General features: G+C 43.2%; 51 protein-coding genes, 1 pseudogene and 2 other annotated features (2 of these 54 cut by a window edge). Of the genes and pseudogenes, 41 read left to right on the top strand and 11 right to left on the bottom strand.

The features are described 5' to 3' along the window. Positions 1 to 246 carry the 3' portion of a VOC family protein gene (locus BLW54_RS15180; RefSeq protein ID WP_074735590.1) on the top strand. The gene continues 138 nt to the left of window position 1, outside the view, so the window shows 246 of its 384 coding nt (coding positions 139–384); its start codon lies off the left edge, out of view; its stop codon occupies positions 244 to 246. Between the two features lie 151 nt (positions 247 to 397). After that, complete coding sequence (locus tag BLW54_RS15175; RefSeq protein ID WP_074735588.1) at positions 398 to 964, top strand: DUF4256 domain-containing protein; 567 nt, start codon at positions 398 to 400, stop codon at positions 962 to 964. Positions 965 to 1,631: 667 nt separating this feature from the next. Here the strand turns inward: BLW54_RS15175 and BLW54_RS15170 are convergent. Then, a pseudogene (locus tag BLW54_RS15170) lies at positions 1,632 to 2,635 on the bottom strand (DUF3231 family protein). Positions 2,636 to 2,850: 215 nt separating this feature from the next. Between BLW54_RS15170 and BLW54_RS15165 the strand changes: the two are divergent. Continuing rightward, entirely contained in the window at positions 2,851 to 3,201 is a 351-nt protein-coding gene (locus BLW54_RS15165) for a VOC family protein (RefSeq protein WP_035518917.1), read from the top strand. Between the two features lie 245 nt (positions 3,202 to 3,446). Then, entirely contained in the window at positions 3,447 to 5,801 is a 2,355-nt protein-coding gene (gene helD, locus BLW54_RS15160; protein WP_074735694.1) for an RNA polymerase recycling motor HelD, read from the top strand. Positions 5,802 to 6,014: 213 nt separating this feature from the next. On the opposite strand, the gene BLW54_RS15155 is transcribed toward helD, so the two are convergent. Further along, the gene (locus BLW54_RS15155; RefSeq protein ID WP_035510458.1) at positions 6,015 to 6,452 is read right to left on the bottom strand and encodes a MarR family winged helix-turn-helix transcriptional regulator; all 438 of its coding nucleotides are present in this window, start codon (positions 6,450 to 6,452) and stop codon (positions 6,015 to 6,017) included. A 204-nt stretch (positions 6,453 to 6,656) separates the two neighbouring features. Here BLW54_RS15155 and BLW54_RS15150 point away from each other — a divergent pair, with 204 nt between their 5' ends. From BLW54_RS15150 to BLW54_RS15090, 13 genes are all read left to right on the top strand, one after another. Continuing rightward, on the top strand, positions 6,657 to 7,880 hold the full coding sequence (locus BLW54_RS15150; protein WP_074735586.1) for an MFS transporter: 1,224 nt from the start codon (positions 6,657 to 6,659) through the stop codon (positions 7,878 to 7,880). A 72-nt stretch (positions 7,881 to 7,952) separates the two neighbouring features. Beyond that, complete coding sequence (gene asnB, locus BLW54_RS15145) at positions 7,953 to 9,779, top strand: asparagine synthase (glutamine-hydrolyzing) (RefSeq protein ID WP_074735584.1); 1,827 nt, start codon at positions 7,953 to 7,955, stop codon at positions 9,777 to 9,779. Between the two features lie 227 nt (positions 9,780 to 10,006). Then, complete coding sequence (dcuS, locus tag BLW54_RS15140; RefSeq protein WP_035510462.1) at positions 10,007 to 11,611, top strand: DcuS/MalK family sensor histidine kinase; 1,605 nt, start codon at positions 10,007 to 10,009, stop codon at positions 11,609 to 11,611. Further along, entirely contained in the window at positions 11,608 to 12,318 is a 711-nt protein-coding gene (locus BLW54_RS15135; protein ID WP_035510463.1) for a response regulator, read from the top strand. The genes dcuS and BLW54_RS15135 overlap by 4 nt, the downstream gene beginning before the upstream one ends. A gap of 134 nt (positions 12,319 to 12,452) precedes the next feature. Continuing rightward, complete coding sequence (locus tag BLW54_RS15130; protein WP_035510465.1) at positions 12,453 to 13,634, top strand: NAD(P)-dependent malic enzyme; 1,182 nt, start codon at positions 12,453 to 12,455, stop codon at positions 13,632 to 13,634. Positions 13,635 to 13,673: 39 nt separating this feature from the next. Continuing rightward, positions 13,674 to 15,002, top strand: a complete 1,329-nt coding sequence (locus BLW54_RS15125; RefSeq protein WP_035510468.1) for a 2-hydroxycarboxylate transporter family protein — start codon at positions 13,674 to 13,676, stop codon at positions 15,000 to 15,002. A gap of 349 nt (positions 15,003 to 15,351) precedes the next feature. Then, positions 15,352 to 16,728, top strand: a complete 1,377-nt coding sequence (locus BLW54_RS15120; RefSeq protein WP_279626561.1) for an aspartate aminotransferase family protein — start codon at positions 15,352 to 15,354, stop codon at positions 16,726 to 16,728. A gap of 4 nt (positions 16,729 to 16,732) precedes the next feature. Then, on the top strand, positions 16,733 to 18,247 hold the full coding sequence (locus BLW54_RS15115) for a pyridoxal phosphate-dependent decarboxylase family protein (protein ID WP_074735580.1): 1,515 nt from the start codon (positions 16,733 to 16,735) through the stop codon (positions 18,245 to 18,247). Beyond that, complete coding sequence (locus BLW54_RS15110; protein WP_074735578.1) at positions 18,244 to 20,013, top strand: IucA/IucC family protein; 1,770 nt, start codon at positions 18,244 to 18,246, stop codon at positions 20,011 to 20,013. The genes BLW54_RS15115 and BLW54_RS15110 overlap by 4 nt, the downstream gene beginning before the upstream one ends. 22 nt (positions 20,014 to 20,035) lie before the next feature. Beyond that, complete coding sequence (locus tag BLW54_RS15105) at positions 20,036 to 20,578, top strand: GNAT family N-acetyltransferase (RefSeq protein WP_035510857.1); 543 nt, start codon at positions 20,036 to 20,038, stop codon at positions 20,576 to 20,578. Further along, the gene (locus BLW54_RS15100) at positions 20,559 to 21,884 is read left to right on the top strand and encodes a lysine N(6)-hydroxylase/L-ornithine N(5)-oxygenase family protein (RefSeq protein WP_074735573.1); all 1,326 of its coding nucleotides are present in this window, start codon (positions 20,559 to 20,561) and stop codon (positions 21,882 to 21,884) included. The genes BLW54_RS15105 and BLW54_RS15100 overlap by 20 nt, the downstream gene beginning before the upstream one ends. Positions 21,885 to 21,907: 23 nt before the next feature. Next, positions 21,908 to 23,719, top strand: a complete 1,812-nt coding sequence (locus BLW54_RS15095; RefSeq protein ID WP_035510477.1) for an IucA/IucC family protein — start codon at positions 21,908 to 21,910, stop codon at positions 23,717 to 23,719. 23 nt (positions 23,720 to 23,742) lie between these two features. After that, positions 23,743 to 24,963 carry an aspartate kinase gene (locus BLW54_RS15090; protein WP_074735571.1) on the top strand — a complete coding sequence of 407 codons (1,221 nt, stop codon included), beginning with the start codon at positions 23,743 to 23,745 and terminating at the stop codon, positions 24,961 to 24,963. Between the two features lie 430 nt (positions 24,964 to 25,393). Here BLW54_RS15090 and BLW54_RS21005 read toward each other — a convergent pair whose 3' ends face one another. Then, a complete protein-coding gene (locus BLW54_RS21005; protein WP_074735569.1) occupies positions 25,394 to 25,609 on the bottom strand; it encodes a YjcZ family sporulation protein in 216 nt (71 codons plus the stop codon). A 116-nt stretch (positions 25,610 to 25,725) separates the two neighbouring features. Further along, a complete protein-coding gene (tgl, locus tag BLW54_RS15075; RefSeq protein WP_035510482.1) occupies positions 25,726 to 26,571 on the bottom strand; it encodes a spore coat transglutaminase TGL in 846 nt (281 codons plus the stop codon). A gap of 175 nt (positions 26,572 to 26,746) precedes the next feature. Between tgl and BLW54_RS15070 the strand changes: the two genes are divergently transcribed. Together BLW54_RS15070 and BLW54_RS15065 are read left to right on the top strand one after the other, a co-directional pair. Continuing rightward, positions 26,747 to 27,370: a YgaN family protein gene (locus tag BLW54_RS15070; RefSeq protein WP_074735567.1), complete on the top strand. Its 624-nt coding sequence runs from the start codon at positions 26,747 to 26,749 to the stop codon at positions 27,368 to 27,370. A 137-nt stretch (positions 27,371 to 27,507) separates the two neighbouring features. Next, positions 27,508 to 28,116: a YdeI/OmpD-associated family protein gene (locus tag BLW54_RS15065; RefSeq protein WP_392387191.1), complete on the top strand. Its 609-nt coding sequence runs from the start codon at positions 27,508 to 27,510 to the stop codon at positions 28,114 to 28,116. 94 nt (positions 28,117 to 28,210) lie between these two features. Here BLW54_RS15065 and BLW54_RS15060 read toward each other — a convergent pair whose 3' ends face one another. Beyond that, entirely contained in the window at positions 28,211 to 29,113 is a 903-nt protein-coding gene (locus tag BLW54_RS15060) for an NAD(P)-dependent oxidoreductase (protein WP_262365319.1), read from the bottom strand. A 127-nt stretch (positions 29,114 to 29,240) separates the two neighbouring features. Further along, positions 29,241 to 29,466 (top strand) — a binding site (T-box leader). Between the two features lie 89 nt (positions 29,467 to 29,555). On the opposite strand from BLW54_RS15060, the gene tyrS reads away from it, so the two are divergent. Both tyrS and BLW54_RS15050 read left to right on the top strand, forming a co-directional pair. Further along, positions 29,556 to 30,797 carry a tyrosine--tRNA ligase gene (gene tyrS / locus BLW54_RS15055; protein WP_074735565.1) on the top strand — a complete coding sequence of 414 codons (1,242 nt, stop codon included), beginning with the start codon at positions 29,556 to 29,558 and terminating at the stop codon, positions 30,795 to 30,797. Beyond that, entirely contained in the window at positions 30,797 to 31,459 is a 663-nt protein-coding gene (locus tag BLW54_RS15050; RefSeq protein ID WP_083391549.1) for a nucleotidyltransferase domain-containing protein, read from the top strand. Before tyrS ends, BLW54_RS15050 begins: the two co-directional genes overlap by 1 nt. A gap of 121 nt (positions 31,460 to 31,580) precedes the next feature. Here the strand turns inward: BLW54_RS15050 and BLW54_RS15045 are convergent, their stop codons facing one another. The 3 genes from BLW54_RS15045 to BLW54_RS15035 form a co-directional block, all read right to left on the bottom strand. Then, positions 31,581 to 32,375 (bottom strand): cytochrome c oxidase assembly protein, encoded by a 795-nt coding sequence (locus tag BLW54_RS15045; protein WP_439330201.1) that lies wholly within the window; start codon positions 32,373 to 32,375, stop codon positions 31,581 to 31,583. Next, positions 32,368 to 32,880, bottom strand: coding sequence for a DUF2243 domain-containing protein (locus BLW54_RS15040; RefSeq protein ID WP_051744200.1), 513 nt, complete (start codon positions 32,878 to 32,880; stop codon positions 32,368 to 32,370). Before BLW54_RS15040 ends, BLW54_RS15045 begins: the two co-directional genes overlap by 8 nt. Before the next feature lie 300 nt (positions 32,881 to 33,180). Continuing rightward, positions 33,181 to 33,801 carry a phosphatase PAP2 family protein gene (locus tag BLW54_RS15035; RefSeq protein ID WP_074735560.1) on the bottom strand — a complete coding sequence of 207 codons (621 nt, stop codon included), beginning with the start codon at positions 33,799 to 33,801 and terminating at the stop codon, positions 33,181 to 33,183. Positions 33,802 to 33,880: 79 nt separating this feature from the next. Between BLW54_RS15035 and BLW54_RS15030 the strand changes: the two genes are divergently transcribed. Continuing rightward, complete coding sequence (locus BLW54_RS15030; protein ID WP_074735557.1) at positions 33,881 to 34,756, top strand: aminoglycoside 6-adenylyltransferase; 876 nt, start codon at positions 33,881 to 33,883, stop codon at positions 34,754 to 34,756. A 251-nt stretch (positions 34,757 to 35,007) separates the two neighbouring features. Here the strand turns inward: BLW54_RS15030 and BLW54_RS15025 are convergent, their stop codons facing one another. Beyond that, positions 35,008 to 35,694 (bottom strand): HAD family hydrolase, encoded by a 687-nt coding sequence (locus BLW54_RS15025; protein WP_035510493.1) that lies wholly within the window; start codon positions 35,692 to 35,694, stop codon positions 35,008 to 35,010. Between the two features lie 201 nt (positions 35,695 to 35,895). On the opposite strand from BLW54_RS15025, the gene BLW54_RS15020 reads away from it, so the two are divergent. The 10 genes from BLW54_RS15020 to BLW54_RS14970 all read left to right on the top strand — a co-directional run bounded on the left by BLW54_RS15020 (position 35,896) and on the right by BLW54_RS14970 (position 44,396). Then, on the top strand, positions 35,896 to 36,873 hold the full coding sequence (locus BLW54_RS15020) for a LacI family DNA-binding transcriptional regulator (RefSeq protein ID WP_074735555.1): 978 nt from the start codon (positions 35,896 to 35,898) through the stop codon (positions 36,871 to 36,873). Further along, positions 36,870 to 37,769, top strand: coding sequence for a ribokinase (rbsK, locus tag BLW54_RS15015; RefSeq protein ID WP_074735553.1), 900 nt, complete (start codon positions 36,870 to 36,872; stop codon positions 37,767 to 37,769). The genes BLW54_RS15020 and rbsK overlap by 4 nt, the downstream gene beginning before the upstream one ends. Next, on the top strand, positions 37,766 to 38,152 hold the full coding sequence (gene rbsD, locus BLW54_RS15010) for a D-ribose pyranase (protein ID WP_035510498.1): 387 nt from the start codon (positions 37,766 to 37,768) through the stop codon (positions 38,150 to 38,152). Before rbsK ends, rbsD begins: the two co-directional genes overlap by 4 nt. Positions 38,153 to 38,168: 16 nt before the next feature. Beyond that, entirely contained in the window at positions 38,169 to 39,659 is a 1,491-nt protein-coding gene (locus BLW54_RS15005; protein WP_074735551.1) for a sugar ABC transporter ATP-binding protein, read from the top strand. Then, positions 39,652 to 40,608: a ribose ABC transporter permease RbsC gene (gene rbsC / locus BLW54_RS15000; RefSeq protein ID WP_051744199.1), complete on the top strand. Its 957-nt coding sequence runs from the start codon at positions 39,652 to 39,654 to the stop codon at positions 40,606 to 40,608. The genes BLW54_RS15005 and rbsC overlap by 8 nt, the downstream gene beginning before the upstream one ends. A gap of 10 nt (positions 40,609 to 40,618) precedes the next feature. Continuing rightward, entirely contained in the window at positions 40,619 to 41,545 is a 927-nt protein-coding gene (gene rbsB / locus BLW54_RS14995; protein ID WP_074735543.1) for a ribose ABC transporter substrate-binding protein RbsB, read from the top strand. 297 nt (positions 41,546 to 41,842) lie between these two features. Then, complete coding sequence (locus BLW54_RS14985) at positions 41,843 to 42,226, top strand: VOC family protein (RefSeq protein ID WP_074735540.1); 384 nt, start codon at positions 41,843 to 41,845, stop codon at positions 42,224 to 42,226. A gap of 24 nt (positions 42,227 to 42,250) precedes the next feature. Further along, complete coding sequence (locus BLW54_RS14980; protein WP_035510506.1) at positions 42,251 to 42,754, top strand: GNAT family N-acetyltransferase; 504 nt, start codon at positions 42,251 to 42,253, stop codon at positions 42,752 to 42,754. A gap of 25 nt (positions 42,755 to 42,779) precedes the next feature. Then, positions 42,780 to 43,202 carry a metallothiol transferase FosB gene (gene fosB / locus BLW54_RS14975; protein ID WP_035510507.1) on the top strand — a complete coding sequence of 141 codons (423 nt, stop codon included), beginning with the start codon at positions 42,780 to 42,782 and terminating at the stop codon, positions 43,200 to 43,202. A gap of 267 nt (positions 43,203 to 43,469) precedes the next feature. Beyond that, positions 43,470 to 44,396, top strand: a complete 927-nt coding sequence (locus BLW54_RS14970; RefSeq protein ID WP_074735538.1) for a nucleoside hydrolase — start codon at positions 43,470 to 43,472, stop codon at positions 44,394 to 44,396. Between the two features lie 73 nt (positions 44,397 to 44,469). Here the strand turns inward: BLW54_RS14970 and BLW54_RS14965 are convergent, their stop codons facing one another. Further along, a complete protein-coding gene (locus BLW54_RS14965; protein WP_074735535.1) occupies positions 44,470 to 45,087 on the bottom strand; it encodes a hypothetical protein in 618 nt (205 codons plus the stop codon). 444 nt (positions 45,088 to 45,531) lie between these two features. On the opposite strand from BLW54_RS14965, the gene BLW54_RS14960 reads away from it, so the two are divergent. The 8 genes from BLW54_RS14960 (at position 45,532) to chrA (ending at position 56,211) form a co-directional block, all read left to right on the top strand. After that, positions 45,532 to 47,157, top strand: coding sequence for an FAD-dependent monooxygenase (locus tag BLW54_RS14960; RefSeq protein WP_074735532.1), 1,626 nt, complete (start codon positions 45,532 to 45,534; stop codon positions 47,155 to 47,157). Between the two features lie 151 nt (positions 47,158 to 47,308). After that, positions 47,309 to 48,145 (top strand): STAS domain-containing protein, encoded by an 837-nt coding sequence (locus BLW54_RS14955; protein WP_074735529.1) that lies wholly within the window; start codon positions 47,309 to 47,311, stop codon positions 48,143 to 48,145. Between the two features lie 346 nt (positions 48,146 to 48,491). Continuing rightward, positions 48,492 to 50,423, top strand: a complete 1,932-nt coding sequence (locus tag BLW54_RS14950) for a fructose-1,6-bisphosphatase (RefSeq protein WP_074735526.1) — start codon at positions 48,492 to 48,494, stop codon at positions 50,421 to 50,423. A gap of 201 nt (positions 50,424 to 50,624) precedes the next feature. Next, positions 50,625 to 50,880, top strand: a binding site (T-box leader). 146 nt (positions 50,881 to 51,026) lie between these two features. Next, positions 51,027 to 52,262: an MFS transporter gene (locus BLW54_RS14945; RefSeq protein ID WP_074735523.1), complete on the top strand. Its 1,236-nt coding sequence runs from the start codon at positions 51,027 to 51,029 to the stop codon at positions 52,260 to 52,262. A 578-nt stretch (positions 52,263 to 52,840) separates the two neighbouring features. Beyond that, the gene (locus BLW54_RS14940; RefSeq protein ID WP_035510516.1) at positions 52,841 to 53,029 is read left to right on the top strand and encodes a hypothetical protein; all 189 of its coding nucleotides are present in this window, start codon (positions 52,841 to 52,843) and stop codon (positions 53,027 to 53,029) included. Positions 53,030 to 53,424: 395 nt separating this feature from the next. Beyond that, positions 53,425 to 54,429: a DUF3231 family protein gene (locus tag BLW54_RS14935; protein ID WP_035510517.1), complete on the top strand. Its 1,005-nt coding sequence runs from the start codon at positions 53,425 to 53,427 to the stop codon at positions 54,427 to 54,429. A gap of 261 nt (positions 54,430 to 54,690) precedes the next feature. Further along, on the top strand, positions 54,691 to 54,996 hold the full coding sequence (locus tag BLW54_RS14930; protein WP_035510519.1) for a PadR family transcriptional regulator: 306 nt from the start codon (positions 54,691 to 54,693) through the stop codon (positions 54,994 to 54,996). A gap of 15 nt (positions 54,997 to 55,011) precedes the next feature. Then, on the top strand, positions 55,012 to 56,211 hold the full coding sequence (gene chrA / locus BLW54_RS14925; protein WP_035510521.1) for a chromate efflux transporter: 1,200 nt from the start codon (positions 55,012 to 55,014) through the stop codon (positions 56,209 to 56,211). Positions 56,212 to 56,407: 196 nt separating this feature from the next. Here chrA and BLW54_RS14920 read toward each other — a convergent pair whose 3' ends face one another. Beyond that, a complete protein-coding gene (locus tag BLW54_RS14920) occupies positions 56,408 to 57,349 on the bottom strand; it encodes a nucleoside hydrolase (RefSeq protein ID WP_035510522.1) in 942 nt (313 codons plus the stop codon). A gap of 201 nt (positions 57,350 to 57,550) precedes the next feature. Here BLW54_RS14920 and BLW54_RS14915 point away from each other — a divergent pair, with 201 nt between their 5' ends. Beyond that, a protein-coding gene (locus BLW54_RS14915; protein WP_035510525.1) for a DinB family protein crosses the window boundary here: on the top strand, positions 57,551 to 57,671 show its 5' end (the start). It continues 338 nt past the right edge of the window; the window shows 121 of its 459 coding nt (coding positions 1–121); the start codon lies at positions 57,551 to 57,553; its stop codon lies beyond the right edge, outside the window.

Below are 57,671 nucleotides of genomic sequence, written 5' to 3'. Positions count from 1 at the left end.
CAACAAGAGGGGACCGAGCTTTTACTAGAACCGAATGCCCACCCTGCCGCTAAAGAGTATCAACAGAAATTATTTGCCGATGGCATACCTGTCACAATGTTTGGCGTTTCAGATATTCGTAAAGAGTACAACCGATTAGTGGAAAAGGGTGTTCACTTTACGATGGAGCCGACAGAAATGGGCGGAGTCACAATAGCTGTCTTCGATGATACATGCGGCAACCTTATTCAGATCATCCAGCAGTAACCTAGTATTCATGACTTTTTGTTAGTTTTCAGGTGAATGGAAGGTTGGTTTGCTAAGAATTCATCAACGTTTTTTCTCTTTCCTACACTTGGGCAAGGGTGAAGCATATAGTCCGACTATCACATGGCTGAAAATAAGGAGGAAATGAAAGATGACCAAAACAGATAAGAAGTTGTCGTTAGAACAGCATGAAGAACTGCTTCGTACTTTAAAGAACCGTTTTGATAAAAATATCAATCGTCATCCCGGGCTTAAATGGGATGAAATAGAAGCGAAGCTCCAAGATCACCCTGAAAAAATGAAGTCACTCCATGAAATGGAAGAAACGGGCGGAGAGCCGGATGTTGTTGGTTATGATAAAAAGACAGGGGAATACATTTTTTATGATTGTTCAGCGGAAAGTCCTAAAGGCCGTAGAAAGGTTTGTTACGACCGTGAAGCACAGGAGGCAAGAAAGAAACACAAACCAGAAAACAATGCTTGTGATATGGCAGTTTCCATGGGCATCGAGCTTTTAACGGAGGAACAATATCGGGAGCTCCAGAAACTTGGGGAGTTTGATAGGAAGACATCGAGCTGGGTACAAACCCCTGAAGACATCAGACATCTTGGTGGTGCTCTCTTTTGTGATCGGCGCTATAACACTGTCTTTGTGTACCACAATGGAGCAGAATCCTATTATAGTGCAAGAGGATTTCGGGGAGCGTTAAGGATTTAAATGGTACGAACTTATGGATGGCTTACTTAGGGTATGTCATCCTTTTTTTAGAATGATGCTCCCTATAAATGAAACGTAAGACCACATTCATTTATGGAGGAGGGGCTGTGATATTCCTTGAATGTATTAGCCGCTCTTCTTTCAGCATTCTTATCAACGTGTAGATGGATGGATCTAGCCTCGTATTTATTTATGCTTTATCCGTATTCTTGATTTCCGGGGTTCTGACATCCGTGTTTATGAAATGGCTGATAAAGAATCCATATTCTTAAAGGATCGTGGATGGCGGGCTAACTTTTGAAATGAGCAAATTTTTAATGGGTCATAAGAAACCCAATAAGGAGAAACTACTGAGTGAGAAAAGAAATGAAAAGCAATGAAACAAAATGATTTTAAACACGTAACTATACTATGAAAATTAAAAAAAGGAGATGTAGGGTATGGGGATAGGTTCTTGGATTGGAATAGGCATTGCAGTCGCTATTGCAATGGGGTTATTTGGGAAATCTGATAAGAAAAATAATTAACTTCTTTGATTTCATATAAGAAGAGTGGGGCGTGGGGATATATCTAAAACAGCCATAAAAGGGACCTGAACGGGATCTGAAAAAAGGACACTTAGAAAAGTGCCCTTTTTCGTGGAAGTCTGACGAATGTCCTGTAGATATTATTTATCCTTCGCAATTTCTTTTCTGTTTGGAGCAAGAGGGGGTTGTTCTAGCCATTTATTTTTAGTCATCAAGTTAAACCATTCTTTTGTAACCGTTAGATTTTTTAATATAATTTGCTCAAAAGTGGCGACGAGATCTACACGCATGGCAGAGGCAAGGCCTGTACCATGATAAGCTTGTGAGGATTGCAATAAGAAACCTATGTAATATAACATTAATTTATCTGAAAAGGGGGAGTCCTGGGAATTTGTAACTTCTGATTCCCAAGACATTGGAACAGGTAAATGATCTCCTCTTAGGATTTTACTCAATGATTGAATTTGCTTGTCTGATGTCTTTTGTGTGTTTTTTAAAAATTTTTAACTTCCGTAGATGTAGTAACTTGGCTAAATCCGATAGAAAGGCATTTCTCCATAATTTTCTTTTTTAAATTAAGCGAAAGAGCTATAATTTCCGTTGAGGCTAAAGGGCGTTTGTCTCCAAAGAAACCATCGATAAATCCTTGTCCTGAAACAAACTCTGGTTTTTCTTCAGGGTAAAAATAAGGGTCCCTTTGAAAATGTCCCTTTTCCAATAGTAATTCAGTTGTTTGATTATACATACTCATGCCATCTTGACTACAGGATTCGTAGAAGTGTCTTAAATCACTCCTCACAGAAGAACTTAGAGCTGTAGGATGCCCTAATAAACCATGAAGGCTCATAGTATGTAAATAATGCAAGCAGAGGATATCAGAAAATAGCTTTCCGGCATCCTTATTAAGGTCTGTTTCATTAAAGCCAATCGGGACTGGGAACCCTTCGTTTTTAATGAATTGACTTATTTTGTTTTTCTGGTCGCCAAAAATCCTTATCGCTTCTTCGAAAAGGTTTTTTATTTTCTCGTCTTCTATTGTAGACCACATATGTTTATTGATTATATCAACGGCTGTCCCATTTACATATTCTCCCCAGAGAGTTCCTATTTCAGCAGACGTAAGTTTTAGTTCTTCTTTATTCATCAAATCACCTCAACCTAATATTTCCCTAAAGTAAACCATCTTATTAAATATTTTAATGGATTTTTAGACGAAACAATCCGTTGGAGGTATTCCAGTTTTCAGTTTAATCAGGGCTATTACAACAGTGCTAGAGTCGGATGGCCCATCGATCATTATCGCGTATCCTAAAGTAAAAGCTGACTTTTATAAAATAAGGGAGAGGGGATTGTCAGACCATGAAAAATCAAATCAATAGTTGTTTTATTCACCTGGTGGACTTTGAAAGGACGAAAGACTGGTACAAGGAGGTTTTAGGCTTTGAGGTAGAAGCGGAAGGTGAGGGGTTTCTACAATTTAAACTAGAGGGTCCACCTTTAATCCTTTTGCAGGCTAAAGGGAAAGAAATCACTCCATTGCCTTATTCTCCTTTCTTCTTTGAAACGGATGATGTGAAGGAGACACAAAAAGAGTTGAGAGAAAAGAATGTGAACGTTGGAGAGATTGAGCATTTTGGGAGTAAGATGTATGGCTGTCACTTTTTTGATCCAGAAGGGAATTTGTTGCTAGCTTGTACAAGAGGGGAATGAAAATTATATATTTTAAAAAATAAAAACCCGTTGGGCAAACGGACAACTGGTTTTACTTACGTGTTTTTCTTATTCTTTCACAATATCAAAGATCCCCATATTGCTATATGTAAGAAATTGTGTTAAATTTAATTATTGACTTCCATTCTCGTGAATAAGAATATACTATATCCTATTTTAAATTATAGTGCAAAACACCGGTGAAGTCAACCCCCTAATCTGCGTTTTCGTGAGGAGTGGTTTATCTGAAGAAAGAAATTCGGAAAGAACAAGAATATTTGGATAAAGTGATGGGGATCATTGCGAAGCAAATAAACGAGGTTGAACCAGATGCAGCTAAGCGTAAAGAAGAGGTCATCCATATCCGTAAGCACTTTTGGGATGATCTTAAAGTAAATATGGATACGTTTGACGATTATCTTGAAACGATAATCGGGATGAGGCAACAGGCACAAGATTTGTCAGTAAGTCAAAGTACCCACCGCCATTCTTATGAACGGTTATCGAGGCTTAAACGAATACAGAACATGCCTTATTTCGGTCGGATTGATTTTACGGAAGAGGGAACAAACCAAACGGAGCACATTCATATCGGCGTATCGACGATTTTTGATGAAACGAACGAAAACATCCTCATTTACGATTGGAGGGCCCCGATTTCGAGTATTTATTACGACTATCCTCCTGGGCCGGCCGAATACTCTACACCTGAAGGAAGGATACGTGGAGAACTTGAAGGGAAGTGGCAGTATAACATCAGGAATGGTGTGATCGAATCCATGTTCGACACTAGCCTTACGATCGGGGATGAGATTCTGCAGGAAGTACTTGGTCAAGGGTCCAATAAACATATGCATAGTATTGTTGCAACGATTCAAAAGGAGCAGAATAAAATCATTCGGAACGTTCGTGGGAGACTTTTAATTGTACAAGGGGCTGCGGGGAGTGGGAAGACATCAGCTGCTCTTCAGCGCATTGCTTATTTTCTCTATAAGTATCGAGGAACCCTGAAAGCGGATCAAATTCTGTTGTTTTCTCCTAATTCTATGTTTAGCAACTATGTTTCCCATGTTTTACCCGAACTTGGGGAAGAGAATATGCAGCAGGAAACCTTTCAAGATTACCTTGAACACCGGTTGGGGCGATCATTTACCATTGAAGATCCTTATGAACAATTGGAATATCTGCTGGAAGCGACAGATGACCCTGCCTATAGAACTAGAAAAGCCAGCATTCCATTTAAGGCATCGTTGAACTTTTTTGAAGCGGTCAAAAGATATCGGGAAACCTTAGAGTTCACAAGGATGATATTTAAAGGGTTAAAGTTTCGCGGTCAAACGATTGTTTCATCTAAACAAGTCACAGACTTTTTTTATAATGAACATTCCGCCCTTCACTTTCATAATAGAATAGATAAGTTGAAAGAGTGGCTTATAAAAGAAATTGACAAAACGGAAACAAGAGAGATGACGAAGTCTTGGGTACAAGATGAAATCGAACTCCTTAGCAAAGATGACCTTCAGAAGGTATACACTCAATTAGAGGAAACAGAGGAATACCACGGAGGTTCTTTTGAATTTTACGAGAAAGAGAACAATGTGCTTACCCGTATGATTGTACGCAGGAAGTTGAAACCATTACGCAGAAAGGTAGAAGACCTTCAGTTTATAAATATGAAAGGTTTATATAAGCAGCTTTTTGACGATTCTATGAGGCACAAGTTATGGAAGGAACAAGAGCTTCCTGCAGAGTGGGAAGACATTTGTTCCTCGACTAAAAAAATGCTGGAAGAAGGCAAACTTTATCAAGAGGATGCGACTCCTTATTTGCTGTTAAAGGAACTTATTCAAGGTTTCCACTCCAATACTTCTATTAAACATGTGCTTGTAGATGAAGCCCAGGATTATTCTGTATTTCAATTCGAGTTTTTAAAAAGGTTATTTCCTAGAGCGAAGATGACGGTACTGGGGGATTTTAACCAGGCCATCTTTGCACACGCCGATCATTATGTGGATTTCCAATCATTAACCGGCCTATACGGGGAAAGTAAAACAGAATATATTACCTTAAGCCGTAGTTATCGATCGACCAAGCAAATTATTGAGTTTACAAGACAACTTGTTCCGGAGGGGGAGCTAATCGAAGCGTTTGAGCGAGAGGGGGAGAAACCAACTCTCACGAGAGTATCCGATCATACTAAATTACACGAAGAAATTGGGGCGAACGTCAAATCTTTACAAAACCGCGGGTATCATACGATTGCAATCATTTGTAAGTCAGCGGCAGAAAGTTCGGTTGCTTATGATACGCTTCGTATTCTCCTGCCAAATCTTAAATTGGTGAAGAAGAATACTGATGAGTATGTACAGGGTGTGATCGTCATTCCTGCTTACCTTGCAAAAGGGATTGAATTTGATGCAGTGATTATTTATGATGCCTCCTTAAAAATATACGGAGAGGAGAGTCTTCGCCGCTTGTTTTACACGGCTTGTACGAGAGCGATGCATCACTTGCAAATCTATAGCGTCGGGGAACCAAGCCGATTTTTAAGTAACATTTCATCTGGGGAGTGGGTCACATCCAAGAGGAGTGTGAAATAAAAGGAATAGTTTGGAAAATGCGTCTATCGTTAAGTGGACGAGGTTTTAGGTGACTGGTTCGCCTAGACCTCGTCTTTTTTATGTTTCTCTTATACAAGCGTAAACGATTCAATATGTACGCGGGAGGTCTTACATCAGACCGTTCCCTTAGGCAAAACGCGCAGATCGGCATATGAATGGTGTCATTAATTCAAACCAGCCGGATATAGGGAGTTATTCCTTCCTATTCATTTTTTGATTTACGGTTTGATTGTACTTTTGGAGCAGATGACCAAACTTTTCTTTCTCATCCTCCGTCCATTCCTCAAGAATGCCGGCCAAACGGTGATACCTACGTCGTTTGTTTTCCTCCAATTCGTTTAACCCTAGTTCTGTAATTTGATAAAAGTAAGCTCTTCTGTCTATAGGGTTTGCTACTTTCTCTACATATTTTTTTTCAACTAGCGCTGCTGCCTGGCGGCTGACTGTCGATATATCTAAGTGCAGGTCTGCGGCCAACGACTTGACCCCGGCAGGACCATAGCTTGATAACTGGCGTAATAAAATGTAGGCGGAACGATCAAGGTTATCATGGCGCTTTTCTGTAAGGATGATCCTGCGAATGAAATCGGTCACCTGTTGTTCAATTAATTCCAGAGATTCATTACTCATACTTTTCACCTCAGATGTACAGCTTCTTCTTTGATGATACCATCAAATCTCCCCGTTGACACATATCCGAATTTAGTTGTATCATACAATAATGAGGTTGTATGGTACAACTATATATTCTGTCTGGATGCAAAGGGACCCAAACAGAATAATCAGGTGGAATAAGGTTTACCTGGAGAATTTTAAATAAGGAGGCTTAGTTTCATGGCCACAAACCCTGCCAAGGTCCCGGACATCTCGATTGCAGAAGAGCCGGGGATTCTAAAGCAGCCAAAAGCGGTCTGGGCTGTATTTTTTGCTTGTATCATTGCTTTTATGGGACTTGGGCTGGTTGATCCGATTTTACCGGCTATTGCCGAGCAGCTGGATGCCAATCCAAGTGAGGTCACCTTACTGTTCACAAGTTACAATGCCGTTATGGCTGTAGCTATGCTCATAACTGGTGTCATCACATCCAGAATTGGCATGAAACGTACGCTGCTTTCAGGAATTGTGATTATTGCATTGTTTTCTGGTTTAGGCGGATTATCGAATGGCATTTGGGAGCTCGTCTTCCTCCGTGGAGGATGGGGGTTAGGGAACGCCCTTTTTGTAGCGACTGCTTTAACAGCCATTGTGACGCTATCCACGAGTGGAAATGCGAAGGCAATCATTTTATATGAAGCGGCGATTGGGCTAGGAATATCCGTTGGACCATTGATTGGCGGATCGTTAGGCGCCATTATATGGCGAGGGCCATTTTTCGGGGTCGCCGTGCTCATGGTCATCGCCTTTTTAGGGCTCATCATTTTAATGCCGAAAACGAACGCTGGTCAGGTTACGAAAAAGAAAACTTCACTGTCCGATCCTTTCCGAGCTTTAAAACACCGTTCCTTGCTTGTGTTAGGCATAGCGGCGGCGCTTTATAATTTTGGTTTTTTTACTTTGCTTGCATACTCCCCGTTTGTTCTAGGGCTCGGTGAACATGGATTAGGGTTTGTCTTTCTTGGATGGGGCATTTTACTTGCCTTGACATCCGTATTTATGGCCCCCAAATTACAACAGTGGTTTGGGACGGTGATGTCTATGTGTACGATGCTTTTTGTTTTCTCACTCGTTCTATTAGCTATGGGAATATGGACATCGACTCAGTGGGTCGTCATTGCAACCGTCATCTTTGCCGGTGCTCTTCTCGGAAATATTAATACCTTAATTACAACGGCGGTCATGAATGCGAGCCCTGTAGAACGCTCGACAGCATCAGCCGCTTATAGTTTCCTGCGCTTCCTAGGAGGGGCCATTGCTCCGTTCTTGGCAGGGAAGCTTTCGGAGATATACAACCCGAGCATCCCGTTCCTTGTCGGAGCCGGCATAGTGTTTTTGTCTGTAGTCTTTATCCTTTTGAACCATGGCCATATTCGACATGTGGACAAAGCAGAAGGCCACTAAAGAACGGGAAGAGGTTAATGAGGCAGTCGGGTTTATCTAATATTATGACATCAGAAAGAAGGTTTTTACATCATGTGTGGAATAACAGGATGGGTATCGTGGACACAAAATCTAAGTGAACAATCGTCCGTTTTGGAAAATATGACAAAAGCGATCACGCATCGCGGTCCGGATCGTATGGGAACATGGTTATCTGAGCATGCGGCTTTAGGACATCGCCGGTTGATCGTAATCGATCCAGAGGGTGGAAAACAGCCGATGGTCTATGATGATGGTTCGTATACTGTTACGTTGAGCTACAATGGAGAGATTTATAATTTTATAGAATTAAAGGAAGAGTTAATTCAAAGAGGTCATCTTTTTAAGAGTTCCTCAGATACCGAAGTCCTTCTCCATGCCTATTTGGAATGGGGAGAAGCGTGTGTCGAACGGTTGAACGGTATTTTTGCCTTTGCTATTTGGGACGAACGTAAAGAACAACTGATGCTTGGAAGAGATCATCTTGGCGTGAAGCCTCTTTACTTTGCTAACCGGGGAAACGACATTATTTTTGGTTCTGAATTGAAAGCCATGTTTGCTCACCCAGAGGTAGATCCGGTCATTGATAAAGATGGACTTTCCGAAATTTTTGGTCTTGGTCCGATTCGGACACCTGGACAAGGTGTTTTCAAGGATGTGGAAGAAGTGCGGGCGGGGCATTATGTAACCATTAGTAAAGATGAACGAACGGTGAAACGCTACTGGACATTGAAGAGTCACCCCCATCCGGATGACCTTGATACGACCGTTTCGACCATCCGTTCTTATTTGGAAGATACCGTGAAGAAACAGCTTGTGGCCGATCGCCCTGTGGTCTCTATGCTTTCAGGGGGATTGGATTCCAGTGGCTTAACGGCCATTGCAGGAAATGAATTTTCTAAAGAAGGGAAAACACTACACACGTATTCCATTGATTTTAAAAACAATGAACAGGATTTTGAGAAAGACTTTTTACGTGTGGATTTGGATGAGCCCTGGGTGGAAAAAGTTTCAGATCATGTAGGGACGGACCATAAGTCCCTGGTATTGGATGCTGATGAACTTGTAGAAAATTTGCTGGTGCCAATGAGGGCCCGGGACCTTCCAGGAGTAGGAGAGATTGAAACTTCTCTGTATCTCCTTTTTAAAGAAATGGAGAAAGAAGCAACGGTCGCCCTATCCGGGGAATCGGCTGATGAAGTATTCTCTGGGTATCCGTGGTTCCATCAGGAAGAGTTTTTAGATGCGGAGGTCTTTCCGTGGCTCCTGAATATGAGAGGCATGAGTGCGATTTTATCTGATTCATTGAAAGAGAAACTGGATCTGTCCTCCTATCAAAAAGAACGCTATCAAGAGGCTTTAAACGAGGTCCCCGTTTTAACAGGAGAATCGGACCTTCAAGCGAAACAACGCCGAATGTCTTATATGTTCATCTCCCGTTTTCTGCCCTTTATGTTGGATCGTAAGGATCGTGCCAGTATGATGACAGGATTCGAAGTTCGTGTTCCTTTCTGTGACTATCGACTTGTTGAGTACTTATGGAATGTTCCAATTGAAATGAAAAATGTGGACGGAATAGAAAAAGGGGTATTGCGACGGGCGTTTGAAGGCTATCTGCCGGAGGACGTTCGCTATCGCAAGAAGAGTGCTTACCCAAGTACAAAGGATGAAAAATATTTAGAAGGGGTTCAGAAATGGATGCTTGAGATCTTAGATGATCCAACTTCTCCCATTCTCCCTTATATCGATACCAAAAAAATTCGGAGCATCGCTGAAGGAAAGAGTGAAGCAATCCATGGGTCCAGTGCGAAAGGGCTGCTGGACTACCTTATTCAAGTAAATGCCTGGCTTAAGGAATATAACATTCGCGTTATTTTATAATGTAGATCTGATGTGGCAAAGGTCTTAGTTTTGAAACACAGGATACAGAGATGCGTTCTTTAACTAAACTGGAGTCGCTTGTAGCTTGTAGAGAAGTGATTTCTCTGCAAGCTTTTTTATGGTCAAGAGGTTTCATGAGCCCTCACCCAGCTTAAGCCATAGAATGATCTGGGGTGTTGCGCTTGTATGATAAACTGAAAAAAACAATTTTAATGAGGAGAAAGAGCATGAACAAAATGCGTTTTAAACTGAGCACGATGATCATTTTCTATGTTCTTTTGGTGGTCCTTTTTTCATTATTAATTACAGATCTTCTAATCACGGAAAATACAAGCGATAATATACGCGAACAGCTTGAAGAGAAGGCCTTGATCGTTTCGAGAACCGTAGCGGAATCGCAGGTCGTTCAGGAAAAATTACAAAACTCTTCAGAGGATCCAGCCATTCAGGATTATGCGATGAGTATTCAAGAAGCCTCTGATGTTCTTTTTGTCGTTATTATGAATATGGAAGGGATCCGTCAGTCTCACCCGAATCCAGATTTAATTGGGAAACCATTCATGGGAGGGGATGAAACGAGGGTGTTAAACGGAGAGGAGTACATATCGATCTCTGAAGGAACGTTGGGGCATTCCGTTCGTGCCTTTACGCCTATTATGGCTGATAATGGGGAACAGGTAGGTGCTGTTTCCATTGGAATTTCACTGGATGCGTTAGAAGCATCGCTGCAAAGCAGCCACCGAAATATATTGATTGGCTCTTTCATTGGTGCACTTGTTGGTGTTATTGGAGCCTATCTTTTGGCGCGGTACATTAAGAAAAGCCTGTTTGGCCTTGAACCTGTAGCCATTGCTCGAATCCATGAGGAACGAAACCGCATGCTTCATTCTGTCCGTGAGGGGATTATAGCTGTAGATGCGGAAGCTAAAATTACACTGGTCAATAAGTCAGCGCGAAACATTTTTAAAAAAGCCGGGCTTCAGGATGAGGATCCGGTCGGCCTTTCGATTTCTGAGTATCTTCCTCATTCCATGTTAGAGAGAGTGCTCAAGACAGGGGAGGCAGAGACTGATGAAGAACAGGTCATTAACGGCTCCTCCATCATTGTGAACCGGGTTCCGCTGGTCGTCCATGATGAGGTGGTCGGCGCGATTTCAACATTTCGCGATAAAACCGAGGTTAATCAGCTTGCTGAGCAGCTGACAGGTGTACGGTTATATGCCGAGTCGCTCCGTGCTCAGTCCCATGAATTTAAAAATAAGCTCCACGTCCTGCTGGGGCTTGCGGAGATGGATTCGTTTGAAGAGGTGAAGGCATATATCAAGCGGCTGGTGGACCATCAGATTCATGAGGCAGATATCCTCACAAATAAAATCAAAGATCCTGTTCTCGCTGGATTTATGCTAGGCAAGCTTAGTTATGCTCGCGAACAGAACATCCGTTTATCCGTGAAATGTGAAACCGTCATTCCAGCATCCAGTGATGAATCTGTGACACATGAACTCGTTACGATTATTGGCAATCTAATCGATAATGCGATAGAGAGTCTGGAGGGAAGGGGAGAAAAGCATATTTCTCTTAGGCTTTCTTATGTCGATGAACTGCTGGAAATTGAAGTAAGTGACACCGGAATCGGAATTAAAGAAGAGAAGCAGCAGGAAATCTTTCGAAAAGGGATATCAACGAAAGGAACGGACAGGGGTTATGGCCTGTACCTTGTCCATACGAGTATAGAATCCCTTGGGGGCTCGCTGGAAATCGAGTCGACCGTAAATAAAGGAACAACCTGCAGTCTCATCATTCCTTATGAAGCGGAGGTGGAAGAAGCATGATTCACGTGCTGATTGTAGAAGATGATCCGATGGTCGCCAATTTAAATAAAAAATATGTGGAGCAGGTGGATGGATTTTACATCACAGCGATGGCTGCCAATGAAGAGGAAGCGATCCATTGTTTAGAGGAGTGCCGAGTAGATTTAATCCTTCTGGACGTGTATATGCCAGGAAGGAATGGATTGCAATTGCTTAAAGAATTACGAAGAAAAGAGGAACAGGTCGATGTGATCTTGATTACGGCTGCTTCAGAAAAAGAGCAAATTCAGAAGGCGTTGCGACTTGGCGCGATTGATTACTTAATCAAACCCTTTGAATTCGACCGCCTTCAAGGCGCATTGGGTAAATATAAAGAGAAGTATGCGGTTTTTGAGGATAAACAGAATGTAAGCCAGGATGAGATTGATCGGATTTTTATCCCCCAGGAGAATCGGCAAGAAAATAAACGCATTCAAGTGCCGAAAGGTCTGACACAAAATACACTCGAGCTCATTATACGTAGGATCCGTACGAAAGAGAATGAGGCATTTTCAACAGATGAAATCGCACAGGATACAGAAGTGTCCAGGGTATCTGTACGGAAATATTTAAAGTTTTTAAAGGAAATAGATTTTCTGGAGGAAACGCTCGTCTATGGAGTGGGACGCCCCGTTTACCAATATCAAATTAAAAATACAGGAGATTTGGACCTCGAGTTCTATCATTAGGAAAGCAGCTATTTGGGCTGCTTTTTTTAATTACAATAAAATTTTTACTTTCATATGATGGGCAAGTAAAGCGTTTTCATTTAAGGTAAAACTCATATCCGAGATCGAATTCAGTTAAGTTGGAGGTTCAGAAAATGAGTAAAGAATGCCTTAGTGAAGAAACCATTAATTTACATCGTGCATTTAGAGGAAAGATTGAGGTATCCAGTAAAGTGCCTATCAATACAGGAACAGACTTGAGTTTAGTCTATACACCAGGGGTGGCTGATATTTGTAAGGCCATTGCGGACAACCCGGACGAAGCAGATGAGCTGACGTCCAAAGGAAATATGGTCGCCATCGTAACCGATGGTACAGCCGTACTGGGATTAGGGGATATCGGACCGAAAGCGGCCTTGCCAGTTATGGAAGGAAAGAGCCTTCTGTTTAAAAAATTCGCCGGCATTGACGCATTTCCCTTATGTTTGGATACACAGAACACGGAAGAGATTATTTCTACTATAAAAGCTTTGGCGCCGACATTTTCAGGTGTCAATCTTGAAGATATCTCTGCCCCGAGGTGTTTTGAAATTGAAGAGAGATTAAAGGAGGAGCTTGATATTCCTGTCTTTCACGATGATCAACATGGAACAGCTATTGTTGTCCTTGCTGCTTTAATAAACGCGCTGCAAATCGTGAACAAAACAAAACAACAGACAAAGGTTGTGATTAACGGGGCAGGGGCTGCTGGAATCGCGATTGCTGACTTGCTTTTATATGCCGGATTTACGAATGTGACGCTTGTAAGTTTAGAAGGCATTGTTAGAAAAGGAGCCCCGTGGATGAACGCTAGACAAGCTTCCATGGCGGAAAAAACAAATTTAAATGGTGTACATGGCGGTTTAAATGAAGTCATCGAAGGAGCGGATATTTTTATTGGTGTGTCCGCACCAGGTGTGCTAAGTAAAGAGCAGGTAAAGATGATGAAGAGTGACGCCATTATTTTCGCTTTAGCGAACCCAATTCCGGAAATTTATCCGGAAGATGCCTTGGAGGCTGGAGCCGTTGTAGTAGGGACAGGGCGATCGGATTACCCTAACCAAATCAATAACCTGCTTGCTTTTCCCGGCATTTTTAAAGGAGCTCTCGATCATAGAGTAAGAGACATTACGATGGATATGAAGGTAGCAGCAGCGGAAGGAATCGCTAAGGTGGTATCCAACGAAGAACTTTGTCCGGAGTATGTGATTCCTAGCGCTCTGAACCAAACAGTTGCCCTAGCAGTCGCCGATGCGGTCGGACAAACCATCAGCGAAAAAGAAGTATGCGTAGTTTAAATGAAATGTTCTTAATCCATTAGAAAAAGGAGAGATTAGATGTCTGGTTCAGCTGAGAGAGTGGATACAAATCAGTCTGCAGCGCAAACGATCACTTTTATTAACAGTGAAAAGAAAACGATTACAATATTTGGTCTTCCTGTTATTTGGTTTTTGGGGATTACCGTTCTAACCCTTGTGAGTATGTACACGGGAAACTTGCCAGGAGGCATGCTTGGCAGTCTTCTTGTTATGATGGTTCTTGGTGAGCTTTTTGGATGGATCGGTGATCATACTCCTATACTAAGGACTTACTTAGGAGGTGGCGCCATTCTTGCTATCTTTGGTGCCGCGTATATGGTGTATGCAGGTTTAATACCAGGCGAAACGGTAACGATGATCAATGATTTCATGAAAGATGGGGGCTTTTTAAATTTCTATATTGCTGCTTTAATTACGGGGAGCATACTGGGGATGAATAAGAAGATCCTGGTTAAAGTCGGCCTGAAATACTTCCTGCCGATTTTTGGTGCCGTCATCGGTGCCATGGTTGTGGCAGGCCTGTTTGGCACGATCGTCGGGTTTTCACTAAAAGATGCGGTTCTGGTGATTACTATGCCTATCATGGGCGGCGGAATGGGAGCAGGCGCCGTGCCAATGAGTCAGATTTATAGTGAATTAATGGGGAATGACCCGAGTTACTATATATCCATGCTCGTACCCGCATTAGCTCTAGGGAACGTTTTTGCAATCATTCTCGCAAGCATGCTTCATATTCTCGGAAAAAAAGTCCCTTCCTTATCAGGGAACGGCCAGTTATTGAAAGGGTTTGAATACCAAGAAGAGAAACCATCCTTTAATATTCAAAAGATGGGCATTGGATTGATGGCGGCGATTCTGTTCTTTACGATCGGAACATTAGCGGCTGGATTTATCCCGCTTCACGCCTATGCCCTCATGATTATTATTGTGGCTGTCGCTAAAATTGCAGACATTATCCCAGAAAGTGTATTAGATGGGGCGAACCAGTGGTATAAATTCGTAGCTAAAAACTGGACGCTTGCTCTTCTATTTGGGATTGGTATTGCCTACACAGACTTAGGTACGGTCCTAGAAGCACTGACCTTGCAATACATTGTTACGGTTCTTGGCGTGATCTTGGGAGCTGTTATCGGAGCAGGTCTGCTCGGTAAACTTGTCGGCTTCTATCCTATTGAATCAGCCATTACAGCAGGATTGTGTATGGCTAACATGGGTGGGACAGGAGATGTAGCTGTCTTATCCTCATCCAAGAGAATGGAACTTATGCCGTTCGCGCAGATTTCTTCCCGTTTAGGGGGAGCCATCATCTTGCTGTTAGCTGGTTTACTTATTCCTTTATTGATGTAAGACAAGCAAAAAAGACCGTTTCATTTGGTCAAGAGTTTAGAAAAGAAGAACAGGTTACAACGAACAAGATCCACCTTCGGAAGCGAAGGTGGATTTTTTATGTTTTGCACAGGTTCTTAGCCTTAGGTAACGAAAGGATTAGGAACTCCTTTCATATGAGCCTAAGGTACATTTTGAATTCAGGTCATTTTTCCTAATTATCAGAAATAATTTGTTCATACTTTGGTCTATAAAAAGGCTTTATATCAGTAATTAAGAGCTTCAAGCCCCCCTGATTGATAATGATAATAGTTTTCAATTACTGTTGACACTGATAATCATTATCAACTAGTATAGCGTTGAACAACCAATCCAGCAAAAAAAGGAGTGGACAGCAATGAGTGTTCAAATAAAAAAATCCAATCAAGAGTTATTGAATCAACAGGAAAAAAGAGAGTCTAACGCAAGATCCTATCCCCGCAGTTTTCCTTTAGCAATTAAAGAGGCAGAAGGGATTTATATTACGGATGTAGAGGGGAATTCCTACATCGATTGTCTGGCAGGGGCCGGAACGCTGGCTCTAGGGCATAACCATCCCGTTGTCATTGAGGCCATGGAGAAGGTTCTTCATGACCGACTGCCCTTACATACCTTAGATATTACAACTGAAGTGAAAGAAAGCTTTGTAGATGAGCTATTCTCAAGCCTTCCGGAAGGATTTCGTGAGAGGGCGAAAATTCAGTTTTGCGGTCCGACCGGAGGCGATGCGATTGAAGCTGCTCTGAAGCTTGCTAAAACGGCAACAGGCAGACAAAGTATCTTGACTTTTCAAGGCGGCTATCACGGAGCCACCCATGGCACGATGTCGATCAGTGGAAATCTGGCACCAAAAAAAAGGGTCCAGGGGCTTGTGCCAGACACACATTTTCTTCCTTATCCGTATGATTACCGTTGTCCTTTCGGAAAGGGAGGAAAAGAAGGGGCTGAGCTGAGTGCAATGTATATCGAACAGCTGTTAGATGACCCTGAAAGCGGCATTCTTCCTCCAGCAGCGATGATTTTTGAAACGGTTCAAGGAGAAGGAGGGGCGATTCCAGCTCCGATTGAGTGGCTCAAAGAAATGCGCCGTATTACGAAAGAGCGCGGCATCCCTTTGATTATTGATGAAGTCCAAACAGGGATCGGGCGAACTGGCGAACTGTTTTCCTTTGAACATGCTGGAATTGTTCCGGATGCTTTTGTTCTTTCCAAAGCGATCGGTGGCAGCCTTCCATTGTCGGTCGTCGTTTATGATCGTGAGCTTGATGCATGGGAGCCGGGCGCTCATATTGGAACCTTCCGCGGAAACCAAATGGCGATGGCGGCTGGGAACGCCACCCTCAAATACGTTAAAGAACACCAGCTTTCGAAGCATGCGGAAGCCATGGGCGATAAATTTACCCAGGCATTAACTAAGATGCAAAATCACTATCCGCAGATTGGTGATGTACGCGGACGAGGATTAATGATCGGAGTGGAGATCGTTGATCCATCGGGCAAACCTTCCGTAAGGGGAAGCTATCCAGCGAATCCCGAACTTACGAGCCGCATTCAAAGGGAATGCTTTGACCGCGGTTTGATTCTTGAGGACGGCGGGCGGTACGGTGCGGTTCTTCGTTTCTTGCCACCTTTAATCATTACGGAAAAACAGGTGGATGAGATTCTTTCGATTTTCCATGACGCGTTAGCTGCGGCTGTTTCGGAGTAGATCTATGGTGACGTCAGCGAAAACTTCCAAACCAAATCTATTCGATCTGTTTTTCCTCCAGCAAGGAGAAGAAGGCGTTCAGAGTTTTTGCACCCAAGCGGAGATCGTTGTCCATACACTCGCCCGCGTGTTTAAGGAAGTGGATCAGCCTTTTGAGGGGCTGACGGTGGAAGAAATCAAACAACAGCTTCGGCCCGTCATGGACATCCATGAAGAAGCTCAATCTCTTTATGAGGTGATGAAGGAAATCGAGGGGCCAATTCTAAAAAACAGTCTCCACGTTTCCCATGAAAGGAGCATGGCGCATCTCCATTGTCCTCCTGTCTTACCAGGAGTGTTGGCAGAATTGATGATTGGAGCCCTGAATCAATCGATGGATTCATGGGACCAGAGTCCGTCTGCGACCTATGTGGAAGAAGAACTCATTCGCTACTGGACACAGCTGGTTCAGTTTCCGGAAGGTTCCGATGGAGTCTTTACCAGTGGCGGGACACAGTCCAATTATATGGGGCTGCTGCTCGCTCGTGACGCTTATTGTTTGACCGAATGGAACCATCATGTGCCAACGAATGGCCTACCGGAAGACTTTCGGAAGATGAGGGTGCTCTGTTCCGAAGAAGCTCATTTTTCGGTCAAAAAATCCATATCCCAGCTTGGCCTTGGCGAACAGGCCGTGATCCCTGTTCCGGTAGATGAGAAACATCGCATGGATTTCAAAGAAGTGTGCCGAATTGTAGAACAGCTGGAAGGGGAAGGGCTTTTTCCTTTTGCAGTTGTTGCTACATGCGGCACGACGGATTTTGGAAGCATTGATCCGCTTCCAAATCTTGCGGATTTTTGTAAGAAAAAGGGGCTATGGCTCCATGTGGATGCGGCTTATGGCGGGGGACTGCTTCTGAGTAACGAACACCGTGATAAGCTTGAGGGCTTAGAACACGCCGATTCTATGACCCTGGATTTTCATAAGTGGCTGTTTCAGCCGATCAGTTGTGGGGTGTTTTTACTTCAAGACCGCAAACACCTTGGGCTGCTTTCCCACCATGCGGATTATTTAAATCCTTTGGAAGACGAAGAAGATGGCATTTTGAATCTGGTCAATAAAAGTGTGCAGACCACTCGAAGATTCGATGCTCTTAAAGTCTTGTTGACGTTAAAAACGATGGGGACTGGTTTATTAGGAAGCATGATCGACAGGACGGTTGAAGTGGCTCAATATGCCGCGCATGAATTGGAGAGACGCGGGTGTTTCCATGTAGAGAATGCCTCTCCTGAACTGTCGACCGTCGTTTTCCAATATCGCCCTGCTGGTCATCATCCGGCCGGAGAGCTGAACCGAAACATCCAGCAGAAGCTTTTCCGGGAAGGCAGAGCCGTCCTTGCCAAAACGTCAGTGGATGGGGAAACATATTTGAAATTTACACTATTGAACCCACGGACGAGTGAAGGAGATGTGAGCCGCGTGATCGACGAAATTGAAAATACAGCTTATGAACAGATCAAAGGAGGGACTCCTCATTGAAAAGAGCTAAAGAAATAGCCGAAAAGAAGACGATGCAAAGCTTTCTCAATTGTTATTTAAGAGAAACGGAGAATTATGAATGGGCACCGGCCCCGAATGATCCAGTAGGAGAAGACGCCCAGCGAATGATACGTATTCCTCTAACGCGGCAAAACATAAGGATTAATGTGCCTGTCCGCTACTGGTCTTTAACAGGAAGGCATGTATTTGATTTTCCTATTTTTTATCAAACAGAAGGGTGTGAAGATGACCACACTCTTGATTATGTAACAATGGCCACTCTGCTAGTAAAGGAATGGCTGATCGGCAATGGGCAGGAATTTTCTGAAGATGAACTGGTGCTTCGGGTCCTGCTCAGCTGTAAGAACATGAAAGACTATATCAGGGAGCGAACAGACGACCAGAATCAATTATTAGAGGGAACGTTTGATTTTATTGATGCCGAGCAGTCCCTGTTGTTTGGTCATTTGATGCACCCAACTCCCAAAAGTAAACAAGGCCTCACGGAGGCACAGGATCGGACGTATTCACCGGAATATCAAGGGAGATTTCAGCTCCACTTTTTTAGTGCGGATCCGTTACTTGTTGAGCAAGAATCCAGTATGGATCGGTCTGCTGCTGAACTGATTTTTGAAGATATGAAACAAACCGAGGGAGCAGATCTCCTTGAAAAGGAATGGCATAAGGGCCGCTACTTGATCCCGGTCCACCCGCTGCAGGCGGCTGTTGTCATGGAGGACCCTGAAGTCCAGGCATTGGTAGATTCCGGAGAATTCAAATACCTTGGATCGGCGGGACCTCTATTTACAGCCACATCTTCCTTCCGGACATTGTACAGTGAAGACGCTGGCTTCATGTATAAATTCTCCGTTCCTGTAAAAATCACCAATTCGCTCCGATTTAATCAGCCGAAAGAACTGGCGAGAGGAGTGGAAGTGGCGAGACTGTTGGATACAAATCTTGGGGATCAATTGAGAGTGAATCATCCACAGTTTCATATTATGAAAGATCCGGCTTCCATTAATATAACGCTGGATAAAGAGATTTCAGGTTTTGAAGTCGCTCTTAGGGAGAATCCATTTTATCAAAACACCCGGCAGGCAAGTCTCCTTGCTGGTCTGGTACAAGACCATGCCTACGGGGGGAAATCAAGGCTCCATGCCATCATTCAAGACCTTGCTGAACGGGAAAAACGGACAGTTGAAGAAGTAAGCCTGGAGTGGTTTAACAAGTATTTGTCCATCAGTTTAGATCCGGTTCTATGGCTCTATACCAATTATGGCATTGCCTTGGAAGCCCACCAGCAGAATTCTGTGATTCGTTTAGAAGATGGTTATCCTAATGAATTTTATTACCGGGATAACCAGGGTTATTACTTCTGTCAATCGAAAGCGGATGAACTGGCACGTTTGCTTCCTTCTTTAAATGAAAAAAGTGACACTATTTGTGCCGATGACGTGGCAGAGGAACGGCTGCGCTATTATTTCTTCTTTAATCATTTATTTGGATTGATCAATGGATTTGGTGTAAGCGGACTGATTGAAGAAGAGAAGTTGATGGATCAACTCCGTACCCGCTTAACGGCATACCTCCCTTCTTCATTGATTCATAGTTTGTTAGAAGAAAGCAGGCTTCCTTGTAAAGCTAACTTGCTGACACGTTTGTATGATATGGATGAACTAGTGGGCCCGATGGAAGCACAGTCGGTTTATACGACTATTGAAAATCCACTTGCTGACAAGGTGGGAACCGTTCATGAGTCTTGACTTTAAAGTTTATGATAAAACCATTCAGCGCGCGATTGGGTTTCGTGAAGCTACTTCTAAGGATGTAGAACTTGTCCATAAATGGATGAATGAAGAGCATGTGTATCCGTTTTGGAATTTAAATATTTCATTCGGTCGCTTTAAAGACCACTTCCAAAAGGCGCTCGCAGATACTCATCAAACCCTTTATCTTGGCATGATAGACGACGAAGTGATGAGTTACTGGGAATCCTACTGGGTTCAAGGGGATGTACTTGAAAAGTTCTATACAGCGGAGGCAGAGGATCAGGGCGTGCACCTACTGATTGGGGAAAAAGATTTTCTAGGGGCTGGGTACGCCCTACCTCTTCTAAGAGCGATGGTGCGGTTCCAGTTCCAGCATGCCCCCACAACGAAGGTGGTGGCAGAGCCGGATATCCGTAATGAAAAAATGATTCATATTTTTGAACAATGCGGATTTACGCCGGTCGCTCCGGTTACGCTCCCGGATAAAGAGGCCTTGCTTATGTTTTGTAAACGAGAAGATTTTGAAATGAGGTGGAAGGATGAAGCAGCAGGTATATGATGTCATTGGGATTGGTGTCGGGCCGTTTAATTTAGGGATGGCCGCATTGCTTGATCCGTTGGAGGATGTCTCGGCCCTGTTTTTAGAAAAAGAAGAGGAGTTTAACTGGCATCCTGATATGTTGATTGAAGGGACTACCCTTCAAGTCCCTTTTTTCGCGGATCTTGTCAGTATGGCTGATGTAAGAAGTGAGCATAGTTTTCTGCATTATTTGCAGCAGCATCAACGACTCTATCACTTTTATTTTCTTGAAAAATTTCATATTCCAAGGAAGGAATACAACCATTATTGCCGTTGGGTCAGTAACCGTTTAGACTCCTGCCAATTTGGGAGCGAGGTGACCAAAGTCACCACAGCTCCAATAGAGGGGGATATTCTTTATCAAGTGACAGCGGTAGATCAGGCCACCGGCCGTGAGTCTACATATACGGCTAAACATATTGTAATGGGGATCGGCACGGAGCCTCGGGTGCCTGAAGCCTTTCAGGAGGCGCTTGGGGAAACGGTTTTTCATACATCTGAATATTTAGCTAGAAAATCAGCCATCAACCTCGAACAATCGGTCGCAGTCATCGGCTCAGGTCAGAGTGCAGCGGAAGTGATGTTAGATGTAGCGAAGCACCAGGAGGACAAGGGTGGATCCTTGCAGTGGTACACGAGATCCCAAGGGTTTTTTCCAATGGAATATTCCAAACTTGGGCTGGAGTACTTTTCACCAGACTATATCGACTTTTTCTATGAGCTTCCCCAGTGGAAAAAAGATCAACTCCTGAATAATCAGGGTCTTCTCTACAAAGGGATCAGCACAGAAACGATAGCAGAAATTTATGACCATATGTATGAGCGAACGGTCGGTAACGTCGATCCAGCCATTCATCTTCAGGCGATGACGGAAGTAACGGAAATCAAACGACAGGGAAATAGCTGGAGACTGAACGGTTTTCAGAAAATCTCCGAGGATCCGATTGCGTTTGACGCAGACGTTGTCATTTTGGGAACCGGTTACCAAGCACGAGTGCCTCGTTTTTTTGAGGAAATGGAAGAATCCATCATCTGGGATGACCATGGCCGGTTTGTCATAAATAAAGGCTATGACTTGGAGACCCGTTTACAGACATCTGGAAACATTTTCATCCAAAATGGAGAACTCCATACCCACGGAGTCGGAGCACCAGATCTTGGGTTGGGGGCATACCGGAATGCTGTCATTATTAATCAAATCGCTCATCGTGAGGTTTATCCTATCCAGGAGCAACACGTATTTCAAACATTCGGTACGAAAAAACAGCCGGTCACACTCTATTAATAAAGAAGAAAGAAGGGGTAGACATGTTATTCCAAAACGAAATTCATGAACAATTGAATCCGGCAGATTGGAAGGAAGTCAATCAAAAGCTGATCGCAAAAATGTTAGCTGAGTATATGTATGAAGATATGATCAACCCGAAAGTCCTGCACACGAATGGAAAGATAGAGACGTATGAACTGATCGTCCCTAACCATAAGTCCTACCAGTTTGAGGCGAAGAAATATCTATTTGATAGTTTTGAGGTCAAGAAGGAATCGATAAAAAAAATCGAGCAGGGGGTAGAAAAAGAGGCTGAGAGTGCGGTGGAACTGCTTGTCGATTTAAAGGAAATGATAGGCATGTCGGCAGAAACAACCGGACATTTGATCAAAGAGATCCATGCTACATTGATTGCCGACATCCACTTGATGCAAAAGACAGATCGAACTTCCGAGGAGCTTTTGACGACCGACTATGCTGAGCTTGAAGGATTTATGAAGGGACATCCATGGATTACCTATAACAAGGGACGGATTGGCTTCGGCTATGATGATTACCTGAAGTTTGCTCCAGAGCAGCAGAGAGAAGTCCGACTGTCTTGGATAGCGGTCCACAAACATTTGGCAAGCTTTCACTCTATCGAAAATCTCAGCTATGAACAATTGATCGAGCAGGAATTAAGTGAGGAGGAAAGAAAACGCTTTGCCAAAGAAGTTGAGACACAGGGGGGGAACGCTGAAAACTATTACTTCCTTCCTGTCCATGAATGGCAGTGGAAGAATCAGTTGATCCAAAACTTCCCGAATGAAATTGCGAGAAAAGAGATCATCGCTGTGGGAGATGGAGAGGACTCTTACCTTCCTCAGCAGTCGATTCGGACGTTTGTAAACACACATTCAACAGAGAAGCATCATGTGAAACTGCCGATGAGTATATTAAATACACTGGTTTATCGTGGTCTGCCTTCGGAGCGGACAGTCATTGCACCGAAAGTAACGGAACTGATTAAAGGTATGTATGACCAGGACGATTTTTTAAAGCATGAGTGCCGAGTGATTTTACCAGGGGAGAATGCCAGCATCAACGTGGATCAGCCTCACTATTCTTCCGTGAAAGATGCCCCCTATCAATACCTTGAAATGTTAGGAGCCATCTGGCGGGAAAGCATTTACACCTATTTGGAGGAAGGGGAGCAGGCCATCACACTTGCCGCTCTCCTGCATGAAGATCATAACGGGACCCCTTTCGTTCAATCTCTGATGGATGCCTCCCAGCTCGAACCGGAGGAATGGATGAAGAAATTTTATCAAGTGGTGATGGATCCGCTGCTGCACTATCTCTATCAATATGGCACCGTTTTTTCCCCGCACGGGCAGAACACCATTCTTGTGTTGAAAGAGAACCAGCCGCATAGACTTGCGATTAAAGACTTCGTGGATGATGTGAATGTCACAGACCAGCCGTTTCCTGAACTGGACCTTTTATCAGAAGAAATGAAAACTGTCTTGCGTACGGAACCGCCGGAAGGTTTGACTCAATTCATCTTTACCGGGCTCTTTGTATGCCATCTCCGCTATTTAAGTCACATCTTGGAGAATCATCACTTAGTTACAGAGGAGAAGTTTTGGGAACTGCTTGCCGAATCGATTCATCATTATCAGGCGAGATTTCCTGAATTGGAAGAGAGGTTTGAACTGTTTGATTTCTTTAAACCAGAAATGACGAAGCTCTGCCTGAACCGCAATCGCATGGTCGATTATGGATATGCCGATGGGGATGACCGTCCGCACGCATCAGAATTTGGCAGGGTAACGAATGCTCTGGCGGCATTTAAGAAACAGACCCATGAATAACCAGACGAAAAGAGGGATGAACCTTGGCTGTAATCGTACAAAAATTTGGCGGCACTTCGTTACAGACTACCGATCGGATCAACAGAATAGCTGATCGAATTATTCGCGAACAGGAGAAAGGAACCCAGCTGGTCATCGTTGTTTCGGCCATGGGTGATGCTACCAATCGACTTGTGCAGCTGTCTGGAGAAGTCTCTTCCTGTACAAATGGGAGAGAAATGGATTTGTTGTTATCCACCGGTGAACAAATGTCAAGTGCCCTTATGGCGCTCGCCCTCAAGGAAAAAGGGGCGGAGGCCATCGCAATGACAGGCGCCCAGTGCGGCATTGAAACGGAATATGTCTACGGAAATGCCAAAATTACAGCGATTCATACGGAGAGGATTCAACAGCAATTAGATGCAGGAAAGATTGTCGTCGTGGCTGGGTTCCAAGGTTGTGCAGGGAACCAGGAGATCTGCACCCTCGGTCGGGGAGGATCGGATACGACAGCCGCGGCTCTGGCTGCAGAGTTAAAGGCCGAACGCTGCGATATTTTTACGGATGTGGACGGTGTTTATTCTGCTGATCCACGCTATATTACGGGAACGAAAAAACACACGGCCATCGATTATGACAACCTGCTTACGATGGCTGAAATGGGAGCAGCTGTTGTGCATCCCCGAGCCGTTGCTCATGCAAAGGAACATCAAGTTCCCCTTGTGGTACGTTCAAGTTTTTCCGACCTGGAAGGAACGCTGGTTGATCCTTCGCGAGGAAGCTCCACATCTTCTCTTGTCGGGCTTACTATTCAAAAAGAACTTTCGTACCTTTACTTGACGGGTAAAATGGTAAAAGGACATCTGTTCTCCGAAATGACCGATTCGATGGGTTTATGGAGGAGAATGATCCGATCGGGGAACGGGGAACCTGGTCTGATGATAAAGGATAAGGATTTGGATCAGACCTTAACCTGGTTGAACAAAAACAAGGAGAGGTTTGGCATTCATACAATTCAGCATACGTCTGGAAGGGCAGCCGTTCATATGGTTTTTAGGAATCCTGAAGAAAAAAGAAGACAGGGTTCCTTGATGGAGGACTCCCTGTACTGGGGAGAAGCCGTGGCCATCGATGGTTATCCGTCAGTATGGAGTGTATCCGTATCAGAAGATCAGGTGGTAGATGCCGCACAGTCGATGTATGACGCGTTTTTCGGCCATGATGTTCAACAGCCTAATGAACTTCAAGAGGCCTATGGGGTATAAAGGGAAAGCGAGCGATGGGAATCTGAGCGATTCCGCCAGCTCTTGGCACGTTTCTTTTGCTCTTATTCGTAGCGTACACATAGGAAAACGACCGGATTTGGAGCCGGTCGTTTTTTTATCGGAAAAAGGGAAGACTTTTATTTTATCCGGTGGCGACAAAGCAATCCAATAACTGTAAAATTTGATATATAAAGGGCTTGTCTTATAGTTCCACTATCGTGAGGGTAGCGTGAAGACCAGGATGGTTCATGAACTTTATAGGACAATTGAAAACTACTCTTGTTTTTACAAAAAACCAGCCCCCCCAAAAAAGGGCGCTGGTATGTTTTTTAGTGAAAAGAGAATGCTGTACGTTGTTCAAAGGGTCGATCCAATGGGGGCGCATGTTTTAACCGATCTAAGAAAACTTTTCGAAGGTGTTAGGATCCATTTACCACTTAGGAATGCTGCAGCCGACAATGATTAATAAGATAAACAACACGATAATCAAAATGAAATTGTCTCTTCGAGGAGGACATTTATACATAGGAGCCGTGGGCATCATGTGTGGGACGTTGGCCCCCATATACGGAGCATTTATGTTTGCACCCATATAAGGCGCATTCACGTTAGCCCCCATGGAATACGGAGAATTGATATTTTCCATTTCAGAATCTTCCTTTCGTTTGGTGTATTCGTCACTATATAGTACTCGCCTAACCCAAAGTTGAGCCCGTCAACCTTAAAAATGGGTACGTGTCCCGTATACACAAAACAGGCGATTCAATGCCTCCGCTTATAACTTAGCTCATACCAATAGTGCCTGTAAGATACAGAAGTCTTGTTATGGTGGACAAGGAATGGAGTGGTTTTATGGATGGTCCGGCCTCCTGAGATGGTGGAGAATCGAGCTAATCGGTTGAAGGAAGGTTTGGTGATTAGGCTTGTCAAATAGGCGGATTGTGGCTGCTCAGGTTTTCTTTTTGTATTTAGTGCTGCAATCATCTTTTCTTCAGTCCTGATACTGAATCCATGACCAAAAAATTGATTATCCCCCATCGCTATGGCATTGACTCCTCTAAACCATGGCGTTTGCGGGTTTACGTCAGGGTTATTGAAGTAGACCACATCCCCGGGAATATAATGGTTTTTAAATGAGGATTGCAACCCTAAGTCATCATCAGCGTGCCAACTATATAGATAAAGGTTGGGAAAAAGGGTGTTAAAAGAGTCGTTCCCCATTGTCTGTAAGAGTCCATGATAAAAATTGATGACACAGGCGGTGGCACATTCGAATCGATAGAGAGCGCTGTTTTTAAAAATATCTAGAATCGCATCTGCTGGCCGTACTTGAAGCCTCAAAAGAAATCCCCCGGCCCTGGTTAAATTCCAATATTCCTCGTTGCATCGGGCCTTCCTGAAGGTAGCAAAGGTTGATTCCCCATCATTCATTTCTTTCGCACTTTCGATAATATTTCTTCTGGCTTTGATTTCAAATAAAAGTTCCTGCTCGGAAGAAAAAGGATAAATGTCCTGAACTTTCTGTAAGGATTCAATGATCACATTTTCAATCTTATTCGTTTTCCATGAATCTGCTGGTTGATACGGTCTCCCAGATACTTGGATCATTACGGTTCCTCCTTTTACCAAAAGTACATCCATGTATTTGTACTAAAGGTATTCAAGAATGGGAGGGATGATGTTAGATCAATACGCGACGGGCATAGGCGAGCTATGATAGAGGAGAAGTTTTCAGGTTGTACCAATGGTTAGAAAATTTTCTGAAAGAAGAAGGTGGGATTCGATGAAATGGTGGATGACGCTTATTGGTGCTATGTTCCTTTTAACTGCTTGTACATATGAGGGAAGTGGTGAGACGAAACAAAAGGAAAAAGGGGATTCAGCATCCTCGGTGACAATTAAACCTGCGGAACTTTCCCAACGTGAAAAAAGTATAATTACCCAAATGGGGGGAGGTTACCATACCTTTTACACGGTGGAGGGCGAGCTGAATGAAGGAGAAGGACTAATATCTTCTATTGTCACGTTTAAAGAGGGGAAGCAGAAAAGGGAACTAGTTTCTGCTTCTGAACCTGGTCAGCAAAAGAGTTATCATCATGAACTGCACTCGTTTGGTCTTCAGATGGAGAAAGACACGGTGAATCTTATGGTTGGTTCCCCTAATGGAAATGCGAAAGGATCCACAACAGTGCCTGAACAAATCGATCGTTTTCATTTTGAGCATTTAGATGAAAACATGACGGTAACCAAAGGGGAACCTATTTATTTGTCTTACTTGGTTGGGACGAGCCAACATACTTTTTCAGTGGAAGCGAATGAGGATTTGACCACTTTACCGAAATCAGTGGCAAACGCGGAATATGCGGTGGTTTTTAAAGTGGAATGGAAAGATGGTACGGGTTTATAGAAGGAACTGTTTGTAGTTGATCATCGTAAACTTCATCGGATCTTTGCCACTGGTGCCCCTCGAAATATTGAGTTGTTCATCAAAGATGGATGGCGAGATTCTTTGCTGTTTAGTATTCTTGACTATGAAAGGGAAGAATGAGTCTAAAAAGACGAGGGGGCAATCATATGAAGAATCCTAAAGTTGACGAGTTTTTAAGAAAAGCCGAAAAATGGCAGAAAGAGTTCAAGAAACTGAGACAAATTATGCTAGACAGTGAACTGACCGAAGAACTGAAGTGGGGCGTTCCTTGTTATACATTTCAAGGGAAAAATGTCGTGTTAATCCATGGATTTAAGGAATACTGTGCCCTTTTGTTTTTTAAAGGTGTCTTAATGCGGGATCCCCATCGTCTTCTTATCCAGCAAACGGAGAATGTTCAGGTAAGGCGGCAGATTCGGTTTACTCAGATCCAAGAAATAATGGAAAGGGAAAAGGCTCTCAAAGAGTATGTTGAGGAAGCAATCGAAGTGGAAAAAGCGGGTTTGGAAGCAGAGTTTAAAAAGACAGTCGAAATTCCGGATGAACTTCAATTTAAATTCGAAGCATCCCCTGAACTGAAAACAGCTTTTGAAGCTTTGACACCGGGGCGCCAAAGAGCCTATATTCTTTATTTTACGAAAGCTAAGCAAACAAAGACACGAGAGTCCAGAATTGAAAAGTACAGGCAGCATATTCTCGATGGTAAAGGGTTACAGGATGAATGAATTTCCCCCCGGCCCTGCTACCTTGTTCAGCCTCAGGGCACGTATTCTAATAAAAAGCACGTACATCAAGTATGTACGTGCTTTTATCAACCCCTCAGGCCATCATAATTCTGTAGTATTTAAGCAGGGCCTGTGTGCCATCATTCCCGCCTTCTGCTTCATTAAGTTTGTCATACAATTCTTTAGCAAGTTTCAATCCTGGTACTGGGAGTTCCATTTGCTCGGCAGATTCTATGGCAATTTTCATATCTTTAATAAAGTGTTTGACATAAAATCCGGGCGCGAAATCCCCCCTGATCATCCGTGGTCCCAAGTTTGATAATGACCAGCTGCCGGCAGCTCCAAATTCGATGCTTTTGAGCACGGTTTCAGGGTCAAGGCCGGCTTTCTCTGCGTATAAAATGGCTTCTGTGACTCCAAGCATCCCAGAAGCAATGGCAATTTGATTGCACATTTTGGTATGCTGGCCAGCACCGGCTTCTCCTTGTAAAACAATGTTCTGTCCCATAATCTCAAAAACAGGCTGGATCGCTTGGAAAGATTCCGTGTCTCCTCCGGCCATGATGGTGAGTGCGGCCTTTTGTGCACCGACATCTCCACCGGAAACAGGTGCATCAAGGGCATGGATGCCTTTTTCTTTGGCTTGTTTGTGTATGTCCTGAGCGAGCAGCGGGGAAGATGTGGTCATATCAATAACATAGCTGCCTGGTTTGGCATTTTCCAAAAGGCCATGTTCACCGAAATAAATGCTTTCCACATCACTAGGATAGCCGACGATGGTAATGATGATGTCAGAATCCTTTGCTAAGGCTGCAATGGAATCCTTCCAGTTCGCTCCCTGATCTAACAGTTCAACCGCTTTTTCCTTTGTTCGTGTAAATACATTCAATGTGTACCCTGCATCCATTAAGTGGCGAGCCATACTTTTCCCCATGACGCCTGTGCCGACAAAACCTATTTTTTCACGCTTCATCCGGTATCCTCTCCTCCTATGTATTTGCCTACCATCCTATCATATCGTCGTGAGCAAGTGGTTTGAAACCTCTTTTTTACATTGATTGAATGTTTCGAAAAAAATGTTGACAACTTTTGCCTTTGCGCGTAACATAACGTTAACTTTAATAAACACGGCAATGATAGAAATGCAGTAGTGAAAGGATCCCTGTGTTCAGAGAGTCGGCGGATGGTGGGAGTCGATACAAATCCTTTGATGAATTACCTTCTGGAGCTTCTTTTACGAAAGCAATGGTGATTAGTAAAAGACGGTGAACCCGTTATCTTTTTGAGCGGAGGATATGTGTCCATATCCTCAACTTGGGTGGTAACGCGTGTAGAAGACACGTCCCATGATGGGATGTGTCTTTTTTATGTCTTCATGGAGAGGGATCTAAAAGAGACTCTCTCTTTTTTTAATAATCTGAGAATGGGAGGACGAAAGGATGAAAATCAGAGATCAGTTGAACGATCAACAAAAGAGAGAATGGAATAAACAGTGGGAGGTTTTATCTTACGGCGTGTCCTCCATAATTCCAGACGAAGAATTCAAGGAGAAAATCGCGAAGTCGATTCTCCATCATCAACCGTTGAAGGTAAAGCTTGGGCTGGATCCTACGGCGCCTGATGTTCACCTTGGTCACACGGTTGTGTTAAATAAACTGAAACAGTTTCAAGATTTTGGTCACATCATCCAGTTGATCATTGGGGATTTCACAGGGAAAATAGGCGATCCGACCGGAAAGACAGTGACTCGAACTGCATTAACAGATCAAGAAGTGAAAGATAATGCCCAAACGTACTTCGATCAATTTGGTAAAGTGATGGACATGGAAAAGGTTGAGCTTCACTATAATTCGCAATGGCTTTCTTCCGTGGGTTTCTCGGAGATATTAAAGCTTGCTAGTACAGTGACGGTCGCGCGGATGCTGGAACGGAATGATTTTCACAACCGTTATGAAGCCAATAAGCCGATTTACCTTCATGAATTTTTTTACCCGGTGATGCAAGGGTATGATTCTTATGCTTTAGCTTCGGATATCGAACTTGGGGGGACAGACCAGGAATTTAATGTATTATTTGGTCGTCAGATCCAGGAGCAATATGGCAGGGAAAAACAGGTGGTCCTGCTGATGCCGCTCATTGAAGGGCTTGACGGAGTTGAAAAGATGTCGAAGTCGAAGAACAACTACATTGGGGTAGACGAGAGTCCACAAGATATTTTCGGTAAGACGATGTCGATTCCGGATGCGTTGCTCATGAAGTATTTTAGACAGTTACGAATGGATGAGGTAGAGAAGATAGGAAGAGATCTTGAGGAAGGGACACTTCATCCACGCGACGCCAAAATGAAGCTCGCGTTTTCTTTTGTTGAAATGCTGCATGGAAAAAAGGCCGCCATTCAAAGCCAGGAGCAATTCAGAAGCGTTTTTCAAAAGAATCAAATGCCGGAAGATATCCCTGAAGTCATCTGGCCGCAACAGGAAGAAGTGGCAATTGCTGATCTTGTCAAAGAGCTTGGCCTCTTACCATCGAAAGGGGAAGTCCGGCGGATGGTCAAAAATGGAGGAGTCCGGATAAATCAGGAAAAAGTGGAAGACCCTCATTTTCAAATTCAGGTAACAGATGGACTCGTCTTGCAAGTGGGAAAAAGAAAATTCGTCCGCTTGAAAGTGGGGTGCCATTAATGGGGGTACATCTCCATCCTGGTAAAAAGAGAGGTGCGATGATGGAGCGCCATATATTTTTAGCTAATTTAACGAAGCACTTACAGGAAACCTACCAATGTCACACAATTCTATTGTATGGTTCTTACCAGACCGGTGACTTCACAGATGAGAGTGATGTAGATGTGATCGGTTTTGCAGATGGGGGAGAAAGCCAGAATAAAGTGGAGACATTTAATGGAAGACTCCTGGATCTCTGGATTCATGAGAGTCAGGAAATGGAGGATGCAGAGAAGTTTTTAAAAGTCCATGAGGGGACACCCCTATTAGATGAGAAGGGAGAAGCCCAGTCATTTTTAAGCCGAATTGAAGCTGTTTTCCTAGAAGGTCCTCCGCAATTAACAGCTAAAGAGAAGCAATTTTTGAAAGATTGGCTGATTAAGATGAAAGTACGCTCGAGAAAAGGAGATATGGAGGGGCGCTACCGATTTCATTGGCTGGTAAAAGAAAGCCTGGAAATTTATTTTGAAATGAAAGGGCAGTGGTACCTAGGTCCGAAGAAGTCGATTCAGTGGTTAAAGAATTATGATAAAGAAGGGCACCGGAAGTACGATAAACTCCTTGAGGGTCCAGGAGATCGAAGACGGTTGGATGCCTGGATCGATCATTTACAAAAACTATAAGGGGAAGGGTTTTCTCCTAATAGATGAATAGAAACACAAACATAGGAAGAAGAAGGAGGAAGCCGTGAAACGACTTCCTCCTCCTTCCATCTAAAAACGGGCATGTAAAAAAGTAAGCCACTCATTCGGTGGCCAGCGTCATTTTTCTAGGTGCTGTAGCTCTGTACCAGTGCAAACAAAGGAGGAAGATGATGATAAGGTCAACAGCATCGCCTCCATAATACATAAGCATTCCGCCTGCTTCCGCTTTTTCTGCAGGAACCCCTGGGGGTGGTGCCGCATAGATGGACTTGGCTAAAATGCCATGGCCAGCTAAGGCAATCACAAGAATGATAGATCGATAGGCATAACCAAACCGGTGGGCGATTGGGTCTACGTAAATCATTGACATGGTGAAGAGATAACCGGCTAAGAAAATATGGACGTGGACGACGATATAAATAAGTACAGACTGGTGCATGGCTGTGTATACATCTGTCGTATAAAGGATCCATAGCCCGCCGATATTTAGAATGGAAGCCACAATAGGGTGACTGAAAAAGCGGACCCACCGACTTTTTAAATATCGGGAAACACGCCGTGCTGAGGTTGTTTGAAGTGTCCGCAGAAGTAGTGTCATCGGTGCAGCCAAAACAAGCAGAAGTGGAGCTGTCATCCCTAACAACAAATGACTGGTCATATGGGCTGTGAAATCCTTGTGCGCTTGCTCGGCTAAAGGTCCAATCACGGATATAGCGGCAAGAAAGATGCCGAGGATCCAGAAAATCGTTCGGTGCAGCGGCCATTTTCGAAGGTGGGGGTAACGACTGGAAACGATTGCGGCTCCTATATATAAAACTACTGCTGTCACAAATGGAACGGCGAGGGCTATATCGATGAGAAGACGGCTGTTATGCTCTATTTGATGGTCAGCCACCATGGACAGGCTCCTCCTTCTTTGGTCGACGCCTTGTGTGATATAGCAGGAACAGACCAGCCCCGATCATAATTACGGCAAGCATATTCCACACGAGATCATATTTAAGGACATCCTCCACATAGCGTATTTGGTGAAGGCGCATGAGTTTATGTTGGATGATCCCATCGTATAATTGGAAGCCTCCTGCTCCGAGTAAAACACCGCCCCACCATCTTGTCAGCCATAAACCGTTTCGACGACGGACATCAGCAAGCAGAAATAATCCTCCGACGGTGGCAAACCAGCTAAAGGCATGAAAAAATCCATCAGAAATCAGTCCAATATCTGTGGTTGATTTGTCATAAAAGTGATGCCAACGGAGTAACTGATGAAAAACCGTTTCATCAACGAACGCAGCGAGTCCCATTCCAAAGAGGATGCCAGACCAAAAGTTACGCTTTACATACAGGGAACGATTTTTATGTTTGGGTTCCCTTTTAGGTGAAGTCGTATCTGAAGCCATCTTATCCTCCTCCCATCTTTGTTCTTCATCCTTCCTCTATTGTACCCATCTATTTTCACTCACAAACCTGATGACCATTGGTATACACATGGCATTCTATAGGGGAAGAATATTCTGTTGTATCGTTGGGTAGTGGCGGGGGCGTGTTTGTGGTGTTTTTTTGAGAGGCCGTGAAAGGGGTACGTATGGGATTTTTTGCTTTCTTTTTATAGAAGTGTCTGTTTCCTTTTGTCATCGCTAGCTCTTTTAAGGGGCTGGCAGGAAAAGGGGAGCTTGGGAGGGAAGTAAAAAGAAAGCCCCCTACTTCTGACGAAGGGTACCGACAAACCAGATAAAACTAAGCCATGCTCCACCGATGAACCATCCGCCCATTACATCTGTCAGGTAATGGGCGCCTAAGTAGACCCTGCTCCAACCGATGAGGATGATTATGGCAACGGCTAGACTGGTCATGGATATACACAGTATCCGTTTTTTCGCAAATAGAGAAAGCAGGAGAACTATCATCCCATAAATAAATAGAGCGTATAGGGCATGGCCACTTGGAAAAGCAGCCCCATGAAAAGAGGTGTATGTTTCCATAGGTGGACGATCCCTGTCAATAGCCCCCTTGAGGTAGACACTGATTAGCCGTGTGGAAGCTGAACCGGCAAGAATACAGAAACTAAGCCAATGATTTTCTTTTTGGATTGCCCATAAGGATAGAATGAAACCAAAGGTTAGACAAATATTATAACTCCCCAACTGAGTAAAAGCGCTCGACATCTTTGTAAGGGAGCTTTCAGAGGCGGCTGTGAGCGTATTCATCCCCCATTGGTCAAGAACATGGACAAAGGATTGTGTGGATTGCACGGACCAGGCTAGGAATAGGAAAAGCAGGAGGTTTATCAGGAAAAATGGGAGAATAGGCTGCCTTTTCATAGGAACCTCCTTTAGGGTTTTCTTTTATTATTTCGAGTGGAGGGCCTTCTATTCTAAAGGACGGAAGGGAGAAGGAAGAATGAGAAATGAACAGGAAATGATGGACTTACTATTATCTGTCGCCAATAAGGATGAGCGAATTCGCGCTGTTTATATGAATGGATCGAAGACAAATCCCCATGTAACCAAAGATATTTTCCAGGATTATGATATGGTCTATGTTGTCACTGAAACGGATTCCTTTTTAAAAGACACCCGTTGGTTGGGTGTCTTCGGGGAGAGACTAATGCTGCAGGAACCCGATAAAAATGACCAAGGTACTCGATTGGAGGATCCTGATTTTTATGGATATTTAATGTTATTCGCGGATGGGAATCGTATCGACTTACATATAGAAAAGAGAGCTCACATGCAAGAAAATTACGGAGTAGATAAGCTCACGAAACCTTTGATGGATAAGGACGGCTGTCTGCCGCCGCTTCCTGTCCCGACGGATGAGGATTATCACGTACAAAAACCGTCTGATGGGACCTACAAAGCATGCTGCAACAACTTTTGGTGGTGTCAACAGAATGTAGCGAAAAGCCTTTGGCGGGATGAAGTCCCCTATGCTTTGTTTATGATGGAACGTGTAATACGCCGAGACTTGAATCAAATGGTGGATTGGTGGATCGGTACGAAGACAGACTTTAGTGTGTCGACTGGGAAAGCAGGGAACTATTTCAAACATTATCTTCCTGCGGAGTATTGGTCGCTGTATAAAAGCACATATGCAAGCGCCTCACCTGAGCAGGTATGGGAGGCATTGTTCACAGCTGGTGATTTATTCAGGGAATTGGCACGGGCGGTTGCTAGGGAATTTTCTTATGTTTATCGAATCGAGGATGATCAAAACATGAGGGTCTATCTGAAGCAGGTGAGACAATTGCCGCCTAACGCAGAGGAGATCTTTTAACAGATTTAGGGCGGTTTCTTATCCTATCGTTAATGATCTCTGTTCGTAGATCATTAACGATAGCTTCACGCTTTTCTTCGACTTCTATTTTTGTATTTCACCCATACATCTCCTTAAAAACACCTTATATATGTATCGTCCCTGCGATAAAAAAAGCATAAGCGCCTTACGCCCCCTCGGGAATCTACCGAGCGTTCATCGTTACAGAGCGGAATGACGCGTGAAAACTTGAGGGGGAGGCGCTGGCTTTTTTATTTATGTATAGGGGACGATGAGGGCTCGTGCTTGATGTCAGGAAGTAAGGTTTTCAGTTCAAAAAAATCATCGATGACATAATCAGCTTCTGCAAGTTCTTCCTCCTGGGCGAAATCAAAGCGACAGCCAATGGAAATGAAATGATTTTTATTTGCGGCGTTGATATCCGAACGACGGTCACCGATCACAGCTCCATGGTGAAAGGTGTATTTTTCCTTAACGGTTTGCACTAAATCCGCTTTATCGAAGGAGTCGATTTGTTGAATGCTGAACGTTTCTGTAACCCAGCGGTCCAGTTGATAATGATCGACGATCGCTTGTAAATATTCTGTCAGGCCATTACTTGCAATGTAAATAGAATAACCCTCTTGTTTTAAATATTCGAAGACATCCTGCACACCTGGATAAAGAGCCCCTTTCCCTATCTTAATATTCGCGACTAGTTTTCCTAGGAAATAATTGTCCGCCTCTTTTCTCCAGTTGGGGGGATGGTCAGGCAGTAGTGTTTCCCACACGGTAGGCAAAGGAACCCCCATAATCTCGCGATAGGTTTGAAGGGGTGTTTCTCCTTTCCATTGTCCTTGAGTCCTTAGGTGCTCAAAGGTGTCTTCTAAAGAAATCTCCAGGATCCGCTCGGTTTGAAATAACGTTCCATCCATATCAAAAATGAGTGATTGTGACATATGCTTCTCTCCCTTTACCTGTTTGTGTCTATCGTAGCATATTTTGTAAAAATATCTGACGAATGAATAGAACTACGGCTCAGTCCCCAGAGAGTATGGGGAAAATAAATTCCAATATAGAAAAATGAATGGATATATTGCAAGCGATTACAAGTTGTGTTAAGTTATGTGTAACCGGTTACACAAGGCGGGAGTGAAAGCATGGTAACGATTAAGGATGTCGCCCAGGAAGCAGGGGTTTCCGTAGCTACTGTTTCAAGGGTTTTGAATAATAATGGCTATGTGGGAGCCGATACGAGAAAAAAAGTAATGAAATCTATTGCTGAATTGAATTATAGTCCGAATGAAGTGGCGCGGTCACTTTATAAGCGAGAGTCCCGCATCATCGGACTGCTCCTTCCTGATATTACGAACCCATTCTTCCCTCAGCTGGCAAGAGGGGTGGAGGATGAGCTCAGTCGGTCGGGATTCCGTCTGTTGCTCGGGAATAGTGATGAGAACGTGGAAAAAGAGTTGGATTACATTCAAACATTTGTACAGAACAATGTGATGGGTATTATCACAGCTACCAATCATGTGGATTATGATATCTATGAGGCATTGAACCTTCCGCTGGTTCTATTGGACCGTACTTCTGAGGAGTACCCTGCCGTCTATGCGGATGGACGAAAAGGGGGGAGACTTGCGGCGCAAACGCTGATTGACAAAGGCGCTGAACGGATTACGTTAGTCAAAGGACCAGCCCATGTCAAACCGGCTCAGGAACGTTTTCAAGGAGCCATTGGAGCTTTAAGTGAAGCAGATGTCGATTTTTCAGTACTTTCAACCACTTCTTATTCATTTGAAGAAGCACAAGGTTGGGCAGAGGAGCTGTTCGATAAATATGTGGATACAGACGGTGTTATCGCGAGTAATGATATCGTGGGCATTGCCATCATTCATGAAGCATTAAAGCGTGGCAAAAAGATCCCGGATGAATTACAAATCATCGGCTATGATGATATTCCACAAAGCCGATTGTCTTACCCGACTTTATCGACAATCCGCCAACCTGCTTATGAAATGGGGCGGGAAGCGGCTCAACTCCTGCTTAAAACGATCAAAAAAGAATCAGGAGTCGAACGGACAGTTCAACTGCCTGTTGAATTAGTAGAAAGAAAGACGACCCGAAAGGAATGAGTGGATTGAGGAAACCGAAGATAGCCGTTATAGGCAGTTCATCTATGGATTTAGTTGTAACATCAAAAAAACGCCCGCAGGCTGGGGAAACGGTTCTTGGGGAAATGTTTGAAACGGTTCCCGGCGGCAAAGGGGCCAATCAGGCTGTAGCTGCGGCTAAGCTGGGAGCAGACGTGTATATGATTGGCTGCGTGGGGGATGACCCCTATGGTGAGCAAATCTTGGATAATTTTAAACGAAAAGGTGTTCATACCGATTATGTGGAACCGGTTACACATCAAAAGAGTGGGACCGCGCACATTATTCTGGCGGAGGAGGATAACAGTATTGTGGTCGTGAAAGGGGCGAATGATTTCGTCACCCCTGCGTATGTGAAAAAAACTCAGTCCCTTCTGGCTGAATGCGATCTTGTTATGATTCAACAGGAAGTACCTGAAGAGACAGTAGAGGAAGCAGCCGCCATCTGTAAGCAGTTAGGGGTTCCACTCCTCTTGAATCCTGCCCCTGCGAGAAAAGTATCTGGCACGATTGTTGATCAGGTGGCTTATTTGACACCAAACCAACACGAAGCCGCGCTATTATTTCCAGGTGTGGATCCTAAAGAAGCTTTAAAGAAATATCCAAACAAATTGTTCATCACAGAGGGAGCGGCAGGTGTACGTTATTTTGACGGAGCAAAAGAGGTTCTAGTGCCGTCCTTTCCGGTAAAAGCCGTAGATACGACGGGAGCAGGGGATACATTCAATGCAGCTTTTGGAACAGCAATGGCGGAAGGTCATGGAATGAAGGAGAGTCTTCGGTTCGCCAACCGTGCTGCTTCTCTATCTGTGACAGGTTTTGGGGCTCAGGGCGGGATGCCGACAAGACAGGAAGTAGAAGAGGAGATGAGGAAATGAAACGACATGGGATGTTGAACAGTTCTATAACGAAAGTCCTTGCCGATCTCGGCCACACCGATACGATAGTAGTGGCTGATGCAGGCTTGCCGGTCCCTGGACATGTGCATAAAATCGATCTTTCTTTGAGAGAAGGAGTGCCTTCATTCTTGGATGTTGTTCATGTTCTTCGAGAAGAAATGGCTGTGGAAAACGTGACGGCAGCCGAGGAAATACACCAAAACGAACAGGTCCATCAGGGTTTACAGACCCTTTTTAATAAAGTGGAATATCTGCCGCATGAATCATTAAAAGCAGAGGTGAAACATGCCAGAGCCGTCATTCGGACAGGAGAAATCACGCCGTATGCGAACTGTATCCTTCATGCGGGCGTAACTTTTTAAAGCGAGGTGAATAGAAATGCAGATCCGTATGACCAATATTCATAAAGCCTTCGGCAAGAACAAGGTTCTTGAAGGTGTTGACATAGAGATTAAAGATGGAGAAGTCCATGCCCTGATGGGGGAAAACGGAGCAGGGAAATCTACATTGATGAATATTCTGACAGGCCTTCACAAAAAGGATAAAGGATTCGTACAGATCGATGGTCAGGAAACAACGTTTGATAACCCTAAACATGCGGAAGAATTCGGCGTTGCTTTTATCCATCAGGAATTGAATATATGGCCGGAGATGACCGTCCTGGAAAACTTATTTATTAATAAGGAACCGGTTACACATTTCGGGATTATTCAAACAAATAAAATGAAAGCGATTGCGAATGAGCAATTTGAAAAGCTGTCGATTTCCATTCCGTTATCCAAAGAGGCCGGACAATGTTCGGTAGGGGAACAGCAGATGATTGAAATTGCCAAAGCTTTAATGACAGATGCGAAAGTCATTATCATGGACGAGCCTACCGCTGCCCTGACCGAGCGTGAAATTGAAAAATTATTTGCTGTTATACGTTCATTGAAACAAGAAGGCGTCTCGATTGTTTACATTTCTCATCGAATGGAAGAAATTTTCGCGATATGCGATACGATTACTGTCATGCGTGATGGAAGGACGGTAGATACGATGCCGATTCCTGAGACCAGCTTTGATGAGGTGGTTCGTAAAATGGTCGGTCGTGAACTGACGGATAGGTTTCCCAACCGTGACGCAAAGCCAGGAGCGTCGATGCTTCAAGTGAAGAACCTTACACGTAAGGGTGTGTTCGAGAATGTCAGCTTTGAAGTCCGAGAAGGTGAGATTGTCGGCGTTTCCGGTTTGATGGGGGCAGGCCGAACGGAAATCATGCGCACCCTTTTCGGTCTTGATGGAAGCTATGAAGGCGAGATCATGATCAATGGGGAGAACGTTACGGTGAAAAACCCCAGTCAGGCCGTGAAGTTAGGACTTGGTTTTATCACCGAAGATCGGAAAGAAGAAGGGTTAGTGCTTGATTTTCCTATCAAAGATAACATCGCTCTTCCTAGCTTACACAGCTTTACGAACAAAGGATGGATCGGGGAAAAACGCGAGCATGAATTTGTCGATCTTTTGATTAAACGGCTGACGATTAAAACGGAATCCGCATTGACAGAAGCTAAGAATCTATCAGGAGGAAATCAGCAGAAGGTCGTTATCGCCAAATGGATTGGGATCGGTCCAAAAGTTCTCATTCTTGATGAACCGACACGAGGGGTCGATGTTGGAGCAAAGCGGGAAATTTATCAACTGATGAACGAATTGACCGATCGTGGGGTGGCCATCATCATGGTTTCTTCTGAACTTCCGGAAATATTGGGGATGAGTGACCGCGTACTTGTTGTCCACGAAGGAACCATTGCGGGAGAACTCAGCAAAGAAGAAGCCGATCAAGAAAAAATTATGACACTGGCAACAGGAGGTCAAGTCAATGATTAATGCAATCAAAAGTACAACTCAAATAGGAAATCTCATGCAGAAGTTAGGACCGTTCGTTGGATTGCTTGTTCTGATGGCAACCGTTTCGATTATTAATCCAAGTTTTCTCGAACCTTTGAACTTATTAAATCTATTAAGACAGGTAGCTATTAATGCTCTCATCGCCTATGGTATGACCTTCGTTATTCTAACCGGTGGAATTGATTTATCTGTCGGATCGATTCTTGCTCTCTCCAGTGCTCTTATGGCTGGGATGATGGTTTCAGGTATCGACCCGATTTTGGCCATTTTAATCGGCTGTTTGCTCGGGGCTGTTATGGGTATGGTGAACGGACTCTTAATTACAAAAGGAAAAATGGCTCCTTTCATTGCAACACTAGCAACGATGACGATGTTCCGTGGACTTACGCTCGTGTACACAGATGGAAACCCGATCACTGGTCTTGGCGACAGTTACGCCTTCCAACTTTTTGGAAGAGGGTATTTCTTAGGGATTCCGGTCCCGGCTGTTACGATGTTACTCGCTTTCGCTGTGCTTTGGGTTATTTTGCATAAGACTCCATTTGGACGAAAAACGTATGCGATCGGTGGAAATGAAAAAGCCGCGCTTATTTCCGGAATTAAAGTCTCCCGTATTAAAGTGATGGTGTATTCTCTTGCAGGACTTTTATCTGCACTTGCAGGTGCCATTTTAACTTCACGTTTAAATTCCGCCCAACCGACAGCTGGAACGTCCTACGAACTGGATGCGATTGCGGCTGTAGTCCTTGGCGGGACAAGTCTCTCCGGTGGACGTGGTTTGATCATCGGAACATTAATCGGAGCTTTAATTATCGGCACGTTGAACAATGGATTGAATTTACTTGGTGTTTCATCCTTCTTCCAAATGGTCGTCAAGGGTGTCGTCATTATCATCGCTGTTCTTATTGATCGGAAGAAAGCAGCTTAGGAGGGAAATCATGAGGAAACTATTCGTCTTACTAATGAGTGTATCGCTGGTATTCCTTGGCGCCTGTTCCTTGCAGCCGCCGGAATGGGCCAAGCCTTCTGGGGATAAAAGCCCGGATGATATTAAACTAGGATTGTCGGTATCGACATTGAATAATCCGTTCTTCGTTTCGATTAAAGAAGGGGTGGAGAAAGAAGCTGAGGCTCAGGGTATGGAAGTGATCGTGGTTGATGCACAGAATGATGCAGCGAAACAAATCAACGATGTCGAAGACTTGATTCAGCAGGGGGTGGATGCCCTGTTAATTAACCCGACAGACTCTTCCGCGATTTCAACGGCTGTACAATCCGCCAACAGCCTTGGCATTCCTGTTGTCACTTTAGACCGCTCGGCTGACAAAGGAGAAGTAGCCACACTTGTCAGCTCTGATAATGAAAAAGGTGGCGAAATGGCCGGGCAGTATCTTGTTGATCAGCTTGGTGAAGGAGCGAAAGTGGCAGAATTGGAAGGTGTACCAGGAGCCTCTGCGACCCGTGAGCGCGGTGCCGGGTTCCATAACATTGCCGATGAACAGCTTGATGTCATTGCCAAACAAACAGCGAATTTTGATCGGACGGAAGGCTTGAATACCATGGAGAACATTCTGCAGGGGAACCCTGATGTTGAAGCTGTGTTTGCCCATAATGATGAAATGGCGCTGGGGGCCTATCAGGCCATTCAAAGTTCAGGTAAGGATATTCTTGTCATTGGTTTTGATGGCAATGAAGACGCCCTCAACAGTATAAAAGAAGGAAATCTCTCCGCAACAGTCGCTCAGCAGCCAGAAAAAATCGGAGAGCTCGCTGTTCAGGCAGGAGCGGATGTGCTCCAGGGAGAGGAAGTTCAAGATTCCATTCCAGTGCCGCTGAAGATGATGACAGAGGATACTAGTGAATAAATAGACAGAAAGAGACTCCATAGGATGGGTCTCTTTTTTGTTGTATCATTCAGGCAAGGGAGACGGAGAGACGAAGGATCAATCCGGGAGAGGTGTCTAAGGCTTCCGTTCGTTATGAAAAAACGTGGAAAAAGGGACGGTGTCTGTTTTATGATGGAAATGGTAGGAATTTTTTCAACCTTTTTAAAGGAGAACAGATTCTCGATAACAACTAATCGGTTTCCGTTGGATTATGGGATAGGGAAGAGGCGGAAGCATGGGATTGCGTTTATTTAAAAAACGAAAGGATGGTTAAGGGTGGAACTGACACATACACGGCTGCTTGTCGACAATTACAAAGAATGCTATTCCTTTTACAAGGATGTCCTTGGGTTTAAAGTGACGTGGGGGAATGAGGATTCCAATTACTGTGATTTTACATTTCAAGGGATCACGTTGGGGATTTTCGAGCGAAGGCAGATGGTCGAGGCGATCGGGAGACCCTATACAACCGCGGAAAGACGGGAGGACAGGGTTGCTCTGATTTTCAAAGTAGATAATGTAGAGCATGCTTACGAAGGTTGGAAAGAAAAAGTGACCTTTATTACGGAGCCTGTGGAGCAAAAGGACTGGGGAATTAAAGTGGCTCATTTCAGAGATCCTGACGGCAACCTTCTAGAAATCTATCAACCGATCATGTGAGGATTTATGGAAGGAGAGAGAACGATGGATTTCCATACGGAACGCTTATATTTTCGGAGGTATGTAGAGGGGGATTTCCCATTTCTTTATTCTTTATTAACGGATCCTGAAACCGTTCGATATATTGGTGACGGAAAGCCGAAAGACAGGAAAGGAGCAAAAGATTTTTTGGATTGGATTTACCGGACTTACCGAGCTGGTGAAAAACTTGGGCTGATGGTGCTGGTTCGTAAATCCGACGGGGAAAGAATCGGTCATGCTGGATGGGTGCCGCAAATCATTGAAAGGGAAGAGGTAATCGAAGTTGGTTATTGGCTTTCCCCTGCTTTCATAGGACAGGGGTATGCTTCAGAAGCTGCTGCTTTCCTTTTACAACAGGGAAAAAAACATTTGAATGACAAACGATTGGTTGCACTCATCCAGCCTGGAAACACAGCTTCACAAAAGGTTGCAAAGAAAGTCGGGATGAGATGGAATAAAGAAATCATGCTCGATGGAAGAACCGTAGATCTATATTCAACCGAGTGATTTTTAGAAAGGATGGGGAGCCTTTGTGAACATTCATGGAATTAACCATTTATTATTCTCTGTGTCCGATTTAGAAACGTCGATTCGATTTTATCAGGATATTTTCGGTGCTGAGTTAGTTGTGAAGGGGAGGACGACTGCTTATTTTGACTGGAATGGTTTGTGGCTGGCTTTAAACGAGGAAAAAGATATTCCGAGAAATGAAATTTCCGCCTCCTATACCCATATGGCTTTCACCGTGGACGAGCGCGATTTCGATGAGGTCTATCAGAAGCTGACAGATCATCATGTCAACATTCTCCCGGGGCGAAAAAGAGATAAAAGGGATAAACCATCGGTGTATTTTACGGATCCGGATGGTCATAAGTTTGAATTTCACACGGGTACGCTTCAGGAGCGGTTGGACTATTATAAGGAAGCCAAACCTCATATGGAATTCTTTCGATAAAAAAGGTGGACGCTCTCACATGTACAGGGGGTACACAGGCTACCCAGGACTTTCAGTAAACAAGGGATGTTTCCACTCTGCATTTATTTGCGGGGAGTGGGGCATGCCTTTTTTTCAGGAGTGGAGCGGGGATTCGATATAGATGAGAAAACGGGTATTGACCATGAGCTTGGAATGATGTTGGTGTGAACTTTTTTAATCAAACATGGGAATAGGGGTATATGTCGTGATGGGCGGAATATAAAGATACAAAGGGGGGCCCGTCAAATGAAAAAAATCCTGCTATTTTGTGATCCTGGAATTGATGATTCGCTCGCGATTATGTATATTATGCTGGCCCAGAATGTCGATCTTGTAGGCATTGTCACAGGTTATGGGAATGTGACGAAAGACCAGGCGACCGCGAATGCTGCTTATTTGCTTCAGTTAGCAGGCAGGAGTGATATTCCCATTATTCCAGGTGCCACCTCTCCCGTTCACCAGGAGGAAGTAACGTTTTACCCTGAAATCCATGGAAAGGAAGGAATTGGTCCCATACAGCCACCTGGAAATATTCAGTATCAGATGTATCCTTTTGATACGATTCGGCTCCTTATGGAAAGGTACAGAGGGGAGCTCATTATCGTGGATACAGGCCGTTCGACAAGCTTGGCGACTGCTTTTATCCTATTTTCAGATCAAATTAAATGGGTTCATTCTTTTTACGTCATGGGTGGGGCATTTTTTATTCCAGGGAACGTCACCCCATTGGCGGAAGCCAATTTTTATGGAGATCCTACATCCTCCAATTATGTGCTTCAGTTTGCCCATAATTTAACCATTACTCCATTAAATGTTACACAATTTGCTATCATCACTCCAGATCTCGTAGATCAAATCTCGATGAACACAAAAAATACCTACGCGTTTATGATGAAACCCGTCTTTGAGTATTATTATAATTTTTATAAAGAGAAGTTTCCTGGTATTCCGGGCGCACCGATCCATGATCTCCTGCCCATTATCCTTTTGGAAAGTCCTAATATCGTGGATTACATATATTATGATGCCAATGTTATTGAGGGGGTAGAAGCCAAAGGACAATCCTATATTGATATTCGCCCAACAAGCAAAACCGGAAAGACAAGAATTGCCATGAAACTTCATTATGAAGCCTTCATTCACGAATTTCGTAAAGTGATGATACCCGAATGAAGGGAAGTGCCTCCTCGCCTGCACGGAACTGCCGGCGGGGGCACTTGTTATGAGGAAAAGGTGTTTTAACGTTTCACCAAAGGTATGGGTTCTGCGGGGTGATCTGCCAAGGACCTCTTATTGTCTGCCAGCGCCCTTGACCTCCGCCTTGCCCACTACCTTGACCCTGCCCTGGGAAAGGGAATTGGGGCATCATGCCGCCTTGGCCATTCCCTTGACCCTGCCCCGGGAAAGGGAGTTGGGGCATCATGCCGCCTTGGCCATTCCCTTGACCCTGCCCAGGAAAAGGGAATTGAGGCATACCGCCGCCTTGGCCATTCCCTTGGCCTTGCCCAGGAAAAGGGAATTGGGGCATACCGCCGCCTGGCATTCCATTTTGCCCGCCGTTTTGGCCAGGTATGGGAATTTCCGGAAGTTGGGGCATCGTCCCGTTTCCTCCCTCTCCATTCTGTTGCCCACCATTCTGCTGGTTTCCATTCCCTCCTCCTTGGTTATTGCCTTGCTGGGTTCCATTACCCATCTGCCCTTGCCCGCCTGGAAGGTTTTGTAATGGGTAGCAGATGATATCCATTTCTTCATCCTCTTCCGTTGTAACTGTTCCTTCCATGCCACCTTCCATTTGTGGCCCCTGCTCCTTAGGAAAGCAGACCATTGGGCTCTGTTGACGAAACTGCGGATGAAAATGATACATAAAAAATTCGCCTCCCTTAAATTGTCTCTTCATTCTATTCAGCTCGGTGTGTTTCGCGTACATTTACCCAGAAGTTGAGTCATTCGCCTAGGGAGTATGTGTAAATGTTCGAAAGGAGATTTTTTCTAATACGCTGTGTTTATTGTCTATTAACTAATGTCTAGGTAGTTAGATATTGGTTTTGTTATAAAATTATTATTTTTGAATGGCTCCAAAAAGCCAAGGATTGAACAAATTCACATGGAATGATAGAACATAAGAAACAAAAAGGATAAATGTTTAAAGGGGGGTTTGGGTGCCTGGAATGGGGGGAATCATGAGTAAAGTTCCTTTTATACATCTTGAAGTTCTTTCCATGTGAGAGGAATTAATGAACAAATGAGCGCGGGAGGGAAAAGAAAGCAACAGAAGAATCATACGTTCATATATTTGAGGAGGATATAGATGCAACAACTGGATACAGATGTTTTAATTGTCGGTGCTGGACCTACGGGGTTAATGATGGCAAATCAATTGAATAAGTATGGGGTTCGTTACCAAATCATCGATGAAAATGACCATCCATCCATATATTCTAAGGCTTTAGTTATTCACGCTCGTACAATGGAGATGCTGGAGTTACTAGGCCTGGCAAACAAAATGGTGAATAAAAGTTTTATTACTCATCACTTGAATTTTTATTATAATGATGAACCATTGTTCACCATGGATGTTTCTCGGTTACGCATGAATACGGATTATCCTTTTATAAGTATTTTGCCTCAAAGTAAAACAGAAAAGATGTTGGAAAATAATCTTCCCGCTAATACTGTGCAGCGAAGTACAAAACTGAGTCGTATCCAACAGGATGAAGATTTCGTTCGCGCCACTGTGATCAAAGATGGGGAACCCTATACGATAACTGCAAGATACGTCATCGGCTGTGATGGGGCTCACAGTACGACTAGAGAACTGGCTCAAATGCCATTTGAGGGAGAATCCGAGAATATCACTGTCATGCTTGGAGACGTGAAAACCAATGACCCAGAGTTAAATCATAAATTATCCCTACTATCAACAGAACATGGGTTGCTTTTCTTGGCCCCTTTCCAGAATGGATACATAAGAGTCATCGTCATTGACTTTGACAAACAAGGGGATCAGTTTCCTAAGGAGGTAACACTCGAAGAGATTCAGTCGTCTGTAACCAAGATATATCCATCATCCTTACAGTTAAAAGAGGCTTTTTGGCTGTCCAGTTTTACACCTTCCCATCGACAGGTTCCCTCTTATAGGGATAAGCGGGTATTTTTTGCAGGAGATGCAGCTCACATTCATAATCCACTGGGGGGGCAGGGTATGAATGTAGGGATGCAGGATGCGGTGAATTTATCTTGGAAATTAGCTTATGTTTTAAACTATCCTATATCTTCGCGACTACTTGATACCTATCAGGAAGAGAGAAAACCGATAGCCCAGGGCGTCATTCATATGACGGATCGATTAATCCGGGCCATGAGTGTGCAAAATAAATATGCGATAAAGGCCCGAAATAAAGCTTTGCAATTTTTCTTTAACCGCCCTGCGATACAGAAAAAAATAGCCGCCCGCTTATCACAAATAGCTGTTGATTATACATTCCCTTCGTTTTCGAAACCAAGGGTGAAAATGGCCCTCCCCCAAAAGGGAAAAGCAGGAGAAAGAGTTCCCAATATTGATCTTTATACGTTACAAGAAGAGAAGAGAGATTTGTACCGCTTATTAAGGCCAGGGGAATGTTTATTTCTTGTGTATACGGATGAAGCGAGTTTACCGGAACTGGAGAGACAAGTGCTCAAAGCTCTTCGCGTCTTTGAGCAAAAGGCAGGAGCTTGGTTAACGCCTGTTTTTATTATTCAAAAAAATGGTGGGCGAGGGAAGAATGAGTATAAAGAGTCCCTTTTTCTTGATATGAAAGGGGATGCAAAAGACAGATTAGGTTTGTCTAAAGGGGATGTCATGATTATTCGGCCTGATGCCTATTCTTTAGTCCGCACGTCAATGAACCAAGCGAGGGGGTTAAAAGAAGCTTTGGTCACCTATTTTGGATGAGCTTCGAAACATAGAAAACTTGAAATCTATAAGTGCAAATAATAGGTACCTTGTTGTAAAATATAGTACGATATGTTTACTGAGTTAAAATAGGAAAGAAGACATATCTTCAATGTGAAACCTTTTTATCTAAATGGGAAAGGGTGAGAGAATGGAACAAACATATGAGTATTCCAATCAATTAAAAGGTTTCTTTGAGAAAAATAATCAAAATTTTGAGCAGATCCTTTTGTCTGAGGCTGTGAATGTCAAAGACAAGATTCATGAAATCCTAACCGTGGGGAACATCGATCTGGTGAACAATGCTCATACCCTGGTTTATTATATTATTGATGGAGAAGATGAAGCGTTGAGGAAATTCGCCAAACAAGAGGGAATTGCCTGGGCGACTCATTCCATTGATCTTTCATTCAAATTAGAATGGTTCCAGGCTATCCGCAGGTCCCTGTGGAGACTCATTGAGAAATTCTATGAGATGAATGAAAATAAGAAAATTCGTGATTTTTTTCAATTGGAAAGCGCGATTAATGACCGGGTGGATGAATTTCTGAATTCATTCTTCATCACCTATTCTACCTACAAAGACTCATTGCTCTCGGCTCAGCAGGAGCTGGTCAAAAATCTGTCTGTCCCCATCATCCCGATCGGTTCCTCGATCTGTATTCTCCCGCTTATAGGTGCGATGGATAACAATCGGATAGAAATTCTAAAAGACAAAGTGTTAACAAAGGTCTCCGATTTGAGCATAGAAACACTAATCATGGATTTATCTGGTATCGCTACGATGGATAAAGAAAGTACGATTGAGTTAACGAAGGTGATTGACGGTATATCAATGATGGGATGCAAAACGGTAATCACGGGATTAAGGAAAGAAACTGTAAGAGAGGTTACGAATCTCGGAATCCAATTCAATCAACAGACGGAAACGCTTGCTACTTTGCAGCAAGCGTTAAGTGAATATTTTTTCCCCCATTTCAATCAATAAAACAAGTACCCGCCCTCGTGACAAATCTTCTCATGGTCTGTCTGCCGATTCATAAGAGCTAACCTGTTATCGCGGTGAATGGCGAACGTTCTTAAAGAATAAGGGAGAGGAAGCTTTCATAGCTGCCTCTCCTTTTGTTTATCCACCCCCTGGCATACATCCGCTGATAATCCTCCATGCTTTTATCTGACATCTCGTTCGTTTAATAAATTCTCTGAAAAATTGCTGATCTCCACGCCTTTCTTAAGAAAAAACATGTTACCATCATATATAATTGAGGAAACTAAAAATTATAATAGGACGTTCATTCCTATATAGAGATGCGTTTGGAAAGGGGAACCATAACTTGAACAGCAAATACTTAGATTTACTGGCTCAAAAATATGATAGTGAAGAAAAAGTCGTTACAGAAATCATTAACTTAAAAGCCATTCTTAATCTGCCCAAGGGGACAGAGCACTTTGTCAGTGACTTACACGGGGAATATCAAGCTTTCCAACATGTGTTAAGAAATGGTTCCGGGAAAGTGAAAGAGAAAATAGCCGATCTCTTTGAAGAGGAATTATCAGCAGAAGAAATGAATGAGTTTGCTACATTAGTGTATTACCCTGAAGAAAAAATCAAGTTAATTAAGAATGCATTTGATAATGACCAGGAATTAGAACACTGGTACATACAAATGATTGACCGGATGTTAAAGCTTATTTCCTACGCTTCTTCCAAATATACGCGTTCAAAGTTACGCAAAGCATTACCCGATCCATTTGTTTATGTAGTGGAAGAACTGCTATACAAAACAGAAGATTTCACAAATAAAGAACCTTACTATAATAAAATAGTCCAGCAAATTATTTCGCTCGGACAGGCGGACAAGTTGATTATTGGTCTTTCCTATACGACACAGCGGTTAGTCGTGGATCATCTTCATGTTGTGGGCGATATTTACGACCGTGGACCTGAACCGGATAAGATTATGGAAACACTGATCAATTACCATTCGGTTGATATTCAATGGGGGAATCATGATGTATTATGGATCGGCGCTTTTGCCGGATCCAAGGTCTGCCTGGCCAATATTATTCGAATCTGTGCCCGTTACAACAATTTGGAGATCATTGAAGACGTTTATGGCATTAATTTAAGACCACTTCTCAATCTTGCGGAGAAATATTACGAGGATAACCCCTCCTTCAGACCGAAAATAGAGACCGAAGATAAACCCTCCGCATTGGAAAGGGAACAAATTACCAAAATTCATCAAGCGATTGCCATCATCCAATTCAAATTGGAAAGCTCGATCATAAAACGACGTCCGTACTTCAACATGTCTGAACGTCTGCTATTGGAGAAAATGGATCAGGATAATCACGAAATCACCATCCACGGGAAAACATACCCGCTGGAAAACACCTGTTTTCAGGCGGTCGATCCGGATGCACCTGACCAACTATTAGAGGAAGAAGAACAGGTGATCGAGAAGTTGCTATTCTCTGTCCAACATTCAGAGAAACTGGCCAGACACATGAAGTTTCTTATGAAAAAAGGAAGCCTTTATTTGAAATATAACGGGAATCTATTAATCCATGGCTGTATTCCTTTAGATGAAGAAGGGAACATGGAAAAAATGACGATCGAAAATAAAACCTATGCCGGCCGGGAACTGCTTGATATATTTGAGCATTACTTACGTCAGGCTTTCGCCCATCCAGAAGAAACCGATGATTTAGCGACAGATATGGTCTGGTATTTATGGACAGGCGAATATTCTTCCCTTTTTGGAAAAAGAGAAATGACGACCTTTGAGAGATATTTCATAAGCGATAAGGAAACCCATAAAGAGAGAAAGAATCCGTATTATCATTTACGAGAAAATGAAGAGATGTGCCGCCGAATCCTGGAAGAATTTGATCTGAATCCAGATCAAGGTCATATTATCAATGGCCATACCCCTATCAAAGAGATTGATGGCGAGAATCCTATTAAAGCTAATGGAAAAATGATTGTTATCGACGGAGGTTTCTCCAAAGCGTATCAATCAACAACAGGAATTGCTGGTTACACCTTACTCTTTAATTCGTATGGGATGCAGCTGGTGGCCCATAAACAATTCAACTCCAAAGAAGAGGTCCTGAGAAATGGAGCCGACGTTTTATCGGTTAAACGATTGGTCGATAAAGAATTGGAGAGAAAAAAGGTGTTGGAGACGAATGTGGGTGAGGAATTATTACAAGAAATTTATATTTTGAACAGCTTGATGGAATATCGATATATGAAATAAAGATTTAGCTAAAGGATCAGCTCCTGGAGGAAGGGAGTCGTATGAGTCGTGCGCCTGCTTTTGCTGGTAGTTGAAAAAAGTTAAAGAATAAAGCGAACGATCTTCCATACTAATGGAAGAAGGATGGGCTGTATTTAAACAGACTTTGGTGGTTATTATTTACAGATGTGGGGGAATCAGGCGTAATGTAGAAAATAAATTATAAAGGCGATGAAGAGAACAGTAGCTGGAAAGAATCCTTCACAGAGAGCTCCAGAAGGTGAAAAGGAGCAGGGAATTTTTTAGTGAACCAAGCCTCTGAGCTTCACACGGGAACTAGACAGGGGATCGTGTGACGGGAGCTCCCGTTAGAGAGAAGGTATTCCGAATCAGAATTGGCGTACCTGATGAGATTAATATGGTGACATATTAATAAACTGGGGTGGCACCGCGACGAATGAATAACCTCGCCCCCAAGACCATTGGTCTTGGGGGTGGGGTTTTTTTGTTTGTTTAGAAAATGGTTGCAGGCTCATTTGTGGAAGAGACTTACTTCGTTGGGAGTGGAAACGTCTTAAGTGAGTCGTTTTTCATCCTAATCTAATTTAAAAAAGGGGAATGCGTATGGAGGTTACAAAATTTGCTCGTTCATGGAAAGCTCCTCTCTTGTTATTATCAGCGATCGGATTATCCAATATTGGAGATTGGATCTATTTAATTGCTTTAAATCTCATCGTCCTTGAAATGACGGGGTCGCCACTTGCGGTGGCTGTGCTTTACATTTTAAAGCCTTTGGCATCCCTTCTTACAAATGTATGGGCCGGTTCTTTCATTGATAGGGTGAATCAGCGGCGGTTGATGGTAGCGATGGATATCATTAGAGCTATCCTGATTGTCCTTCTTCCTTTTCTATCTTCTCTATGGATGATTTACAGCATCGTGTTCATTGTCCATATGGCGAGTGCCGTATTTGTACCGGCATCGATGACCTATATCACCAAATTAGTGGTACCGGAAAAGAGGAAACGCTTCAATTCTTTTCGAGGGTTTATTGATTCCGGGGGGTTTTTAGTAGGGCCGGCTGTTGCCGGCGTGCTGTTCATGTTAGGGACTCCCCACATCGCGATGTATGTGAATGCAGCGACATTCTTTTTATCGGGCATGATGACACGGTGGCTGCCCAATCTTGAAGAAAACGGGAAGAGGGAACCTTTCAAGTTATCTAAAACGCTCATTAAAAATGACTGGGCGGTCGTGGTGGCGTTTTCGAGGAAAAAGATTTGGGTGATGTGGATTTATTTCTTATTTGGATTTATGATGGTCATGGCCACAGCACTCGATTCGCTTGAAGCTGCTTTTTCAAAGGAAGTATTGTTGTTATCTGATACTACATACGGTTTCTTAGTTAGTTTGGCTGGTGCAGGAATTGCACTTGGATCCTTAGTTACGGCTTATTTTTCTAATAAACTGTCGATCTTTTTCCTGCTTGGTTATGGCTCTCTTTTCGTTGCTGTCGGCTATCTGATTTATGCTTTTTCAGAAGGTTTCTTTATGGCAGCGATTGGATTCTTTATCCTTTCGTTTTCTCTGGCCTTTGCGAATACTGGTTTTCATACCTTTTATCAGGATCATATACCCGTGCATGTGATGGGAAGAGTAGCCAGTGTTTTCGGTTTGGTGGAGGGTATACTGATTATTATGGCCACCGTTCTCATTGGTGTAGGGGCACAGTGGGGATCGATTAAATCTGCGGTCCTCATTGGCTCTTTCGTGATGTTAGGGATTACGCTTATGCAGGGAATGGCTTGCACGCACATGAAAGGAAAAAAAGGGGAATTGGTGAAGGCGTCTACAGGGTAATCGCTCTTATGGAATGGCTTTTTGTAGTTAAGTGGCTGGATTGATAGTCATCACCGTTATGATTGTTCCTCCAAAATACGGTCACACGAATGGTAATCCAGACAGCGGGGCCGATTCGGCTTGAGCCTGTTTATCCCCCATGGTCACGAAAGAAGGCAGAAAAATTGATCAAAAAACGCTTAAGACATGCGTTTTCTCCATAATATGTGTCATAGATACTCCTCTTCTTAGGAAGCTTGCTTCAGAGGAACAGAAAGTCATCCGGATATCATAGAATTGAAAAATATGGTGATTTCTATGTGACCCATCCAATTAGAAATAAAATCTTTTCATCTATCATCCGTTGCGACATTGGGAATTACGAACCGTTAATTAGGATTGATTAAGAGGATTTCTTTTATTTAAAAAGGGAGGGGAAAAGAGTGGAAATGATGTGACTATGACGGTTGGTCAAAGACACAGAAGGAAAATACCGTAGGCTCAAAAGGTAAAGAAGTAGGGAAGTAAAGCAGTGGCATCCACCGATAGTATAAGAGTCTCTTATTCTGGCTATCCTAATGCTAGAAAGGATGATGAGTATGCATTACATGGAAAAGACAAACAAAGTGATGGCAGAGCTGATCGCAGGGAAACGTTTGCAATTTGGCAATTACTCTTATCATCAGTCGGTTTTTACGGATGGGAAAAAAGAAGTACCCGAATGGGAAGTCCGCCAATTTGTCCTCAATTACTTTATGGCTTTGGAAAATGTGAAAAGTCATGTCTAGTTTTTTATGAAAGGGAAGGGAAATCAAATGGATTTCCTTTCCTTTTTTTGTGGAAGGAACCATGGTTAAGAATGATACTTAAAAGACCTATTTGCGCATGCGTCTTTCTGCAATATCGGCAGAAGTATTTTAATCGGAGGATCTCCCCATCCACTTCACCCTAACCTATTCCTTTGAGAGGGGTAGAGCCGAAGATCAATAAGGGGATTCCCTGCTATTTCTTTATTGGATGACCGGGATGTTACCCATTCTAGGCTATCGAAAATAGTATGCTTTTTTTGTATACCGGTTATTAGACATGAAGCGATATTTTATTTTGGATTTTCGGTTTGCATACTTTTATCCATCCTTAGGCATTCTATTTGTAAAGGAATGTATGAAATGGGAGGAAGGCCATGAATACGGATATATCAAGCTTAACTTCAGGTGAAATGGGGAAACTTTGGGCTACATATGCTGGCAATACAATGGCCGATTGTGTGCTTAGTTATTATCTGAAAAATGTAGAAGATAAGGACATTAAAAAAGTTTTACAATATGCTTTAGATTTAACCAGAACCTATATAAAAGATATAGAAATGATTTTTAAAAAGGGAGGATTCCCGATACCAGTAGGATTAACAGAGGACGACGTAAACTTAGAGGCACCCAGACTGTTTAAGGATGAGTTTTACCTTTATTATTTACAATACACAGCAAAAGCAGGAATTAGCTTATATAGTGCTGCCATAAGTATTGTAACGAGAAAAGATATCAGGGATTTTTACATGAAAGCCCTTCATGATGTTGTCAAATTAATGAACCATACCAATGACATTTTAAAATCAAGAGGGTTGTTAATGAATACACCCAAAATTCCGAACCCTAAGGGGGTGGATTTTGTTCATGATCCAAGTTTTTTAAATGGATATTTAGGAGATGTAAGGCCTCTTCACGGCCTGGAAATTGCGCATTTATATGATAATATTAACAATGATGTTACCAGTAAAGCCCTTATTATTGGATTTAGCCAAGGAGCAAAAAATAATAAAGTAAGAAAATTTTTAGAACGTGGCAGAAACTTGAATGAAAAGCATATCGAAAAGTTATCAAAAAAACTTAGGGAAGACTATTTGCCTTTTCCTTCCCTTTTAGACCATTTGGTTACATCATCTACGATCCCCCCCTTTTCTGATAAATTGATGGTTTTTCATAAAGTAGATATGTTCTCCATGAAAGTAAGGGAATATGCAAATGGAGCGTCCTTAAATGGAAGAAAAGATATTGGAGCCTTATATGCTCGATGTTTAATGGATGTTTCATTCTATGTAAAAAGCGGGGCGAATATTTTGATTGAACATGGGTGGATGGAACAACCGCCTTTTGCGGTTAATCGAGACCAACTGTCTTCGAATGATTGATAGAAAATCGCCGCTTTTTGGCTTGAAAATTGGGCAGGATGAATAGCAAACATTTAAAGGGAGCCATCTAGTGCTGCTCCCTTTTTTTGATGCTTGTTACATGTTTCGAATTTTTATAGCCTCTATTCCTGTATATTTGTAAAGTTCATGTTAAAGATTTGCAGTCTTTATTGACTAACGGAATTCATCCCTATACACTATCGTTATCGGAAATTGATATCGAATACCGATAACGATTTTCAAAAAAAAGGAGGGACGGATTTGGACAATAAAGTATTGAGGAAGCTTTTCTTAGGATTCATCCAAATCCACATTTTACATCATGCGAAAGAAGAAGCTATTTATGGATCTTGGATGCTTGAAGAGTTATATGAGCATGGCTATGAAATGAGTGCCGGAACCTTATATCCCATCCTTCACAGTATGGAAAAAGATCAACTGCTGGATCGGGAAGATGTCAATGTGAATGGAAAGATTCGAAAGTATTACCGAATTACAGACAAGGGGGATTCTGTTCTACAGGAAGCACGGACCAAAGCTTACGAACTTTTTAAAGAAATTAAATAATTGGGGGTGAATGAATTGAGTCAAAAGCAAGAGAAAAATAAAATACAAACCCTTTTAGAAATCTTAGTTACATCTACCAAACTAGGATTGACTTCCTTTGGCGGGCCAGTCGCACACCTAGGTTATTTTAAAGATGAATATATCGATCGTCGGAAATGGTTAAACGACAAAACCTATGCAGACTTGATAGCGTTGTGTCAATTCCTCCCCGGACCAGCAAGTAGTCAGGTTGGAATTTCTATTGGAATATTACGTGGCGGGATTTTAGGGGGAGTGACTTCCTTTTTAGGGTTTACGGTTCCTTCCGTTATTGTTCTTGTTATTTTCGCTTTACTTTATCAACATTTCACATTGGATGATGTGGGGTTCATCCATAGTCTAAAAGTGGTCGCAGCAGCTGTTGTCCTGCATGCTCTCATCGGTTTAGGTAAGAAATTGACTCCAGATAAAAGCAGAATGGCCATTGCTCTTGCAGCTGCCCTTATTATGCTGCTGTATCCTTCGGCATGGATACAGATCATGATCATCCTGGCTGCCGGGTTAGTAGGGTTATCCTTGTTTAAAAATAAAGCTGCCTCTAATATTGAATCTTTCCCTGTGAATATATCGAAGAAAACAGGTGTTCTTTCTTTAACGGTCTTAGGGAGTTCGCTCATTGTTCTTCCCCTCATTAATAACGCAGTTAATCACTCATTGATTAATATTTTTGATACCTTCTTCAGGGTAGGTTCCTTAGTCTTTGGCGGCGGTCATGTCGTCTTGCCTATGATTGAAAGGGAGCTCGTCCCACAAGGTCTATTGTCTCCAGATGAGTTCTTGGCTGGTTATGGTATGGCACAGGCTGTACCAGGACCATTGTTTACTTTTTCAAGTTACCTCGGGACAATGATGGAAGGGATAACGGGAGCTGTCGTTGCTACCATAGCCATTTTTCTACCTTCTTTTCTGCTTATTATCGGAGCCTTGCCTTTCTTAAGTGAATTACGGAAGCGGGCATCCTTCCAGGGCATTCTAATGGGAGTGAATGCCAGCGTAGTAGGTATCCTTTTGGCTGCATTCTATGACCCGGTCATTAAGAGTTCGATCTTTGATGGAACTGATTTTGCTCTAGGCGTTATTTTATTTGCCTTATTAAATATCTGGAAAGTTCCGGCATGGCTTATTGTTATCATAGGTGTCATCGGAGGTTATATCCTCAATGGATTAGGCTTCTAAAAGAGAAAAATTGTCGAACCCTCATCGGTTATGATGAGGGTATTTCGTTTATCAAGGACATCTATTGACGAAGGAGCATTAGTAAGGGGCACCTGTTGTGTATTCTCCATATTTTATTGACTTTGGGGACGGGAAACGTACGTCATACAAAAGGTGTATCTTTTGAACAAATGGGGTTCTCTTTCTTGAAGGATCATTAAAAAGCTTCTCCTGTCATGATATTCATAAAATCTTTGAAGAACAGAGAATAGTCGAATTGAAATGCGATATCATGGCGTTGGGCCGTTTCTTCAAATTCGATATAAGGTCGAATGTCGGCAATGCTTTGACCTCTAAGTATTCCAGTAGTGGTGGTATCGATATAAACGGGCAGCTTTTGATAATGAAACATTTCAGGATGCAGGATCGCCATCATGGTAAGCACATCGTGGACGGGACTCCCTTTGATATCAGGGTTCCTTTTTTTATAAAAATCATAATAATAGTCCAATAGTTGTTTCACCATTTTAACCTTCCCTCTGGCGCCAATATAGTCAGCCATTTCAGGGGTAACAATGGCGTGATCTGTCACATTCAATGGAATAATCTTGACATTGTCTGCGTAATTGAGAACTATTTTTACAGCAACGGGATCGGCGTGAAAATTTGCCTCTGATACAGCCGTGACATTACCTGGAACCCAGAAGGCTCCACCCATGATATAATATTCTTTCACCTCTTCCATGAGAGACCGATATAAAATGAACATTGTTGCAAGTGCCGTGAGCCTGCCAACGTTTAATATGATCAGTTCGTCTTTATATGTGTGAATAATATCTACGATTTCAAAGAAGTTCTCGATTACTCCTTCATATTGCCCCGGTGTTATAGGACCTAATCCATACTCGCCGTGAACTTCAGGATAATAAGTAGGAGTTTCCCCGGTCATAGGAGCTTCGGCGCCTACGATAATCGGGACATTTTTAATTCCAAAGAGATCAAAAAGGTAATGGACGCTTCCGACAGCTACCTCTCTTGGAACATTCCCATAATCGGCCACAATGCCTACCAAATCAATTTCATCATTTAAATGGGCATAAATCAGTGCAATGGTATCATCTACTCCTATATCCCCGAAAACCAGAACTTTCTTTGCCATCCCATCCCCTCCTGCCGTTCGCTATTCGCATTGTTATCGTTATAGTAGTTAATGTAAGAATATGGAGAATGTGCCTGTATCATAAAAAAAGCCTAAGGAACCAAAATCTCAAAAGTATAATAATAACACAAGGTCCGAGCTGGACGGTTGAGGACGATAAGAGGGAAAGGTAGAATAAAAGGTAAGAAGGGAGAGGATAATATGAACGAAGAACAGATTTTTAAACAGATCAACATGATAAGACAAGCAACACTGAAGGAAATGGATGGTGTTACAGAAGAACAAGCGGATAAACAGCCGGAAGGATTTAAAAATACAATCC

Origin of the sequence: Halobacillus karajensis (assembly GCF_900108515.1) — a bacterium.
Classification (GTDB): domain Bacteria; phylum Bacillota; class Bacilli; order Bacillales; family Halobacillaceae; genus Halobacillus; species Halobacillus karajensis.
Note: the sequence above shows the minus strand (reverse complement) of the source record. Positions and strands in the feature narration are given on the sequence as shown.

What these genes read in the sequence shown, in the direction of transcription:
- BLW54_RS15175 (WP_074735588.1), top strand. Translation starts at nt 398, where the DNA reads ATGACCAAAACAGATAAGAAGTTGTCGTTAGAACAGCATGAAGAACTG.
- BLW54_RS15165 (WP_035518917.1), top strand. Translation starts at nt 2,851, where the DNA reads ATGAAAAATCAAATCAATAGTTGTTTTATTCACCTGGTGGACTTTGAA.
- BLW54_RS15155 (WP_035510458.1), bottom strand. Translation starts at nt 6,452, where the DNA reads ATGAGTAATGAATCTCTGGAATTAATTGAACAACAGGTGACCGATTTC.
- BLW54_RS15150 (WP_074735586.1), top strand. Translation starts at nt 6,657, where the DNA reads ATGGCCACAAACCCTGCCAAGGTCCCGGACATCTCGATTGCAGAAGAG.
- asnB (WP_074735584.1), top strand. Translation starts at nt 7,953, where the DNA reads ATGTGTGGAATAACAGGATGGGTATCGTGGACACAAAATCTAAGTGAA.
- dcuS (WP_035510462.1), top strand. Translation starts at nt 10,007, where the DNA reads ATGAACAAAATGCGTTTTAAACTGAGCACGATGATCATTTTCTATGTT.
- BLW54_RS15135 (WP_035510463.1), top strand. Translation starts at nt 11,608, where the DNA reads ATGATTCACGTGCTGATTGTAGAAGATGATCCGATGGTCGCCAATTTA.
- BLW54_RS15130 (WP_035510465.1), top strand. Translation starts at nt 12,453, where the DNA reads ATGAGTAAAGAATGCCTTAGTGAAGAAACCATTAATTTACATCGTGCA.
- BLW54_RS15125 (WP_035510468.1), top strand. Translation starts at nt 13,674, where the DNA reads ATGTCTGGTTCAGCTGAGAGAGTGGATACAAATCAGTCTGCAGCGCAA.
- BLW54_RS15115 (WP_074735580.1), top strand. Translation starts at nt 16,733, where the DNA reads ATGGTGACGTCAGCGAAAACTTCCAAACCAAATCTATTCGATCTGTTT.
- BLW54_RS15100 (WP_074735573.1), top strand. Translation starts at nt 20,559, where the DNA reads ATGAAGCAGCAGGTATATGATGTCATTGGGATTGGTGTCGGGCCGTTT.
- BLW54_RS15095 (WP_035510477.1), top strand. Translation starts at nt 21,908, where the DNA reads ATGTTATTCCAAAACGAAATTCATGAACAATTGAATCCGGCAGATTGG.
- BLW54_RS21005 (WP_074735569.1), bottom strand. Translation starts at nt 25,609, where the DNA reads ATGGAAAATATCAATTCTCCGTATTCCATGGGGGCTAACGTGAATGCG.
- tgl (WP_035510482.1), bottom strand. Translation starts at nt 26,571, where the DNA reads ATGATCCAAGTATCTGGGAGACCGTATCAACCAGCAGATTCATGGAAA.
- BLW54_RS15070 (WP_074735567.1), top strand. Translation starts at nt 26,747, where the DNA reads ATGAAATGGTGGATGACGCTTATTGGTGCTATGTTCCTTTTAACTGCT.
- BLW54_RS15065 (WP_392387191.1), top strand. Translation starts at nt 27,508, where the DNA reads ATGAGTCTAAAAAGACGAGGGGGCAATCATATGAAGAATCCTAAAGTT.
- tyrS (WP_074735565.1), top strand. Translation starts at nt 29,556, where the DNA reads ATGAAAATCAGAGATCAGTTGAACGATCAACAAAAGAGAGAATGGAAT.
- BLW54_RS15050 (WP_083391549.1), top strand. Translation starts at nt 30,797, where the DNA reads ATGGGGGTACATCTCCATCCTGGTAAAAAGAGAGGTGCGATGATGGAG.
- BLW54_RS15040 (WP_051744200.1), bottom strand. Translation starts at nt 32,880, where the DNA reads ATGGCTTCAGATACGACTTCACCTAAAAGGGAACCCAAACATAAAAAT.
- BLW54_RS15035 (WP_074735560.1), bottom strand. Translation starts at nt 33,801, where the DNA reads ATGAAAAGGCAGCCTATTCTCCCATTTTTCCTGATAAACCTCCTGCTT.
- BLW54_RS15030 (WP_074735557.1), top strand. Translation starts at nt 33,881, where the DNA reads ATGAGAAATGAACAGGAAATGATGGACTTACTATTATCTGTCGCCAAT.
- BLW54_RS15025 (WP_035510493.1), bottom strand. Translation starts at nt 35,694, where the DNA reads ATGTCACAATCACTCATTTTTGATATGGATGGAACGTTATTTCAAACC.
- BLW54_RS15020 (WP_074735555.1), top strand. Translation starts at nt 35,896, where the DNA reads ATGGTAACGATTAAGGATGTCGCCCAGGAAGCAGGGGTTTCCGTAGCT.
- rbsK (WP_074735553.1), top strand. Translation starts at nt 36,870, where the DNA reads ATGAGTGGATTGAGGAAACCGAAGATAGCCGTTATAGGCAGTTCATCT.
- rbsD (WP_035510498.1), top strand. Translation starts at nt 37,766, where the DNA reads ATGAAACGACATGGGATGTTGAACAGTTCTATAACGAAAGTCCTTGCC.
- BLW54_RS15005 (WP_074735551.1), top strand. Translation starts at nt 38,169, where the DNA reads ATGCAGATCCGTATGACCAATATTCATAAAGCCTTCGGCAAGAACAAG.
- rbsC (WP_051744199.1), top strand. Translation starts at nt 39,652, where the DNA reads ATGATTAATGCAATCAAAAGTACAACTCAAATAGGAAATCTCATGCAG.
- rbsB (WP_074735543.1), top strand. Translation starts at nt 40,619, where the DNA reads ATGAGGAAACTATTCGTCTTACTAATGAGTGTATCGCTGGTATTCCTT.
- BLW54_RS14980 (WP_035510506.1), top strand. Translation starts at nt 42,251, where the DNA reads ATGGATTTCCATACGGAACGCTTATATTTTCGGAGGTATGTAGAGGGG.
- BLW54_RS14970 (WP_074735538.1), top strand. Translation starts at nt 43,470, where the DNA reads ATGAAAAAAATCCTGCTATTTTGTGATCCTGGAATTGATGATTCGCTC.
- BLW54_RS14965 (WP_074735535.1), bottom strand. Translation starts at nt 45,087, where the DNA reads ATGTATCATTTTCATCCGCAGTTTCGTCAACAGAGCCCAATGGTCTGC.
- BLW54_RS14960 (WP_074735532.1), top strand. Translation starts at nt 45,532, where the DNA reads ATGCAACAACTGGATACAGATGTTTTAATTGTCGGTGCTGGACCTACG.
- BLW54_RS14955 (WP_074735529.1), top strand. Translation starts at nt 47,309, where the DNA reads ATGGAACAAACATATGAGTATTCCAATCAATTAAAAGGTTTCTTTGAG.
- BLW54_RS14945 (WP_074735523.1), top strand. Translation starts at nt 51,027, where the DNA reads ATGGAGGTTACAAAATTTGCTCGTTCATGGAAAGCTCCTCTCTTGTTA.
- BLW54_RS14940 (WP_035510516.1), top strand. Translation starts at nt 52,841, where the DNA reads ATGCATTACATGGAAAAGACAAACAAAGTGATGGCAGAGCTGATCGCA.
- BLW54_RS14935 (WP_035510517.1), top strand. Translation starts at nt 53,425, where the DNA reads ATGAATACGGATATATCAAGCTTAACTTCAGGTGAAATGGGGAAACTT.
- BLW54_RS14920 (WP_035510522.1), bottom strand. Translation starts at nt 57,349, where the DNA reads ATGGCAAAGAAAGTTCTGGTTTTCGGGGATATAGGAGTAGATGATACC.